This is a genomic window from Blastococcus sp. TF02-8 (assembly GCF_003319175.1).
Classification (GTDB): domain Bacteria; phylum Actinomycetota; class Actinomycetes; order Mycobacteriales; family Geodermatophilaceae; genus Blastococcus.
Window position 1 is genome coordinate 1 of the sequence record NZ_QOHK01000012.1, and the last position, 55,931, is coordinate 55,931.

The 55,931-nt window shown below is 73.5% G+C and carries 57 protein-coding genes (1 of these 57 running past the window's edge); 40 read left to right on the plus strand and 17 right to left on the minus strand.

Translation table 11 applies throughout. The annotated features are described in order from the left end of the window. Positions 1 to 173: 173 nt before the first annotated feature. The 3 genes from tsaB to tsaD are packed head-to-tail and all read left to right on the plus strand — an operon-like array spanning position 174 to position 2,286. Positions 174 to 809 (plus strand): tRNA (adenosine(37)-N6)-threonylcarbamoyltransferase complex dimerization subunit type 1 TsaB, encoded by a 636-nt coding sequence (gene tsaB / locus DQ237_RS17635; RefSeq protein WP_113801461.1) that lies wholly within the window; start codon positions 174 to 176, stop codon positions 807 to 809. Next, positions 806 to 1,252: a ribosomal protein S18-alanine N-acetyltransferase gene (gene rimI, locus DQ237_RS17640; protein ID WP_166509669.1), complete on the plus strand. Its 447-nt coding sequence runs from the start codon at positions 806 to 808 to the stop codon at positions 1,250 to 1,252. The genes tsaB and rimI overlap by 4 nt, the downstream gene beginning before the upstream one ends. Beyond that, positions 1,249 to 2,286 carry a tRNA (adenosine(37)-N6)-threonylcarbamoyltransferase complex transferase subunit TsaD gene (tsaD, locus tag DQ237_RS17645; RefSeq protein WP_113801462.1) on the plus strand — a complete coding sequence of 346 codons (1,038 nt, stop codon included), beginning with the start codon at positions 1,249 to 1,251 and terminating at the stop codon, positions 2,284 to 2,286. The genes rimI and tsaD overlap by 4 nt, the downstream gene beginning before the upstream one ends. 84 nt (positions 2,287 to 2,370) lie before the next feature. Here tsaD and DQ237_RS17650 read toward each other — a convergent pair whose 3' ends face one another. Further along, on the minus strand, positions 2,371 to 3,603 hold the full coding sequence (locus DQ237_RS17650; RefSeq protein WP_113801526.1) for a class I SAM-dependent methyltransferase: 1,233 nt from the start codon (positions 3,601 to 3,603) through the stop codon (positions 2,371 to 2,373). A 211-nt stretch (positions 3,604 to 3,814) separates the two neighbouring features. Between DQ237_RS17650 and groES the strand changes: the two genes are divergently transcribed. Beyond that, positions 3,815 to 4,123 carry a co-chaperone GroES gene (groES, locus tag DQ237_RS17655; protein ID WP_014377938.1) on the plus strand — a complete coding sequence of 103 codons (309 nt, stop codon included), beginning with the start codon at positions 3,815 to 3,817 and terminating at the stop codon, positions 4,121 to 4,123. 109 nt (positions 4,124 to 4,232) lie between these two features. Next, positions 4,233 to 5,879, plus strand: coding sequence for a chaperonin GroEL (gene groL, locus DQ237_RS17660; protein WP_113801463.1), 1,647 nt, complete (start codon positions 4,233 to 4,235; stop codon positions 5,877 to 5,879). Between the two features lie 130 nt (positions 5,880 to 6,009). On the opposite strand, the gene DQ237_RS17665 is transcribed toward groL, so the two are convergent. After that, positions 6,010 to 6,309: a WhiB family transcriptional regulator gene (locus DQ237_RS17665; RefSeq protein WP_104527703.1), complete on the minus strand. Its 300-nt coding sequence runs from the start codon at positions 6,307 to 6,309 to the stop codon at positions 6,010 to 6,012. A gap of 374 nt (positions 6,310 to 6,683) precedes the next feature. Between DQ237_RS17665 and DQ237_RS17670 the strand changes: the two genes are divergently transcribed. Further along, a complete protein-coding gene (locus DQ237_RS17670; RefSeq protein ID WP_166509673.1) occupies positions 6,684 to 7,382 on the plus strand; it encodes a response regulator transcription factor in 699 nt (232 codons plus the stop codon). A 119-nt stretch (positions 7,383 to 7,501) separates the two neighbouring features. On the opposite strand, the gene DQ237_RS17675 is transcribed toward DQ237_RS17670, so the two are convergent. Then, positions 7,502 to 7,897: a DUF5319 family protein gene (locus DQ237_RS17675; protein ID WP_113801527.1), complete on the minus strand. Its 396-nt coding sequence runs from the start codon at positions 7,895 to 7,897 to the stop codon at positions 7,502 to 7,504. A gap of 142 nt (positions 7,898 to 8,039) precedes the next feature. On the opposite strand from DQ237_RS17675, the gene guaB reads away from it, so the two are divergent. From guaB to DQ237_RS17695, 4 genes are read left to right on the plus strand one after another with little or no spacing between them, the layout of a single operon-like run. Continuing rightward, positions 8,040 to 9,557: an IMP dehydrogenase gene (gene guaB, locus DQ237_RS17680; RefSeq protein WP_113801528.1), complete on the plus strand. Its 1,518-nt coding sequence runs from the start codon at positions 8,040 to 8,042 to the stop codon at positions 9,555 to 9,557. A gap of 2 nt (positions 9,558 to 9,559) precedes the next feature. Next, positions 9,560 to 10,708, plus strand: coding sequence for a GuaB3 family IMP dehydrogenase-related protein (locus DQ237_RS17685; protein ID WP_205730273.1), 1,149 nt, complete (start codon positions 9,560 to 9,562; stop codon positions 10,706 to 10,708). Continuing rightward, entirely contained in the window at positions 10,708 to 12,270 is a 1,563-nt protein-coding gene (gene guaA, locus DQ237_RS17690) for a glutamine-hydrolyzing GMP synthase (RefSeq protein WP_113801465.1), read from the plus strand. The genes DQ237_RS17685 and guaA overlap by 1 nt, the downstream gene beginning before the upstream one ends. Positions 12,271 to 12,286: 16 nt before the next feature. Then, on the plus strand, positions 12,287 to 12,568 hold the full coding sequence (locus tag DQ237_RS17695; protein WP_113801466.1) for a hypothetical protein: 282 nt from the start codon (positions 12,287 to 12,289) through the stop codon (positions 12,566 to 12,568). 18 nt (positions 12,569 to 12,586) lie between these two features. On the opposite strand, the gene DQ237_RS17700 is transcribed toward DQ237_RS17695, so the two are convergent. The 3 genes from DQ237_RS17700 to DQ237_RS17710 form a co-directional block, all read right to left on the minus strand. Then, positions 12,587 to 13,369, minus strand: a complete 783-nt coding sequence (locus DQ237_RS17700; protein WP_113801467.1) for an META domain-containing protein — start codon at positions 13,367 to 13,369, stop codon at positions 12,587 to 12,589. 96 nt (positions 13,370 to 13,465) lie between these two features. Continuing rightward, positions 13,466 to 13,753 (minus strand): hypothetical protein, encoded by a 288-nt coding sequence (locus DQ237_RS17705; protein ID WP_113801468.1) that lies wholly within the window; start codon positions 13,751 to 13,753, stop codon positions 13,466 to 13,468. Next, positions 13,746 to 14,678 (minus strand): PspC domain-containing protein, encoded by a 933-nt coding sequence (locus tag DQ237_RS17710; protein ID WP_113801469.1) that lies wholly within the window; start codon positions 14,676 to 14,678, stop codon positions 13,746 to 13,748. Before DQ237_RS17710 ends, DQ237_RS17705 begins: the two co-directional genes overlap by 8 nt. 124 nt (positions 14,679 to 14,802) lie before the next feature. Between DQ237_RS17710 and DQ237_RS17715 the strand changes: the two genes are divergently transcribed. Together DQ237_RS17715 and DQ237_RS17720 are read left to right on the plus strand one after the other, a co-directional pair. Next, on the plus strand, positions 14,803 to 15,984 hold the full coding sequence (locus tag DQ237_RS17715; protein WP_113801530.1) for an ATP-binding protein: 1,182 nt from the start codon (positions 14,803 to 14,805) through the stop codon (positions 15,982 to 15,984). Continuing rightward, a complete protein-coding gene (locus tag DQ237_RS17720) occupies positions 15,981 to 16,634 on the plus strand; it encodes a response regulator transcription factor (RefSeq protein WP_113801470.1) in 654 nt (217 codons plus the stop codon). The genes DQ237_RS17715 and DQ237_RS17720 overlap by 4 nt, the downstream gene beginning before the upstream one ends. Here DQ237_RS17720 and DQ237_RS17725 read toward each other — a convergent pair whose 3' ends face one another. From DQ237_RS17725 to DQ237_RS17740, 4 genes are read right to left on the minus strand one after another with little or no spacing between them, the layout of a single operon-like run. After that, entirely contained in the window at positions 16,635 to 16,931 is a 297-nt protein-coding gene (locus DQ237_RS17725; protein WP_113801471.1) for a hypothetical protein, read from the minus strand. 13 nt (positions 16,932 to 16,944) lie between these two features. Continuing rightward, positions 16,945 to 17,679 carry a PIG-L deacetylase family protein gene (locus DQ237_RS17730; RefSeq protein ID WP_113801472.1) on the minus strand — a complete coding sequence of 245 codons (735 nt, stop codon included), beginning with the start codon at positions 17,677 to 17,679 and terminating at the stop codon, positions 16,945 to 16,947. Beyond that, complete coding sequence (locus tag DQ237_RS17735) at positions 17,676 to 18,578, minus strand: RNA polymerase sigma-70 factor (protein ID WP_113801473.1); 903 nt, start codon at positions 18,576 to 18,578, stop codon at positions 17,676 to 17,678. The genes DQ237_RS17730 and DQ237_RS17735 overlap by 4 nt, the downstream gene beginning before the upstream one ends. Beyond that, the gene (locus tag DQ237_RS17740; protein ID WP_113801474.1) at positions 18,575 to 19,123 is read right to left on the minus strand and encodes a carboxymuconolactone decarboxylase family protein; all 549 of its coding nucleotides are present in this window, start codon (positions 19,121 to 19,123) and stop codon (positions 18,575 to 18,577) included. Before DQ237_RS17740 ends, DQ237_RS17735 begins: the two co-directional genes overlap by 4 nt. 108 nt (positions 19,124 to 19,231) lie before the next feature. On the opposite strand from DQ237_RS17740, the gene DQ237_RS17745 reads away from it, so the two are divergent. Further along, positions 19,232 to 19,525: a hypothetical protein gene (locus DQ237_RS17745; RefSeq protein WP_113801475.1), complete on the plus strand. Its 294-nt coding sequence runs from the start codon at positions 19,232 to 19,234 to the stop codon at positions 19,523 to 19,525. A 1-nt stretch (position 19,526) separates the two neighbouring features. Here the strand turns inward: DQ237_RS17745 and DQ237_RS17750 are convergent, their stop codons facing one another. Then, a complete protein-coding gene (locus tag DQ237_RS17750; protein WP_113801476.1) occupies positions 19,527 to 19,802 on the minus strand; it encodes a chorismate mutase in 276 nt (91 codons plus the stop codon). A gap of 214 nt (positions 19,803 to 20,016) precedes the next feature. Between DQ237_RS17750 and pcrA the strand changes: the two genes are divergently transcribed. Continuing rightward, entirely contained in the window at positions 20,017 to 22,329 is a 2,313-nt protein-coding gene (gene pcrA / locus DQ237_RS17755; protein WP_113801477.1) for a DNA helicase PcrA, read from the plus strand. A gap of 111 nt (positions 22,330 to 22,440) precedes the next feature. On the opposite strand, the gene DQ237_RS17760 is transcribed toward pcrA, so the two are convergent. Together DQ237_RS17760 and DQ237_RS17765 are read right to left on the minus strand one after the other, a co-directional pair. Beyond that, positions 22,441 to 23,268: a M23 family metallopeptidase gene (locus DQ237_RS17760; protein ID WP_113801478.1), complete on the minus strand. Its 828-nt coding sequence runs from the start codon at positions 23,266 to 23,268 to the stop codon at positions 22,441 to 22,443. 212 nt (positions 23,269 to 23,480) lie between these two features. Then, positions 23,481 to 24,374 (minus strand): triacylglycerol lipase, encoded by an 894-nt coding sequence (locus DQ237_RS17765; protein WP_113801479.1) that lies wholly within the window; start codon positions 24,372 to 24,374, stop codon positions 23,481 to 23,483. A gap of 183 nt (positions 24,375 to 24,557) precedes the next feature. Here DQ237_RS17765 and DQ237_RS17770 point away from each other — a divergent pair, with 183 nt between their 5' ends. Together DQ237_RS17770 and DQ237_RS17775 are read left to right on the plus strand one after the other, a co-directional pair. Beyond that, a complete protein-coding gene (locus DQ237_RS17770) occupies positions 24,558 to 25,574 on the plus strand; it encodes a hypothetical protein (protein ID WP_240619713.1) in 1,017 nt (338 codons plus the stop codon). 55 nt (positions 25,575 to 25,629) lie between these two features. Then, on the plus strand, positions 25,630 to 26,040 hold the full coding sequence (locus DQ237_RS17775) for a cobalamin B12-binding domain-containing protein (RefSeq protein ID WP_205730274.1): 411 nt from the start codon (positions 25,630 to 25,632) through the stop codon (positions 26,038 to 26,040). 12 nt (positions 26,041 to 26,052) lie between these two features. Here the strand turns inward: DQ237_RS17775 and DQ237_RS17780 are convergent, their stop codons facing one another. Then, positions 26,053 to 28,005 (minus strand): CocE/NonD family hydrolase, encoded by a 1,953-nt coding sequence (locus tag DQ237_RS17780; RefSeq protein ID WP_166509670.1) that lies wholly within the window; start codon positions 28,003 to 28,005, stop codon positions 26,053 to 26,055. A 148-nt stretch (positions 28,006 to 28,153) separates the two neighbouring features. Here DQ237_RS17780 and sucC point away from each other — a divergent pair, with 148 nt between their 5' ends. From sucC to DQ237_RS17815, 7 genes are all read left to right on the plus strand, one after another. Continuing rightward, complete coding sequence (gene sucC / locus DQ237_RS17785; protein WP_113801533.1) at positions 28,154 to 29,314, plus strand: ADP-forming succinate--CoA ligase subunit beta; 1,161 nt, start codon at positions 28,154 to 28,156, stop codon at positions 29,312 to 29,314. 30 nt (positions 29,315 to 29,344) lie between these two features. Next, a complete protein-coding gene (gene sucD, locus DQ237_RS17790; protein WP_113801481.1) occupies positions 29,345 to 30,223 on the plus strand; it encodes a succinate--CoA ligase subunit alpha in 879 nt (292 codons plus the stop codon). A gap of 165 nt (positions 30,224 to 30,388) precedes the next feature. Next, positions 30,389 to 31,516: a DUF5336 domain-containing protein gene (locus tag DQ237_RS19980; RefSeq protein WP_205730275.1), complete on the plus strand. Its 1,128-nt coding sequence runs from the start codon at positions 30,389 to 30,391 to the stop codon at positions 31,514 to 31,516. A 74-nt stretch (positions 31,517 to 31,590) separates the two neighbouring features. After that, complete coding sequence (locus DQ237_RS17800) at positions 31,591 to 32,787, plus strand: DUF6350 family protein (RefSeq protein ID WP_113801482.1); 1,197 nt, start codon at positions 31,591 to 31,593, stop codon at positions 32,785 to 32,787. Positions 32,788 to 32,834: 47 nt separating this feature from the next. Then, entirely contained in the window at positions 32,835 to 33,440 is a 606-nt protein-coding gene (purN, locus tag DQ237_RS17805) for a phosphoribosylglycinamide formyltransferase (RefSeq protein WP_240619714.1), read from the plus strand. Continuing rightward, complete coding sequence (purH, locus tag DQ237_RS17810) at positions 33,437 to 34,990, plus strand: bifunctional phosphoribosylaminoimidazolecarboxamide formyltransferase/IMP cyclohydrolase (RefSeq protein ID WP_113801484.1); 1,554 nt, start codon at positions 33,437 to 33,439, stop codon at positions 34,988 to 34,990. The genes purN and purH overlap by 4 nt, the downstream gene beginning before the upstream one ends. Positions 34,991 to 35,196: 206 nt before the next feature. Then, a complete protein-coding gene (locus tag DQ237_RS17815) occupies positions 35,197 to 35,718 on the plus strand; it encodes a pentapeptide repeat-containing protein (protein WP_240619715.1) in 522 nt (173 codons plus the stop codon). 3 nt (positions 35,719 to 35,721) lie between these two features. Here DQ237_RS17815 and DQ237_RS17820 read toward each other — a convergent pair whose 3' ends face one another. After that, positions 35,722 to 36,249, minus strand: a complete 528-nt coding sequence (locus DQ237_RS17820) for a hypothetical protein (RefSeq protein WP_240619716.1) — start codon at positions 36,247 to 36,249, stop codon at positions 35,722 to 35,724. Between the two features lie 68 nt (positions 36,250 to 36,317). On the opposite strand from DQ237_RS17820, the gene DQ237_RS17825 reads away from it, so the two are divergent. The 5 genes from DQ237_RS17825 to DQ237_RS17845 all read left to right on the plus strand — a co-directional run bounded on the left by DQ237_RS17825 (position 36,318) and on the right by DQ237_RS17845 (position 41,345). Beyond that, positions 36,318 to 37,172, plus strand: a complete 855-nt coding sequence (locus DQ237_RS17825) for a bifunctional methylenetetrahydrofolate dehydrogenase/methenyltetrahydrofolate cyclohydrolase (protein WP_113801486.1) — start codon at positions 36,318 to 36,320, stop codon at positions 37,170 to 37,172. After that, positions 37,169 to 37,468, plus strand: coding sequence for a DUF3017 domain-containing protein (locus tag DQ237_RS17830; RefSeq protein ID WP_113801487.1), 300 nt, complete (start codon positions 37,169 to 37,171; stop codon positions 37,466 to 37,468). Before DQ237_RS17825 ends, DQ237_RS17830 begins: the two co-directional genes overlap by 4 nt. Positions 37,469 to 37,511: 43 nt before the next feature. After that, positions 37,512 to 38,465 carry a malate dehydrogenase gene (gene mdh / locus DQ237_RS17835; protein ID WP_113801488.1) on the plus strand — a complete coding sequence of 318 codons (954 nt, stop codon included), beginning with the start codon at positions 37,512 to 37,514 and terminating at the stop codon, positions 38,463 to 38,465. Positions 38,466 to 38,547: 82 nt separating this feature from the next. Continuing rightward, on the plus strand, positions 38,548 to 39,762 hold the full coding sequence (locus DQ237_RS17840; RefSeq protein WP_113801489.1) for an NADP-dependent isocitrate dehydrogenase: 1,215 nt from the start codon (positions 38,548 to 38,550) through the stop codon (positions 39,760 to 39,762). Between the two features lie 254 nt (positions 39,763 to 40,016). After that, positions 40,017 to 41,345 (plus strand): hemolysin family protein, encoded by a 1,329-nt coding sequence (locus DQ237_RS17845; protein ID WP_113801490.1) that lies wholly within the window; start codon positions 40,017 to 40,019, stop codon positions 41,343 to 41,345. Here DQ237_RS17845 and galE read toward each other — a convergent pair. Continuing rightward, positions 41,342 to 42,298: a UDP-glucose 4-epimerase GalE gene (gene galE, locus DQ237_RS17850; protein WP_113801491.1), complete on the minus strand. Its 957-nt coding sequence runs from the start codon at positions 42,296 to 42,298 to the stop codon at positions 41,342 to 41,344. The two genes, DQ237_RS17845 and galE, sit on opposite strands and share 4 nt — an antisense overlap. A 42-nt stretch (positions 42,299 to 42,340) precedes the next feature. On the opposite strand from galE, the gene hisC reads away from it, so the two are divergent. The 4 genes from hisC (at position 42,341) to DQ237_RS17870 (ending at position 46,142) form a co-directional block, all read left to right on the plus strand. After that, on the plus strand, positions 42,341 to 43,441 hold the full coding sequence (gene hisC, locus DQ237_RS17855) for a histidinol-phosphate transaminase (protein ID WP_113801492.1): 1,101 nt from the start codon (positions 42,341 to 42,343) through the stop codon (positions 43,439 to 43,441). A gap of 83 nt (positions 43,442 to 43,524) precedes the next feature. After that, a complete protein-coding gene (gene trpS, locus DQ237_RS17860) occupies positions 43,525 to 44,547 on the plus strand; it encodes a tryptophan--tRNA ligase (protein WP_113801493.1) in 1,023 nt (340 codons plus the stop codon). After that, a complete protein-coding gene (locus tag DQ237_RS17865) occupies positions 44,544 to 45,122 on the plus strand; it encodes a 2'-5' RNA ligase family protein (protein WP_113801494.1) in 579 nt (192 codons plus the stop codon). The genes trpS and DQ237_RS17865 overlap by 4 nt, the downstream gene beginning before the upstream one ends. Before the next feature lie 36 nt (positions 45,123 to 45,158). Further along, positions 45,159 to 46,142 carry a YihY/virulence factor BrkB family protein gene (locus DQ237_RS17870; RefSeq protein WP_240619717.1) on the plus strand — a complete coding sequence of 328 codons (984 nt, stop codon included), beginning with the start codon at positions 45,159 to 45,161 and terminating at the stop codon, positions 46,140 to 46,142. Here the strand turns inward: DQ237_RS17870 and DQ237_RS17875 are convergent. After that, on the minus strand, positions 46,042 to 47,295 hold the full coding sequence (locus DQ237_RS17875; protein WP_113801496.1) for a D-alanyl-D-alanine carboxypeptidase family protein: 1,254 nt from the start codon (positions 47,293 to 47,295) through the stop codon (positions 46,042 to 46,044). The genes DQ237_RS17870 and DQ237_RS17875 overlap by 101 nt on opposite strands. A gap of 255 nt (positions 47,296 to 47,550) precedes the next feature. Between DQ237_RS17875 and DQ237_RS17880 the strand changes: the two genes are divergently transcribed. From DQ237_RS17880 to DQ237_RS17915, 8 genes are all read left to right on the plus strand, one after another. Further along, positions 47,551 to 48,588, plus strand: coding sequence for a BMP family protein (locus DQ237_RS17880; RefSeq protein ID WP_113801497.1), 1,038 nt, complete (start codon positions 47,551 to 47,553; stop codon positions 48,586 to 48,588). A 296-nt stretch (positions 48,589 to 48,884) separates the two neighbouring features. Beyond that, positions 48,885 to 50,474, plus strand: coding sequence for an ABC transporter ATP-binding protein (locus DQ237_RS17885; RefSeq protein WP_113801498.1), 1,590 nt, complete (start codon positions 48,885 to 48,887; stop codon positions 50,472 to 50,474). Then, the gene (locus tag DQ237_RS17890) at positions 50,471 to 51,637 is read left to right on the plus strand and encodes an ABC transporter permease (RefSeq protein ID WP_113801499.1); all 1,167 of its coding nucleotides are present in this window, start codon (positions 50,471 to 50,473) and stop codon (positions 51,635 to 51,637) included. The genes DQ237_RS17885 and DQ237_RS17890 overlap by 4 nt, the downstream gene beginning before the upstream one ends. Beyond that, positions 51,634 to 52,911 (plus strand): ABC transporter permease, encoded by a 1,278-nt coding sequence (locus DQ237_RS17895; RefSeq protein WP_113801500.1) that lies wholly within the window; start codon positions 51,634 to 51,636, stop codon positions 52,909 to 52,911. Before DQ237_RS17890 ends, DQ237_RS17895 begins: the two co-directional genes overlap by 4 nt. Further along, positions 52,911 to 53,327, plus strand: a complete 417-nt coding sequence (locus tag DQ237_RS17900) for a cytidine deaminase (protein ID WP_113801501.1) — start codon at positions 52,911 to 52,913, stop codon at positions 53,325 to 53,327. The genes DQ237_RS17895 and DQ237_RS17900 overlap by 1 nt, the downstream gene beginning before the upstream one ends. After that, positions 53,327 to 54,598: a thymidine phosphorylase gene (locus tag DQ237_RS17905; protein ID WP_113801502.1), complete on the plus strand. Its 1,272-nt coding sequence runs from the start codon at positions 53,327 to 53,329 to the stop codon at positions 54,596 to 54,598. The genes DQ237_RS17900 and DQ237_RS17905 overlap by 1 nt, the downstream gene beginning before the upstream one ends. A 151-nt stretch (positions 54,599 to 54,749) precedes the next feature. Continuing rightward, entirely contained in the window at positions 54,750 to 55,658 is a 909-nt protein-coding gene (locus DQ237_RS17910; protein ID WP_205730276.1) for an ABC transporter ATP-binding protein, read from the plus strand. After that, on the plus strand, positions 55,655 to 55,931 hold the 5' end (the start) of the coding sequence (locus DQ237_RS17915) for an ABC transporter permease (protein ID WP_113801503.1). It continues 554 nt past the right edge of the window; the window shows 277 of its 831 coding nt (coding positions 1–277); the start codon lies at positions 55,655 to 55,657; the stop codon falls past the right edge of the window. The genes DQ237_RS17910 and DQ237_RS17915 overlap by 4 nt, the downstream gene beginning before the upstream one ends.

Genomic DNA, 55,931 nt, shown 5'->3' on the forward strand with positions numbered 1-55,931 from the left:
TCGCAGCGAGGGACGAGCGAGGAGCGGACCGGGGCGCGGAAGCCGGCGGTGTTCTCAGCCGGGTGACAGCCTCGGGAGCATCGCAGCGAGGGACGAGCGAGGAGCGGACCGGGGCGCGGAAGCCGGCTGGGTGTTCGCCGGGTGACAGCGCCCGCGCACTACCCTGGCCTCCCGTGCTCGTCCTCGCTCTCGACACCGCCACCCCGACCCTCGTCGCGGGGATCGCGCGGTGGGCACCCGACGGCGGCATCGAGGTGCTCGCCGAGCGGGCCGTCCCGTCGGGGACCAAGCACGCGGAGCTGTTGACGCCGGCCGTCCAGGGGGCGCTCGCCGACGCCGGGTTGTCGATGAACGACGTCGAGGCCGTGGTCACCGGACTGGGCCCGGGTCCGTTCACCGGCCTGCGGGTGGGCGTGGTCACCGCCGCCGCGATCGCCGACGCCCGCGGGCTGCCGGTGGTGGGTGTCTGCTCGCTGGACGCGGTCGGCTCGGGCGCGCGCACCGTCGTCACCGACGCCCGCCGCAAGGAGGTCTACTGGGCCACCTACGCGGCCGACGGCTCCCGGACCGATGGCCCCGCCGTCGTCCGCCCGGAGGAGCTGGGCCTGCCCGGCCCTTTCGTGGGCGACCCGGCCTTCGCCGAGCGACTGGGCGCGGAGGTCGTGCGCGCGGACGTGACCACCGAGGGCCTGCTGCGCGCCGCGACGCCGCAGCTGGCCGATCCGTCCACGGCCGCACCCCTGGTGCCGCTGTACCTCCGCCGGCCCGATGCGGTTCCGCCGACGTCGATCAAGGCTGTGACGCGATGACCCGGCTGCGGCCGATGCGGCTGGCCGACATCCCCGCGGTGATGGTGCTGGAGGAGGAGCTGTTCGCCCCGGACACGTGGACGGCGGCGATGTACCGCGAGGAGCTGGCGCAGACCGACACCCGCCACTACCTGGTCGCCGAGGACGGTGACGAGGTCATCGGGTACGCCGGTCTGATCGCCTACTCCGACGAGGCGCACGTGGCGACGATCGGCGTCACCGGCTCCCGGCAGGGCGAGGGGATCGGGGCGAAGCTGCTCGACGCGCTGCTCGCCGAGGCCGACCGGCGCCGCAGCCCGGCGGTGCTGCTGGAGGTGCGGGCGGACAACGAGCTGGCACAGGGGCTCTACCGGCGGCGCGGGTTCGCCGAGATCGGCCGGCGACCGAGGTACTACCAACCGAGCGGGACCGACGCTGTGGTGATGGAGCGGGTGAGGGCGTGAAGCAGGAACCGATCGTCATTGGGTTCGAGACCTCGTGCGACGAGACCGGCGTGGGCATCGTCCGCGGGCACACCCTGCTCGCCGACGCGCTGGCCACCTCGATGGCGGAGCACGAGCGGTTCGGCGGGGTCGTGCCCGAGATCGCCTCCCGGGCGCACCTGGAGGCGATGGTGCCGACGGTGCACCGCGCGCTGGCCGAGGCCGGCGTGCAGGCCTCCGACGTCGACGCCGTGGCGGTCACCAGCGGACCGGGGCTGACCGGCGCGCTGCTGGTCGGCGTCGCCGCGGCCAAGGCCTACGCGCTCGCGCTGGACAAGCCCCTGTACGGGGTCAACCACCTGGCCGCGCACGTCGCCGTCGACGAGCTGCAGCACGGTCCGCTGGCCGAGCCGTCGATCGCGATGCTGGTCTCCGGCGGGCACAGCTCGCTGCTGCTGGTGCCGGATCTCGCGCAGGAGGTGCAGTCGCTCGGGCGCACGATCGACGACGCGGCGGGCGAGGCCTTCGACAAGGTCGCGCGCGTGCTCGGCCTGCCGTTCCCGGGCGGCCCACCGATCGACCGCGCGGCCCGCGAGGGCGACCCGACGTCCATCGCCTTCCCGCGCGGCCTCACCGGCCCGCGGGACCCGATCTACGACTTCTCGTTCTCCGGGCTGAAGACCGCCGTCGCCCGGTGGGTCGAGGCCCGCGAGAGGGCGGGGGAGCCGGTGCCGGTGGCCGACGTCGCGGCGTCGTTCCAGGAGGCAGTGGCCGACGTGCTCACCGCGAAGGCGGTGCGCGCCTGCAAGGACCACGGCGTGGACCACCTGGTGCTCGGCGGGGGAGTGGCGGCCAACTCGCGGCTGCGCGCGCTGGCCGAGGAGCGGTGCGCCGCGGCGGGGATCGTGCTGCGGGTGCCCAGCCCGAAGCTCTGCACCGACAACGGCGCGATGGTCGCCGCGCTCGGCTCCCGGCTGGTCGCTGCCGGCGTCGCCCCGTCGGCCCCCGACCTCGGAGCGGACAGCTCCCTGCCGATCGAGACGGTCAGCCGCTGACGCCCACGAGGGTCGACCCTCGTGGGCGTCCGTGGGGCCGCGCCGTGACCCGGCTCCACGTCCGGCGGCGCGGCTCGACCTGCCCTACGTGAGGTCGCAGACCAGCGCGGTGGGTGCGCCGGCCACGCGGGTGACGACGACGGTCGCCGTCCCGCGGGCGTCGGTGCGCAGCTGGCGGGCGAGGGTCTCCGGATCGATGGCCGAGCCGCGCTTCTTCACCACCACCCTGCCCACCCCGCGCGTCCGCAGCAGCGCCTTGAGCTTCTTGAGGTTGAACGGCAGGACCTCGTCGATTCGGTAGGAGCTGACGAACGGGCTGTCGGCGGGCGCGTCCGAGGTCAGGTAGGCGATCGTCGGGTCGACCAGCGCGGCGCCCAGGTCGGCGGCCACCAACGACACCAGCCCCGAGCGGATCACCGCCGGGTCGGGCTCGTGCAGCCAGCCCCGCACCGGTCCGGCGTCGGCGAACCCGGGGTCGGCGTCGGCGGTCAGCTCGTGGGCGACGCCGTCGCGCACCACCGTCGCCCGTCGCCAGGTCGCCGCCACCGCCGGCCCCCACAGCAGCGCCTCGACGATCGACCCGCCGACCGACACCCACTCCGCCTCGACCCCGGGCCGCACGCGGTCGTGGTCGAGGCCGGGGGCCACCTTGACCAGCGAGGTCGGCACCTTCTCCAGCAGTGCGGTCACGGTCGACCACGGGGGGGACCAGCGGTCGGGGTCCAGCTGCCGCTTCCCCCCGGCCCGCCGCGCCGGGTCGAGGACGGCGGCGCCGCAGCCGGCCACCTCGCCGCCACGCGCCGCGGCCACCAGCTCGACGGCGTCGCCCGCGACGACCCAGACGTCGTCCGCGACGCCCATGGCCTCGACGTTCAGGGCGGTGAGCTCGCGCGCCACGGGATCGATGTCCACGGCCAGCACGCGCGCGCCCGCGCGGGCCAGGGCGATCGTGTCGGTGCCGGCCGCGCAGCCGAGGTCGGCGACGGAGTCCGCGCCTCCGGCCAGGAGCCGGGCCGCGCGACGGGCGGCGAGCTCCGGGCGGCCGGCCTGCTCGAGGGCGTCGGAGGTGAAGAGGAGCCGGTCGGCGTCGGACCCGAAGGTGGCCCGGGCCTTCTGCCGCTGCCGGGCGATGCCCCACGCCGGCCCGGCCAGCTCGGTGCCCACCTCGGCCCGCAGCCGGGACAGCGCGGCGACGGCGTCGACCCGGTTCTCGAGGAGCGCCGAGGCCCGCGACAGGGCGACCGCGCCGTCCGGCGTGGCCAGCGCCCGCAGCTGGCGAACCGTCTCGGCGGTCTGCTCGGCGGGTTCGACATCCATCTGCACAGCCTCGCGCACGGGTCGGTCCGCCCCGTGGTCACCCACCCCGGGGACCAGGTTGAGCGGCTGGCACTCTCGTAGGTAGAGTGCCAGAGCGACACGGGCGAGCACCCGACCCCCGCGACGGCGGATGCTCCGATCCCGTGCCACAGCATCAGCACCACAGCAGTACATCCACCAGCCGTCCGACACCGAAGGGGGCGTCACCGACGTGACGACCGCTACCAAGGTCAGCATCAAGCCGCTGGAGGACCGCGTCGTGGTCCAGGCCAACGAGGCCGAGACCACCACCGCCTCCGGTCTGGTCATCCCGGACACCGCCAAGGAGAAGCCCCAGGAGGGCACCGTCGTCGCCGTCGGCCCCGGCCGCATCGACGACAACGGCAACCGCGTCCCGCTCGACGTGAACGTCGGTGACGTGGTCATCTACTCGAAGTACGGCGGCACCGAGGTCAAGTACGCCGGCGAGGAGTACCTCGTGCTCTCCGCCCGCGACCTGCTCGCCGTCGTGGAGAAGTGACCGCAGGTCACTAGCTCCACCACGTAGTTCTCCGACCGCCCCGGCGACCCGAGTACCGGGTCCCGGGGCGGTCGTCTTTCGCCCTGCCCTGATCTGATCGGACAAGCCCATGGCCAAGATCATCAAGTTCAACGAGGACGCCCGCCGGGCCCTCGAGCGCGGCGTCGACAAGCTCGCCGACGCCGTCAAGGTGACGATCGGCCCGCGCGGCCGCAACGTCGTCCTCGACAAGAAGTTCGGCGCCCCGACCATCACCAACGACGGCGTCACCATCGCCCGTGAGGTCGAGCTCGACGACCCCTACGAGAACCTCGGCGCCCAGCTCGCCAAGAGCGTCGCCACCAAGACCAACGACGTCGCCGGCGACGGCACCACCACCGCCACCGTGCTCGCCCAGGCCCTGGTCCACGAGGGCATGCGCAACGTCGCGGCCGGCGCCAGCCCGCTCGGCCTCGGCCGCGGCATGCGCGCGGCCGTCGACGCGGTGCACGCCGCCCTCGACGCCGCCGCCACCCCGGTGGAGAAGCGCGAGGCCATCGCGGGCGTCGCCACCATCTCCGCCCAGGACGCCGAGGTCGGCGACCTGATCGGCGAGGCGATGGAGCGCGTCGGCAAGGACGGCGTCATCACCGTCGAGGAGAGCAACACCCTGCACACCGAGCTCGACGTCACCGAGGGCGTCCAGTTCGACAAGGGCTACCTCTCCCCGTACTTCGTCACCGACCAGGAGGCCATGGAGGCCGTCCTGGACGACGCCCTGATCCTGCTGGTCAGCGGCAAGGTGAGCGCGCTGGCCGAGCTGCTCCCGCTGCTGGAGAAGGTGCTCTCGACCGGCGGTCGCCCGCTGCTGATCGTCGCCGAGGACGTCGAGGGCGAGGCGCTCTCCACGCTGGTCGTGAACTCGATCCGCAAGACCATCAAGGTCGTCGCGGTGAAGTCCCCGTACTTCGGCGACCGCCGCAAGGCGTTCATGACCGACCTCGCCGTCGTCACCGGTGGCCAGGTCGTCACCGAGGACGTCGGCCTCAAGCTGGACCAGGTCGGCCTCGAGGTGCTCGGCACCGCCCGCCGGGTCACCGTCACGAAGGACGCCACCACCATCGTCGACGGCGGCGGCACCTCCGAGGGCATCGGCGACCGCGTGGCGCAGATCCGCCGCGAGATCGAGGCCACCGACTCCGACTGGGACCGCGAGAAGCTCCAGGAGCGCCTCGCGAAGCTGGCCGGCGGCATCGGCGTCATCCGTGTCGGCGCGGCCACCGAGGTCGAGCTCAAGGAGCGCAAGCACCGCATCGAGGACGCCATCGCAGCCACCCGCGCGGCGGTCGAGGAGGGCGTGATCCCCGGTGGCGGTTCCGCGCTGGTGCACGCCGCCGCCGCGATCGACGGCCTCTCGCTCGAGGGTGACGAGCTGACCGGCGCCCGTGCGGTGCGCGCGGCGCTGGACGCCCCGATGGTGCAGATCGCCGAGAACGCGGGCTTCGAGGGTCGCGTCGTCGTCGCCAAGGTGCGCGAGGCCGGCAAGGGGCAGGGCTTCAACGCCGCCACCGGCGAGTACGGCGACCTGGCCGCCCAGGGCGTCATCGACCCGGTCAAGGTCACGAAGGCCGCGCTCGGCAACGCCGTCTCCATCGCGGCGATGGTGCTGACCACCGACTCCGCCGTCGTCGAGGCTCCCGAGGAGGAGCACGACCACGCCGGCGGTGGCCACCACACCCACGGCCACTCGCACGGCGGGCACGGCCACTCGCACTGATGGAGGACCTCCCTCCCCCCGCCACTCGCACGCTCGCGGCGGGTCCTTGAGGGAGGCCGTTCCAGCACCTCACGACGGAGGGCCCGGTCCAGGAATCCTGGACCGGGCCCTCTCGGCGTTCGTGGGGGAGTTACACCCCGGCGGCGACGGCGGCCGGCTCGGCGGCGATGAGCCGGGCCCGCTCCTCCTCGCTCATCCCGCCCCAGACCCCGTAGGGCTCGCGGACCGCGAGGGCATGCTTGAGGCAGGCCTCGACGACCGGGCACCGCGCGCAGACGGCCTTGGCCGCGGTCTGCCGCCGCGCCCGCGCCGGGCCGCGCTCGCCGTCCGGGTGGAAGAAGAGGGACGTGTTCTCGCCACGGCATGCGCCGTGGAGCTGCCAGTCCCAGACCTCGGCGACGGGCGTCGGGAGTCTGCGGATGTCGGCCATGTCTCCTCCAGGACTCGGTCGAGCCGGAGGGGGCGTCCGGCTGCAAGGGGCCGGTGCCCTCGTCATCCGGTGGTCAAACCCCGCGAATTCGCAACTTTTTGACGACGTGCTCTGCGTCACCGCCGTTCGGGGGCGCTCACCCCCCGGGGTGAGGGCGTCTGTCGGAGGCCCCCGGAGTCGATCAAGGTGGCTGCAGGTCGCGCCGACGACCGGGTGGGGGAGATACCCGGCTCCGGTGCGCGAACCGCGCAGAGGTGGAGGGCTCCCCGGGTGGGAGCCCCCCACCCGAGCGACAGCCGGCCGGGCCTCCCGGTCGGTCGGGGGACCCCGGCGCAGCCCGGGAGAGCGAGGAGCAGCGCGTGATCGAGGACAGGATGCGAGCGCCCGTGCACGGCGCCACCGTGTGGGTCTACGACGAGCGACGTCGGGTGCGTGACGACGTCGCCTCGCGGTTGGTCGCCCTGCCCTTCGTCGGCCGCGTCGAGGTCGTCGGCGACGGACAGTCCCTGATGTCGCGTCTGGTCACCCGCAGCCCCGACGTCCTCGTCGTCGGCACCCAGCGGGCCGTCGACACCGGCCTGTCGGCCGCGACCCAGGCCCTGCGCGCCCACGCCGGCCTGCCGGTGCTGGTGCTCGGTGCCCCGGACGACGCCGAGAGCGTCCGCGCCGCCGTCGCCTTCGGTGCCCGCGGCTACCTCCGCTGGGACGCCACCCCGATCGAGATGGGCCTGGGGCTCTCCCGGGTCGGCCTGCGGGCCGACGGTCGCATCCCGATGCCGAGCGCCCCGCAGCCGGCGATGGCCTGGAGCGGGGCCGCGCCGCTGGCCGGTTCCGCGCCGACCACGGTCCGGTCCACGGTCCGCGAGGCCACCCCGTCGCCCGCGCTGTCGATGCGCGAGATGCAGGTGCTCACCGGCATGAGCCAGGGCAAGAGCAACGCCCAGATCGGTCGTGAGCTCTACCTGTCCGAGGACACCATCAAGACCCACGCCCGACGGTTGTTCCGCAAGCTCGGCGCCAAGGACCGCGCCGAGGCGGTCGCTCTCGGCTTCCGCCGCGGCATCATGGCCTGACAGTGACACTGCGATCCTCCGGATCGCACCGCGGCCAGGAGCCTGACCGTTGAGCCGCTGCATCGCGCCTGTGCGGACCCCTCCGGGGCCCACTCGGCGCGATCAGTGCTTTCCGGGCCCTACTCCTCCCGGGCGTGCCGGCCGGTGCGGTGGCCGCTGGGCTCGTCGCGCTCGGCCAGGGCGGCCACACCGTCGGCGTAGCCGCTGGCGTAGTCCCAGCTGACGTAGTCGTCGGGGTTCGGCTCGAAGGGCGGCTCGTGGCGGCCGGTCTGGCCCTCCTCGAGCAGCTGACGCAGGTTGGCCTGCATCAGCGCCCAGTCGACGTGGTGCTCCTCCTCGCAGTCGGGGCAGTCCACGACGATGCCCTTGATGCCCGTGGGCTCCAGCAGCGTGCGGAACACCTCGAGCTCGGCGAGGTCGTCGAGCACCCCCGCGCGCTCCTCCATCGTCAGCGGTGGGGGAGCCGGGTGGTCGGAACCGAAGTCCGGCCCGAAGGAGTCGTCGAACGGAGACACGGTCACACGGTAGCCGCCGCACGGGCGGAGGGCCGCCCCCTTCTGCCCCCCGCCTACGATCAGTACAGGTCTGCCACCCCTGGACGTCCGGGGCCGCCGGCCGGGAACCGTCCCCGATCTGCCCCGAAGGGTGGCCGCGCACATGCAGCCCGACGACCACGCCATGGAGCTGCCGGCGAAGTTCGCCCGCCTCGGCCTGACCTACGACGACGTCCTGCTCGTGCCCGGCGCGTCCGACGTCGTCCCCGCCGAGGTCGACACCAGCAGCCGGGTGACCCGCCGGATCACGCTGGCCGTGCCGCTCCTCTCCAGCGCCATGGACACCGTCACCGAGGCCCGCATGGCGATCGCCATGGCGCGGGTCGGCGGCATGGGGGTGCTGCACCGCAACCTCTCGGCCGAGGAGCAGGCCGGCCAGGTCGACCTGGTCAAGCGCTCGGAGGCCGGCATGGTCACCAACCCGGTCACCTGCTCGCCGGACAGCACGCTGGCCGAGGTCGACGCCCTGTCGGCCCGCTACCGGATCTCCGGTGCCCCCGTGGTGGACGCCGACGGCGTGCTGCTCGGCATCGTCACCAACCGCGACATGCGGTTCGAGACCGATCAGAACCGGCTCGTGCGCGACGTGATGACGCCGATGCCCCTGGTGACCGCGCCGGTGGGCGTGGACCCCGACACGGCGCTGGGCCTGCTCTCGCAGCACAAGATCGAGAAGCTGCCGCTGGTCGACGACGCCGGGCGGTTGCGGGGCCTGATCACGGTCAAGGACTTCGTCAAGCGCGACCAGTTCCCGCTCTCCACCAAGGACGCCGACGGCCGTCTCGTCGTCGGTGCCGCGCTCGGGGTCGGAGAGGACGCGTTCAAGCGCGCCGGCCTCCTCGTGGACGCCGGGGTCGACGTGCTCGTCGTCGACACCGCGCACGGCCACCAGCGCGCGGTGCTGGACATGGTCGCCCGGGTGAAGAAGGAGTTCGGCGGCGACAACGGCGTCGAGGTCGTCGGCGGCAACGTCGCGACCCGCGCCGGTGCGCAGGCGCTCGTCGACGCCGGGGTGGACGCGGTGAAGGTCGGCGTCGGGCCGGGCTCCATCTGCACCACGCGCGTGGTCGCCGGTGTCGGCGTCCCGCAGATCAGCGCCATCTACGAGGCGTGGCTCGCGGCCGGCCCGGCCGGCGTCCCGGTCATCGCCGACGGCGGCCTGCAGTACTCCGGTGACATCGCCAAGGCCCTGGTCGCCGGCGCCGACACCGTGATGATCGGTGGCCTGTTCGCGGGCGTCGAGGAGGCGCCGGGCGAGCTGGTCTTCATGAACGGCAAGCAGTACAAGACCTACCGCGGCATGGGCTCGCTGGGCGCCATGCAGAAGCGCGGCAACCAGTCGTTCAGCCGGGACCGCTACTTCGCCGACGACGTCCTCTCCGACGACAAGCTCGTCCCCGAGGGCATCGAGGGCCAGGTGCCCTACCGGGGCGCGCTCTCCGGTGTCGCGCACCAGCTCGTCGGCGGGCTCCGGGCCTCCATGGGCTATGCGGGCGCCGCCACGATCACCGACCTCAAGGAGCGCGGTCAGCTGACCCGCATCACCTCGGCCGGGCTCGTGGAGAGCCACCCCCATGACATCCAGATGACCGTCGAGGCACCGAACTACCGAGGGCGCTGAGCATGAGCGTGCGTGACACCGTCGAGATCGGGCTGAACCGCTTCGCCCGCCGTGGCTACGACCTGGACGAGGTCTCCATCGTCCCGTCCCGCCGGACCCGCGACGTCGACGACGTCTCGACCGCCTGGCAGATCGACGCGTTCCGGTTCGGGATCCCGCTGGTGACCAGTCCCAGCGACGCGGTGATGAGCCCGGCGACGGCGATCGCGGTGGGCGAGGCCGGTGGTCTCGGTGTGCTGAACGCCGAGGGCCTCTGGACCCGCTACGACGACCCGGTGCCGGTGTACCGCGAGATCGCCCAGGCGGCCGCCGCCGGCGCCCCGCCGGTGTCGCTACTGCAGAAGGTCTACGCCGAGCCGGTCAAGACCGACCTGATCACCGCGCGGATCAAGGAGATGAGCGACGCCGGCGTCACCACCGCCGTGCGCGTCTCGCCGCAGCACACCCAGCAGCTGGCGCCGGCGGCGCTGGCCGCGGGGGTGGACCTCCTGGTGATCCAGGGGACGATCGTCTCCGCCGAGCACGTGACCAGCTCCGGCGAGGCCCTGAACCTCAAGGAGTTCATCGCCGACCTCGACGTCCCGGTGATCGTGGGCGGCGCGGCGAACTACCAGACCGCCCTGCACCTCATGCGCACCGGCGCGGCCGGCGTCATCGTCGGAGTCGGGGCCGACAGCTACTCGACCACCGACGACGTCATGGGTATCCGCGTGCCGCTGGCCAGCGCGATCGCCGACGCCGCCGCGGCCCGCCGTGACTACCTCGACGAGACCGGCGGGCGGTACGTGCACGTCATCGCCAACGGCCGCATCGAGACCAGCGGCGCGATCGCGCGGGCCCTCGCCTGCGGTGCCGACGCCGTCCAGCTGGGCGAGCCGTTGCGCATCGCCGCCGAGGCGCCGGCGGGTGGCGTGTGGTGGGACTCGGTCGCGGCGCACCCGCGGCTGCCGCGCGGGGCCACCTCGGCCCCGGTCGAGCCCGCCGGGTCGCTGGCCGACGTGCTGAACGGTGCCGCGGAGACCGCCGACGGCCGTACCAACCTGTTCGGCGCCCTGCCCCGGACGATGGCCAAGACCGGCTACCGGGACCTCAAGGAGTTCCAGCGCGTCGACCTGGTCATCGGTGGAGCGATCGGGGACGGGATCCGCTGATGGACTTCCCGACCGTCCTGGTCGTCGACTTCGGCGCGCAGTACGCCCAGCTCATCGCCCGCCGCATCCGCGAGGCCGGGGTCTACTCCGAGATCGTCTCCTCGGAGGTGCCGGTCGAGGAGATCCTCGCCCGCAAGCCCGCGGCGATCGTGCTCTCCGGCGGGCCGTCGAGCGTCTACGCGCCCGAGGCGCCGAAGGTCGACCCGACGCTGTTCGAGGCGGGCGTGCCGGCCTTCGGCATCTGCTACGGCTTCCAGGCCATGGCGGCCTCGCTCGGCGGCACCGTGGCCCGCACCGGCGACCGCGAGTACGGCGGCACCCCGCTGACCGTCACCACCGACGCGCGACTGTTCGGGTCGCTGCCGATCGAGCAGAACGTGTGGATGAGCCACGGCGACGCCGTCAGCGAGGCGCCCCCCGGCTTCACCGTCACCGCCACCTCCACCGGCGCCCCGGTCGCCGCGTTCGAGGACGTCGACCGGCGGCTGGCCGGCGTCCAGTTCCACCCCGAGGTCAAGCACACCGCGCACGGGCAGACCGTGCTCGAGCACTTCCTGTTCGACATCGCGGGCCTGGAGCCCACCTGGACGATGAGCAACGTCGTCGACGAGCAGGTGGCACTCATCCGCGAGCAGATCGGCGACCGCCGGGCGATCTGCGGCCTCTCCGGCGGCGTGGACTCCGCCGTGGCGGCCGCGCTGGTGCAGCAGGCCATCGGGGACAAGCTGACCTGCGTCTACGTCGACCACGGGCTGATGCGCGAGGGCGAGACCGAGCAGATCGAGCGGGACTTCGTCGCCGTGACCGGCGCGGACCTGCGGGTCGTCGACGCGAGCGAGCAGTTCCTCGCCGCGCTCGACGGGGTCAGCGACCCGGAGCAGAAGCGGAAGATCATCGGCCGCGAGTTCATCCGGGTGTTCGAGCAGGCGGCCCTCGACGTCGTCGCCGACGCCCAGGCGCACGGCGAGACCGTCGACTTCCTGGTGCAGGGGACGCTGTACCCCGACGTCGTCGAGTCCGGTGGCGGCACCGGGACGGCGAACATCAAGAGCCACCACAACGTCGGCGGCCTGCCCGAGGACCTGCAGTTCACGCTCGTGGAGCCGCTGCGCACGCTGTTCAAGGACGAGGTGCGCGAGGTAGGCCGCCAGCTCGGCCTGCCCGACACCCTGGTGCAGCGCCAGCCCTTCCCGGGGCCGGGCCTGGGCATCCGGATCGTCGGCGAGGTGACCCGCGAGCGGCTGGACGTGCTGCGCAAGGCCGACGCGATCGCCCGCGAGGAGCTCACCGCGGCCAAGCTGGACACCGAGATCTGGCAGTGCCCGGTGGTGCTGCTCGCCGACGTCCGCTCGGTCGGGGTGCAGGGCGACGGCCGCACCTACGGCCACCCGGTGGTGCTGCGGCCGGTGTCCAGCGAGGACGCGATGACCGCGGACTGGACCCGGCTGCCCTACGACGTGCTGGCGAGGATCTCCACCCGCATCACCAACGAGGTCGAAGAGGTCAACCGCGTCGTCCTCGACGTGACGAGCAAGCCCCCGGGCACCATCGAGTGGGAGTGACTGTCACCATCGGCCGGTGACCAGCTACCGGGTGACGCTGACGTACACGGTCGATGTCGTCGACGAGGGAGCGCTGCTCCGGGCCGGAGCGGTGGCGTGGGCGGCGTCCGCCGGTGGCTGGGCGGTCCGTGTCGACGACGACGGTGCGGTCACCGAGGTCGCGGCCGGCGAGGCACCGGAGAGTCCGGGACCGGACGCCAGTCTCGCCTTCCTCATCGGCGCGCAGCCTCACCCGGTGCTCTCCGGAGTGCGGTTCACCGCCTCGTCCGTCGGCGTCGAGCAGGTCGCTCCCGAGTAGCCGGGGGCACGGCTGCGTTCAGCCGGTCGTGAACTGCAACCCCGCCCCGCCGGGGGCGGTCAGGCTCAGGTGGTCGCGGGCGATCCGCACGGCGCCGCCCTGCCGGAGCACCTCGAGCACCTGGGCGTCCTGCTCGGCGGCCTCCGGTGCGCACTCGCCGTCAGCGATGACGTCGGCGGTCACCAGGCGCTCGTCGACCACCTGCCAGGTGCCGTGCACCGGCCGACACCCCGTCGTCCCCTCGAGGGTGCCGTCCGCCCGGAGGTCGAGCTCCGCGGTCTGCCGCGGCGACGACGACATCGATCCGTCGACCAGCGCGTTGAGCTGCCAGCGACCCGTCAGGTCGACGTCGACCACCGGCGGGCGCGGGACCAGGCGGACCTCGACCTCCCCGCCACGGATCACCAGCCGCTCGGCCTCGCGTGCCAGCCGGACGTCGTCGGCGTTGAGAGCGGCCAGGTAGGTCCCCTCGGCCATGGCGACCTCGGGCGTGCAGCCGATGAGCGTGGAGGCCAGGTCCTCGACCACCAGCCGGTCACCCTCGATCCGGTAGTCCTGCGCTCCGAAGCCGTTGCAGAAGGCGGTTCCGCTCAGCCGGTCGTCCAGGGTGAGCGATCCGTCGACGCCGTCGGGGATCGGCACGACCTCGCCGTCCCGGCGCAGCTCGGTGACCACCCACTCGCCGCGGACGTCGCCCGGTCCCGGGCCCGGCTCGGGGCGCAGCGGCGCCTGGCCCGTCACGCCACCTCCGCAACCGGCGACGGCGAGCACCGCCACGAGGAGCAGCGCGATCCGCGTCATGCACCGCAGACGTGCGGCGGCACCGGAGAGTTCCGGACGGCGACGGGGCCCGGGGAGCGATCGCTCCCCGGGCCCCGTCCGGCCTCCGCGTCAGGATCAGCTGCGGTGGCGAGCCCTCCGCAGCTCTTGGACCAGGAGCGCCAGGCCGGCTCCGATCACCAGGATCCAGATCAGGCCGCCGCCGGTGAGGAAGGCCAGGTCCACGCCGGCCAGCGCCGCGACGGCGAGCAGGACGAACAGCAGACCGGGCACCAGGGCGACCAGGTCCACGCCGCGCTGCGGAGGGGGCTCGGGCCGGTCCTCGGTGGCGAGGGACTGCACCTCCTGCCACTGGCGCTCCTGCCAGCCGGTGGGCGTGGTCGGGAACTCGCTGTAGTCAGCCACGGGACACCTCCACCTCGCCGACACCCGTGTGGATGTCGATCTCGAACTCGGGGTCCCCGTCGTCGGACCAGGACTCGCGGCCGGTGCCGGGGTACAGCCGCGGCCCGGCGTCGCTCTCGCCGAAGACGTCGATGTCGCCCAGGCCGTTCATGACCTCGACCCGCACGTCCGCGGAGCGCGGCACGACCACCTCCACGTTGCCCATGCCGTGCTGGACCGTGACCTGCAGCGCATCGCGCAGGCGGTCGAGCGGCACGTCGGACAGGTCGACGGTGAGGTCACCGACCCCGCCCCGGTACTCGGACCTGACGTCGGCCACCGAGGCCGGGTGGAAGGTGCGGTCGCCGAAGTCCCCGTGGGGCGGCCACGGTTCGGCGACGGCGACCACCACCGCGACGGACAGGGCCGCGCCCAGCGCGATCAGCCCGCCGCGCGCCCGGCGGCCACCGGTGAACGCCGCGGCGACGAGCCCGCCGCCCACCAGCAGCAGTGCCGACGCCAGGACCGTGCGGGCGTCCGGGGACCAGTCGGTGTAGCGGGCGGTCAGCGCGACGGCGCCGAGCACGATGAGCAGGGCAGCGACCGTGATGCCCGGGACGGGGGAGCGCGGCTCGGCCGGACGGCGAGGGGCGCCTGCCGGCGCGCCGCTCGCGGGCCCGTCCGGACCGGCGGGCAGGAGCACCCACAGCAGCAGGTAGACGAGGATGCCGGATCCGGCGGCGAGGGTCAGGGCGACGAAGCCGACCCGCCAGAGCAGGGCGTCGATGCCGGTGTACTCGGCCAGGCCGCCGTTGACACCACCGAGCACCTTGTCGGTGCGGCTGCGACGCAGCTGCGGACGGCCGGGGACCCCGGGCGGCGGCGGGGGCTGCCAGGCCGGCGGCTCCACCGTGGGCGGTGGGGGAGGAGGGGCTGCGGAGGTCATGGCAGCAAGCGTGCCGACGCCGGCGCCCCCTGACCATCAGGGAACCCCCGGACCGGACCCTGGTTCCTCTTCCGGGGTGATCACCGGTGTCGGACGGCGTCGTCCCGGTGCGACGATCGACACCGTGACCACGTCCCTCGCCGCGCCGCCACGCCCGCCGCTGGCGCGACCCCGCTCCGGCCGGGTCGTCTCGGGCGTGGCCGCCGGCGTGGCGGCGCACCTGCGGCAGGACCCCGTCGTGGTGCGCGTCGCCTTCGCGCTGCTGTCGGTCACCGGGATCGGCGTCGTCGTCTACGGCCTGCTGTGGCTGACCATGCCGGTGGCAGCCCCGGGGGAGGACCCCTCTCCCGCTGCCGCCGCATGGCGCCCGGCGGGGCCCGCGCAGTGGATCGCCACGGCGGTCCTCGGACTGGTCGCCGTCTCGTTGCTCGGCGAGCTCACGAAGTGGACCAGCAGCGACGTCGTCCTGCCACTGCTGCTCGTCGGCGCCGGCCTCGCCGTCATCTGGCGTCAGCTGGACACCGACCGCACCCTCGCCGTGCGCGGCGCCCGCTGGGCGCTCGCCGGAGGGGTCGCGCTCGCCGGTGGCGGCCTGTTCATCCTGCTGGCCACCACCGGCCAGCTGGCCAATGCGCGCAACGGCTTCGCCGCGACCCTGGTGATCCTCACCGGGATCGTGCTGGCGACCGCCCCGCTGTGGCGGCGGCTGCTCGACTCACGCGCCGAGGAGCGCGCGGCGCGCATCCGGTCGGAGGAGCGGGCCGCGGTCGCGGCGCACCTGCACGACTCGGTGCTGCAGACGCTCGCGCTCATCCAGCGCAATGCCGACGAGCCGCAGGCGGTGAGCCGGCTGGCCCGCAGCCAGGAGCGCGAGCTGCGGGCGTGGCTCTACGACCCGGCCGCCGTGCGCGAGGGCGGTACCTGGGCGGGGCTCGTGGCGGGGATGGTCGCGGAGGTCGAGGGCGACCACGCGTTCACCGTCGATCCGGTGGTCGTCGGCGACGCACCGGTCGACGACGCCCTGGCCGCCCTCGGCGCGGCCACCCGCGAAGCACTGGTCAACGCGGCCAAGCACTCCGGCGCCGACTCCGCCGACCTCTACACCGAGGTCACGGCCCAGCAGGTGTCGGTCTTCGTCCGTGACCGGGGGAAGGGCTTCGACCCCGAGACGGTGCCCGACGACCGCCGGGGGCTGCGGGACTCCGTGCACGGCCGGCTGACCCGGTTCGGTGGCACGGCCACGGTGCGCTCGGCGGCGGGCGAGGGCACCGAGGTGGAGCTGACCCTGCCGAGGAGTTCCTCATGAGCCCGCGGGTGTTCCTGGTCGACGACCACGCGATGGTGCGGGCGGGGGTGCGCGCCGAGCTGGGCGACGCCGTCGACGTCGTCGGGGAGGCCGCCGACGTCCCGTCCGCGGTCGAGGGCATCCGCGCCACGCGGCCCGACGTCGTGCTGCTCGACGTGCACCTGCCCGGCGGCGACGGCCGGACCGTGCTGGAGACGCTGCGCGGCGAGCTGCCCGACGTCCGCTGGCTGGCGCTGTCGGTCTCCGACGCGGCCGAGGACGTCATCGCCGTCATCCGCGCCGGCGCCCGCGGCTACGTGACCAAGACGATCTCCGGCCCGGATCTGCTCGACGCCGTGCACCGGGTGGCCGAGGGCGACGTCGTCTTCAGCCCGCGCCTGGCCGGGTTCGTGCTCGACGCGTTCTCCGCCGGTGCCGGCACGCCCGTGCCCGCCGAGGAGTCGGTCGACCCGGGCCTGGACCTGCTCAGCGCCCGCGAGCGGGAGGTGATGCAGCTGCTGGCCCGCGGCTACACCTACCGGGAGATCGGCTCGCGGCTGTTCATCTCGGTCAAGACGGTGGAGTCGCACGCCTCGAACGTGCTCCGCAAGCTGCAGCTGTCCAACCGCAACGAGCTCACCCGGTGGGCGGCCACCAACCGGCTGCTCTGATCAGCCGGCGACGAACGCCCGGGCCTCCTCGACCAGCGGCACCGGGTCCCCGGAGCCGGTGAGCACCACCCAGCCGTTCATCGGCCGCCCCTCCATCGGCTCGAACCGGGCGCCCTCGCCCGCCTCGACCAGCGCGGTCAGCCGGGGCGGCGGCAGCTTCAGCACCAGCTGCCCGTGCCACCGGATCGCGAAGAAGCGCCGCCCCGTGCGCAGCCCCTGCGAGCCGAACATGTGGCCGCGCGTGACGTCCGCGTCGGCGAACCGCTCGACCAGGTCCTCCCAGCGGTCGTCGTCCATGCCGCGCAGCAGATCACCCGGTGTGCACCACGTGGAAGGCCTCCGCGTACCGGCCGCCGGGCAGGCCGAACCGCTGCGCGGTCTGCCCCATCCAGGCGCGCACGAACTCGTCGAGGTCGGCCATGTGGCTCACCTGCGTGACGTGCCGGCGCAGCGCCGCCATCTTCTGATCGACGACGTCGGTGACGTCGACGGCGTGGTCGGCGCGCGGGCTGGCGCCCAGCCACACCTCCGAGACCGTCCAGGCCTCCAGGCCCTCGTCGGCCAGCAGCTCGGGGAAGGCGAACGGGTTGCGCGCGTCGGGGTAGACCGCGCGCAGCGTCGACTCGCCCACGGTCATGTGGTCGGGGTGGCTGGCGCCGATCCGCTCCCAGAAGCGCTCCGGCGAGCTGGTCAGCACCCGCTGCGGGCGCACCTGCCGGATGACCCGGCTGATGTCACGGCGCAGGTCCAGCGTCAGCTCCAGCCGGCCGTCGGGGTAGCCGAGGAAGCGGACGTCGGTGACCCCGACCTCCGCCGCGGCGGCCCGCTGCTCGGCCTGCCGCAGCGGGCCCATCTGCTCGCGGGGGGTGTCGTCGAAGCCGCCCGCGTCGCCGTCGGTGACGATCAGGTAGGTCACCTCGGTGCCGGCCGCCGTCCAGGTCGCGACGGTGCCCGCGCTGCCGAAGTCGACGTCGTCGGGGTGGGCCAGCACGCACAGGACGCGCTCGACGTGCTCGGCGGGGTGCTGCGGGAGGGGTCCGGTCACCCGCGCGAGCCTATGCCCGCCAGTTTGTCGGGGTTGCGGACCAGCAGGATCTGCTCGACCCGGCCGCCGACGACGACGAGCGACATGGCCAGCATCGGCTCCCCGTCGGTCCATGCCACGATGCCCGGGTCGCCGTTGACCTCGGCCACCTCGATGCGCAGACCGGGCAGGGCCATCCCCTGCGCGGCCACACCGAGCGCGAACCGGGCGACCTTGTCGGCGCCGGTGATCGGCCGCAGCGCCGCCTTCGCCTTGCCCCCGCCGTCGCTGACCAGGACGACGTCGGGGGAGAGGGCGGCCAGGAGGGCTTCGAGGTCCCCGCCCGCGCACGCGGCGACGAAGCGCTCGGTGACCTCCTGCTGTGTGCGCTGGTCGGTGTCGAACCGGGGACGTCGGGCCTGCACGTGCTCCCGCGCCCGGTGGGCCATCTGCCGGACGGCGGGCTCCGTGCGGCCGAGCGCGGCCGCCACCTCCGCCACGGACATGCCGAAGACCTCGCGCAGCACGAAGACCGCACGCTCGGCGGGGGAGAGGGTCTCCAGCACGACCAGCATCGCCAGCGACACCCGCTCGCCGGTCTCCGCCGCCTCGGAGGGGTCGGCCGGGCCGGGGGCGGCGGCGACGGTGCCGGCACCGGTGAGGATCGGCTCCGGCAGCCACGGGCCCACGTAGGTCTCCCGCCGCGCCCGGGCCGAGCCCAGCCGGTCCAGCGCGAGCCGCGAGGTGATCTGCACGAGGTAGGCGCGGGGTTCGGCGACGTCCCGACGATCGGCGGCCGACCAGCGCAGCCAGGTGTCCTGGACGACGTCCTCGGCATCGGCCACGCTGCCCAGCATCTGGTAGGCCACCGAGAACAGCAGCCCGCGGTGTCGGTCGAACGGGTCGGGGCCCTCGCTCACGCCGGGATCTCGCAGCGGTCCCGGAACCCCTGGCTGGTCAGGCCCAGGGCGCTGTTGAAACGCGACCGCGAGTTCTCCACGGAGATCATCATCGTCAGCTCGACCAGCTCCGCGTCGTCCAGGTGCAGCCGGAGACGGGCGACCATCTCGTCGGTCACCTGCAGGGGCGTCGCCGTCATCGCCTCGGCGTAGGCCATGACCTGCCGCTCGAGGTCGGAGTAGACGTCGCTGTCGCGCCAGCGGGGGACGTCGCGCAGCTTGGCCGGGTCCACCCCACGCTCCGCGGACTCCCAGTAGCCGAAGTCCATGCACCACGAGCAGCCGATGGTGGCCGCGGAGCTCATGACGGCCAGCGCCTTGAGCGTGGGGTCCAGGCGGTCCCACCGGGCCAGGGACAGTTCGTGGCGCAGGTACGTGCGCAGCACCTGGCCGTTGTGCGCGAGGGCGGCGCCGGGGTCCAGGACCGCCCCGAAGCGGCGGCGGGAGTACCACTCGGTCAGCCGGACGGTCAGCGTGCGGGGCGGGTCGAGCGGGATGCGGGTCATCGTCGGTTCCTCTCTGCGGTGCGGATGCGCATGGAGACGACGCAGCGGCCCGGGACGTGACACGGGGGTGGGGACGGCGGGCCCGCGGCACTGCCGCAGACTCCTCTCGTGCCCTCGTTCACCCTCTCGCTCGCGCTGCGCTCCTCCGCTCCGCTGGACGACGACGCCGTCGACCGCATCCGTGCCGCCGTACGCCCCGACGACCCGGAGCTCCGGGTGTGGCGGGAGCCGGACCGGGCGGTGCTGCACGTGGCGACCGAGTGCACGGCCGTGACCCTCGACGCCGCACTCGACCTGGGCATGGACCTCGCCGACGAGGTCGACGAGGCCTGTCCGGGGCGGGTGTTCGAGGTCGCCGCGATGGGCGACGAGGACTCCCAGGTCTGGCGCAGCGGCCCCTAGCTCACAGCGCCCCGCGGCCCTGGCGGAGCAGCAGCATCCCCAGTGCCGCCCCGTCGGCACCCAGCGCCTCGCGGAAGCGGGCGAGCACCTGCTGCTCGCGGGCGAGGTTGAGCCGGGTGCCCCCGGTGGACCGGCGGAGCTCGCCGATCTCGTGGGAGACGGCCAGCCGGCGACGGACGAGCTCGATGATCTCGGCGTCGCAGGCGTCGATCCGGTCGCGCAGCTCGGCGATGCGGTCGGTGGCGGAGCCGGTGACGGCGACGGGCGCGGTGCTCATGAGGAGTCCTCCGAGGTGGGAGGCCCGGGACCCCTGGAACGAGAAACGCCCCGGGCTCTCGGGCCCGGGGCGTCTGTTGCGGCGTGTGCTCAGCCAGCGGTGACGGACACCGGATCCCGGTGGCCGTAGAAAAACCTGACGGTGGCGAGCACGGGTCGGAGTCTGCCACAGGGCCTCCGGAACCGTCACCCGTCCGGCCTACAGTGGCTTCGTCATGAGCAGCAGCATCCAGCAGTCCCTGCCCGGTACCGCCGCACTGCAGCGTTCCGCCCCCGGCTCGCTCGGCCGGGAGCTGGACCGGATGCTCGCCGGCCTGAACGGCCCCCAGCGCGACGCCGTCGTCCACGAGGGTGGCCCGCTGCTCATCGTCGCCGGTGCCGGGTCGGGCAAGACGCGCGTGCTCACCCACCGGATCGCGTACCTGCTAAGCGCCCGCGGGGTGCAGCCGGGGGAGATCCTCGCGATCACGTTCACCAACAAGGCCGCCGGCGAGATGAAGGACCGGGTCGCCTCGCTGGTCGGGCCGCGCGCCCGGTCGATGTGGGTGTCGACCTTCCACTCGATGTGCGTGCGCATCCTGCGGGCAGAGGCGGCCAAGCTGGGCCTGAAGTCGTCGTTCACGATCTACGACCAGGGTGACTCGGTGCGCCTCATGACGATGGTGGCGCGCGACCTCGACCTCGACGCGAAGCGCTTCCCGGGGCGCAGCCTCGCCGCGCAGGTGTCGAACCTGAAGAACGAGCTGGTCGACGAGGAGGAGTTCAGCCCCCAGACGGCGCCGGAGAAGGTGCTCAAGGAGGCCTACACGCTCTACCAGCGGCGGCTGCGCGAGGCGCACGCCATGGACTTCGACGACCTGATCATGAACACCGCGCACCTGCTGCAGGCGTTCCCCGACGTCGCCGAGCACTACCGCCGCCGGTTCCGGCACGTCCTCGTCGACGAGTACCAGGACACCAACCACGCCCAGTACGTGCTGATCCGCGAGCTGGTGGGGCCCGAGGGTGGGCCCGTCCCGCCCGCCGAGCTGTGCGTCGTGGGTGACGCCGACCAGTCGATCTACGCCTTCCGCGGCGCCACGATCCGCAACATCGACGAGTTCGAGCGGGACTACCCGCAGGCGACGACGATCCTGCTCGAGCAGAACTACCGCTCCACCCAGCGGATCCTCAAGGCCGCGAACACGGTGATCGCGAAGAACACCAGCCGCCGCCCGAAGAACCTGTGGACCGACTCCGGCGACGGCGACCTCATCGAGGGCTACGTCGCCGACAACGAGCACGACGAGGCCGCCTGGGTCGCCGAGCAGATCGACAAGCTGGTCGACGCCGGTGACGCCAGACCTGCGGACATCGCGGTCTTCTACCGCACGAACAACGCCTCGCGTGTGTTCGAAGAGGTCTTCATCCGGGTCGGCATGCCCTACAAGGTCGTCGGCGGCGTCCGGTTCTACGAGCGCAAGGAGGTCCGCGACGCGCTGGCCTACCTGAAGCTGGTGGCCAACCCGGCCGACGTCGTCAGCCTGCGCCGGATCATCAACGTGCCCAAGCGCGGTATCGGCGACAAGGCCGAGTCCTGCATCGAGTCCTTCGCCGACCGGGAGCGCATCGCGTTCGGGTCGGCGCTGCGGCGCTGCGCGGAGGTGCCGGACCTCGCCACGCGCTCGCTCAAGGCGCTCCAGGAGTTCGTCGCGCTGCTCGAGGAGTTCGAGCAGCTGGTCGAGACCGGCTCCGGCCCGGCCGCGCTCCTGGAGAGCATCCTGGACCGCACCGGTTACCTCGCCGAGCTGCAGGCGAGCACCGACCCGCAGGACGAGGGCCGCGTCGACAACCTCAACGAGCTCATCTCGGTGGCCGCGGAGTTCGAGGCCGCCAACCCCGAGGGCACGGTCACCGACTTCCTCGAGCAGGTCTCGCTGGTCGCCGACGCCGACCAGATCCCGGGTCCCGGGGGACCCGGGGAGGACACAGCGGGCGTGGTCACGATGATGACGCTGCACACCGCCAAGGGCCTGGAGTTCCCCACGGTCTTCCTCACCGGCATGGAGGACGGCGTCTTCCCGCACCTGCGCGCGCTCGGTGACCCGCGCGAGCTGGAGGAGGAGCGCCGGCTGGCCTACGTGGGCATCACCCGCGCCCGCCAGCGGCTGTTCATCTCCCGCGCCACCGTGCGCACCAGCTGGGGGCAGCCGGCCTACAACCCGCCGTCCCGGTTCCTCGACGAGATCCCGGCGGAGACCATCCACTGGGAGCGGCTGGACCCGGCGCCCGCGCCCTCGACCGGCTACCGGTCGGCGCAGACGCGGGTCGCGGCCACCGGTCTGTCGACCGGCGGGCTGCGGGGTGGCGTCGGCAACCGGCAGGTGATCTCGGTGGAGGTCGGCGACCGGGTCAGCCACGACGCGTTCGGGCTCGGCACCGTGGTGGAGGTGACCGGCGTCGGCGACAAGGCCCAGGCGACGGTCGACTTCGGCTCCGGCGGCACCAAGCGCCTCGTGCTCCGCTACGCGCCGCTGGTCAAGCTCTGACACCGTCGTCCTCCGGACGACACCGCGGCCAGGAGACGTTCCCCGGCTGGGTCGAGCAGCTGCATCACGCCTGCGCGGGCCCCTCCGGGGCCCGCTCGGCGCGACAGGGCCTCAGAGACCGACGCCGTGCTCGGCGAGGTACTTCGCGGGGTCCGTGGGCCGGCCGTCCATGCCGCCGCGGTGGATCTCGTAGTGCAGGTGCGGACCGGTGGACTGGCCCTCGTTGCCGACCTTGGCGATCTGGTCGCCGGCGGTGACGATGTCGCCGGCCTTCACGTTGTAGTAGCGCATGTGGCCGTAGATGTGGACGTTGCCGTCCGCGTCCTGGATGTAGACGGCGTTGCCGTAGCCCGAGGCCCGGCCGGCCTTGACGACGACGCCGTCGGTGGCGGCCACGATCGGCGTGCCCAGCGGGGCGGCCAGGTCCAGGCCGTAGTGCATGGAGCCCCACCGCATGCAGAAGCAGGTGGTGAGCGTCCCGTGGACGGGGAGCACGGTCTTGGGCTGGCGGGCGGCGCGGGAGGCGGCGAGCTCGTCGAGCCGGGCCTGGGCCTCGGCCTCGGAGATGCCGCGCCGGGCGTCGGCGCCTTCGAGCCCGCCGGCGAAGCTGACCTCGGTGCTCTCGCCCAGGCCGTAGTCCGAGGCGGTGGCCGAGACGGCGGGTGCGTCGCCGAAGGTGGCGGGCACGCCGGCCACCACGGCGCCGGCCACGAGCGCGGCGAACCAGAGGGGGGCGCGGCGGCCGGGTGGGTGGGGGAGACGGCGACCGGCGAGGAGACGCCCCAGCAGGGAGGGCTCGGCGGTCGCGGTCACCTTCTCGTCCCGGGAGTCGTGGACGGCGGACCGGCGGGCGGCCAGCGCGCGGATCACGGCGGACGACTGCTTCGGGACGTCGTCGGTCGCCGGGCGCTCCAGCACCTGTGCACTGCTGCGAGACACGGCGAACCTTCCGGAGTGCGTGGCCGGCGAGCGCCTGGAAGCGTTCGTCGGGGGAGCGACGACGGCGAGGACGCCGGGGGAGGCGTCCACCGGTGTCCACCGGCGCCGTGACCGAACCGTAACGATCCGTTAGGACGCGTCCAAGTACCGAACGCTGCGTGTCGCGATGTATGCGAATCGTGAAGTCGACTCGTCCACTCCGCGGGCCGTCGTCAGGCGACGGCAGCGATGCGGTGGGTCGGCCCGGCCGGCGCACGGAGGCCGGCGAGCGTCGCGGCCACCTCGTCGAGGACGCCGCGGTGGATGGGCAGCGACATGTGCCCGACGCCTCGGAAGAGCACGTTCCGGGCGCCCAGGTCGGGGTGGTCGCAGCGACCGGAGTGGGTGGGCAGCACCATCTGGTCGAGGTCGCTGTACACGGCGGTGATCCGCGTGCGGCAGCTCGCGACCGGCTCGTCCAGCTCGCGGAGCACGGGTGACCCCGGGCGCAGCTGACGGACCAGCGGGGTGGGCACCACGTGGGCCAGGACCGACCCCTGGTGCGGCGTGCCGAGGGTGACCAGCGAGTCCACGTGCCGGTCGCCGCCCTGGCGCTGCACGTGGTAGCGGGCGATCAGGCCACCCATGCTGTGCCCGACGACGTGGACCCGGTCGTGGCCGGTCTGCTCGCAGATGCGCTCGATGTGCTCGCCGAGGTCGGTCGCCGCCCGGGTGATGTCGTCGAGGAAGGGGCTGTAGTTCCAGGAGCACACATGGGCGAAGCCGCGCCGGCGCAGGTTGCGCCGCATCACCGAGAACACCGACCGGTTGTCGATCAGCCCGTGGACGAGCAGGACGGGGACGCGCGCGGCCAGCGGGTCGCCGGCGAACAGGGCCCGGACGGCGGGCGGCTGCTCACCGGTGCGCCGCCGCGAGTCGGGCCGCAGCGCCTCCACCCGGGTGCCCAGCGGGTACATGAGCACGTGTGCACCGACCCAGGCCAGCTCGGTCAGCCCGCCGGTCAGCGTGCTCGGCGAACAGAGTCCGCGCAGGCCCCGTGGCGTCGCCTCGCCCCGCCGGTCCGTGTGCGACTCTGGACCGGAGACCGGACCGATCGATGACCGCATCGCCTGCTCCCCCCGTCAGTGCTGCCGGCGGAGCGCGGGCCCGTGCCGTCCCGCCGGCGGCGGTGCACGTGCAGTGCTCCGTTCACCCGACGGTAATGCCTGCGTGTGGTGGGCGTCACATCCCTGGCGCGCTTCTCTCGTCGATCGTGGCCTGTTCGTGACCGAGCCAGCCGAGGGAGAACCGTGTCCGCCCGCGACGCCCGCCCCGGGACCGACCGCACCCGAGCGACCGCCCGACGCGGGACGGCGCCCGCGTCACCCGGTTCGCCGCCCGCCAGCGGGGACCGGCTGATCGTGGGCACGGTGCCGCCGCTGGTCCCGGTGACCGGGCTCCTGCTCCTGCTGTCCGGACTGGCCGGCGCCCTCGCCGTCGTCCCCGCCTACCTGACCGTCGACGGCCAGGAGCTCCGTCAGGTGCGGGGGCTCGGCAGTGCACTCGTGGCGCTGCTGGTCCCTGTCGTCCAGGCGGCGGTGGGGACGACGTTGCTGCGCCGCCGGGTCCCGAAGTTCGGGCTCGCGTACGCGGGAGTCGCCGGCGCGCTGGGGGTCGGGCAGCTGCTGATCGAGGCGTACCGCGGGGTCAGCTCGACGTCCCGGCCGGGAGTCGAGGTGCTGGCCGGCGAGGTGGTCCTGACCAGCGGTATCGAGATCGGTGCCGGCTGGGTGCTGGGCGTGGTGGCCCTGCTGCTCACCGTCGCCGCCGCCGTCACCGGGACGGCCGCCTGGGGCCGCACCGTGATGGAGGACCGCGGCCCGCTGGACCCCGTGCGCTCCTCGCTCGCCGGAGCCACCGTGCTGCTGGGGGTGGCCACGGTCATCTGCCTCACCGTCCCGGCCGCCGACGTCCCGGACCAGCTGCGCACCGACCCCGCCACGGGCATGCAGACGGTCGTGGCCCAGGAGGGGCCGCAGGCCCTGCTCGAGCGCCCCGGCCTGGCGCTGCTGGGCGGCCTGCTCCTCGCAGGGGCGCTCCTGCTCTGTTCCGTGGTGGTGCCCTCGCTGCGCCCCCGGCTGGCCCTCGTCGGCGGTCTCCTGGCCCTGACCGTCACCGTCCTGGCCGCGGGCCTGGGCGGGCTCGAGGACGCGGCGTCCTCCGACGGGCTGGAGTGGACGGTCGCCGGGATCGGGCTGCTGGCGCTGGGGCCGGCCTACGTGCTCCTCACCCTCGGCGCGTGGCGCGCCCGTCGCTCGGGGGGCTGACCCCCCGAGGTGGGGACGGTGTCGCCGGAGCCGTCGCGGTCCTAAGCTCCGGCACGTGGTGGACGAACGCATCCGGGTGGTCATCGCCAAGCCGGGCCTCGACGGGCACGACCGCGGCGCCAAGGTGGTCGCGCGAGCGCTGCGCGACGCCGGCATGGAGGTCGTCTACACCGGCCTGCACCAGACCCCCGAGCAGATCGTGGAGACCGTGGTGCAGGAGGACGCCGACGCCGTCGGCCTGTCGGTGCTCTCCGGCGCCCACATGACCCTCTTCGCCCGGCTCGCCGAGTTGATGCGCGAGCGCGGGATCGACGACGTCGTCGTCTTCGGCGGCGGCATCATCCCGGAGGAGGACGTCCCCGAGCTCCGGCGGCTCGGCGTCGAAGGGGTCTTCACCCCGGGCGCGACCACGACCGAGATCGTGGACTGGGTGCGCACCCACGTGGGCGCCCCCGCCGGGGCCTGAGCCCCGCATCCCTCAGACGACCGGCACGGTCAGCTTCTGCACCGACCCGGGGCCGGTGACCAGGCTGACCGGCTGGGGGAGCGTCGCGCCGCGGTAGGCGAGATCGCCGCCGGCCAGCACGACGGCGAGCTGGTGCCCGGCCTCGAAGCGGTGCACGATCCCCGGCAGCTCGATGGTCACCGGCTTGGTGACGTCGGTGACGCGCACCGGCGAGATGAGCCGGTGCGGCAGCTCGACGGTCTTCCCGTCCGGGCCGATGTCGTAGACCTTCGCGTAGGCGACCAGCTGCCCCACCGGACCGCCGCGCTGCGTGACCGCGACCGCGGGCGAGGTCAGCTGCACGGTCAGCCGGGGGGAGCCGACGACGTCCATGGGGGCGCTCAGCCTGGCGCTGGAGAAACGGATCGCGGTGCCGGCCGGGTCGGTGACCGGTCCGCTCTGGTCGAGGAACGAGGTCTCGGTGTAGTTGGGCCCGATCGGCGCGACGCCGGAGTAGGAGCTGACACCGGGCTGCACCTGGCCGGGATCGGTCACCAGCGCGCCGTCGGCGAGCGGGGTGCTGGTGCCGGAGAGGTAGAAGCTCCGGTCCGAGCCCACCGGGTAGCTGCTCGTGCGCGCGTACGCGGCGGCCGGGCCCTCGTCGGCGAGCCAGTCGCGGTAGTAGGAGAAGGTCGGCGCGGGCTTCGGCCCCTGGCCGCGGACGTAGTGGTCCAGCCACGCCAGCGCCTGCTTGCCGAGGTAGGTGCTCTCCGGGTTGCTCAGATCCATCTCTCCGGGGGCCGGTGTCGAGTCGCTGTGCCCGAAGGACTGCCAGACGAGGGAGACGTCGGTCTGCTTCTTCAGCGCCGTGTAGGTGGCCACCGACTCCTGCAGGTTGAACAGCGTGTCGGCCTGCCCCTGCATCAGCAGCGTGGGCACCCGGACCTGGCCCATGTAGCTCGCCACCGAGTTCGACCGCAGGAAGGCGATGGAGGCCTGGCTGGGGTACCCCTGCACCGCCACCTCGGCGAGCGCACGGCACACCTCGGGCTCGAAGTTCACGCAGGTCCGCTGCGTGAACGCCTGCCAGCGCGCGGGGTCGGCCAGGGCCTGCAGGTCCTGCACCCCGCTGATGGCACCAAGCGCGGTGAACAGCGCGGCCCACTGGTACTTGAAGACGCCGGTCCCCGTGGAGCTGACCGACCCCGCGGCGGCGGTGCTCCCGGGGAGGGCGCTGTTCTCCGGGGCGAGGGAGTAGGCGAGGTCGTTCCAGGTGATCGTGGGGACGATCGCGTCCAGCCGGTCGGTGCCCCAGCGGCGCTCGGCGGCCGCGGTCGCGAACTGGATCTGGCCGCCGTAGGAGCCCCCGAGCATGCCGACCTGCGGGTCGTAGGTGGGGGCGGTCTTCTTCTCCTGCCCCTTGCCGTTGCCGTTGCCGTTGCCGTTGCCGTTGCCCTTGCCGTTGCCGTTGCCCTTGCCCTTGCCGTTCCCGGTGGCCGCGGCGGCGGCGTCCTCGCGCACGACCTGGTCGACGACCACGCGCTGCTTCGTCCGGTCGTCGATCGCCACGACCGAGGGGTCCCCGCCGAGGAAGCGCAGCATCTGGCTGGCCGCCGCCCCGTCGTGCTCGACGTCGTCCAGGGTGATGGGGCAGAGATCGCCGTCGACGAAGCCGAGGCCGGTGTAGGAGAGGGTGACGTAGCCCTGCCGCCCGAAGCCCTGGGCCAGCCCGGCCTGGTCGGTCTTGTCGCCGCCGAAGCCGTTGGTCACCAGCAGCGCGGGGGCCGGGTGGGCGGCGTCGACCCCGCGCGGGACGTAGAGGTCGGCATCGACCCTGCAGGTCCGCTTCTCCGGCCCCAGCCCGGTCACCGTGATGGTCAGGTCCCGCGGCACGATCGGCTCGGCGGCGGAGGCGTGCGGGACGAGGCCGGCGATCCCTCCGGCGGCCAGCGCGGAGGTGAGCAGGGCGGTCGCGGTGCGGCGCACGAGGGCTCCTCGGGTCGATGGCGCGCGGTGGTCCGGTCCCGTTCCTGGTGCGAACGGGTGAGGAAGCGTGTGATGCGCCCCACGCCGGACCCATCTCCTCAACGCCCGGGGCAGCGGTTCGGTTACGGGCGGGCTACGGTGCCTGTTCGTGGATCTCTTCGAGTACCAGGCCCGTGACCTGTTGGCCTCGCACGGCGTCCCCGTGCTTCCCGGCGGCGTGGCGGAGACGCCCGAGCAGGCGGAGGCGATCGCCCGCGAGATCGGGCAGCAGGTCGTCGTCAAGGCGCAGGTGAAGGTCGGCGGTCGCGGCAAGGCCGGCGGCGTCAAGCTGGCTGCCGACGCCGACGAGGCGCGCGCCCGCGCCCAGGACATCCTCGGTCTGGACATCAAGGGGCACATCACCCACAAGGTGATGGTCGCCCAGGCGTCCGACATCGCCGAGGAGTACTACTTCTCCTACCTGCTCGACCGGTCGAACCGGACCTTCCTGGCCATGGCCTCGAAGGAGGGCGGCATGGAGATCGAGCAGCTCGCCGTCGAGCGCCCCGAGGCGCTGGCCCGCATCCCCGTCGACGCCTCCGTGGGGGTCGACGCGCAGAAGGCCGCCGAGATCGTCGACGCCGCGAACTTCCCCGCCGAGGTGCGTGACCAGGTCATCGCGATCGCCGTCCAGCTGTGGGACGTCTTCTCCAAGGAGGACGCCACCCTGGTCGAGGTGAACCCGCTGGCCAAGGCGCCCGACGGCACCGTCCTCGCGCTCGACGCCAAGATCACCCTCGACGAGAACGCCGGCTTCCGGCACACCGAGCACGCCGCTCTCGAGGACGTCGCCGCCGCCGACCCGCTCGAGGCGCGCGCCAAGGAGAAGGACCTCAACTACGTCAAGCTGCAGGGCGAGGTCGGGATCATCGGCAACGGTGCCGGCCTGGTCATGAGCACCCTCGACGTCGTCGCCTACGCCGGTGAGGAGTTCGGTGGCGTCAAGCCGGCCAACTTCCTCGACATCGGTGGCGGCGCCTCGGCCGAGGTCATGGCCAACGGTCTGGAGATCATCCTCTCCGACCCCGACGTCAAGAGCGTGTTCGTCAACGTCTTCGGTGGCATCACCGCCTGCGACGCCGTCGCCAACGGCATCGTCTCCGCGCTGAGCATCCTCGGCGACGAGGCCACCAAGCCCCTGGTCGTCCGTCTCGACGGCAACAACGTCGAGGAGGGCCGGCGGATCCTCGCCGAGGCCAACCACCCGCTGGTGACCGTGGTCGACACGATGGACGGCGCCGCGCGCCGGGCCGCCGAGCTCGCCGCCTGATCGCCCCGACTCCGGACTAGGACACAGCAGATGTCGATCTTCCTCAACGAGAACAGCAAGGTCATCGTCCAGGGCATGACCGGCTCCGAGGGCAGCAAGCACACGCAGCGCATGCTCGCCTCCGGTACCGCCATCGTCGGTGGCGTGAACCCCCGCAAGGCCGGCACCAGCGTCGACTTCGACGGCGCCAGCGTCCCGGTGTTCGGCGGTGTCGCCGAGGCCATGAAGGAGACCGGCGCCGACGTCAGCGTCATCTTCGTGCCGCCGCCGTTCGCCAAGGCCGCCGTGATCGAGGCCGTCGACGCCCAGATCGGGCTCGCGGTCGTCATCACCGAGGGCATCCCGGTGCACGACTCGACCTACTTCTGGGCGCACGCCCAGGGTGGCTCGACCCGCATCATCGGCCCGAACTGCCCCGGCCTGATCAGCCCCGGGCGCTCGAACGCCGGCATCATCCCGGCCAACATCACCAAGCAGGGCAAGATCGGCCTGGTGTCGAAGTCGGGCACGCTGACCTACCAGATGATGTACGAGCTCCGGGACATCGGTTTCTCCACCGCCATCGGCATCGGCGGCGACCCGGTCATCGGCACCACGCACATCGATGCCCTCCAGGCGTTCCAGGACGACCCGGAGACCGAGGCCATCGTGATGATCGGTGAGATCGGTGGCGACGCCGAGGAGCGTGCCGCGGACTTCATCAAGGCCAACGTCACCAAGCCGGTCGTCGGCTACGTCGCGGGCTTCACCGCGCCCGAGGGCAAGACGATGGGCCACGCCGGTGCGATCGTGTCCGGCTCGGCCGGCACCGCCCAGGCCAAGCAGGAGGCCCTCGAGGCCGCCGGTGTGCGCGTGGGCAAGACCCCGTCGGAGACGGCGAAGCTCATGCGGGAGATCGTCGGCGCCTGAGCAAGGACCACCTTCCCGTACCCCGCCGCTGCCCGGTACCCCGTCTCGGGGTGCCGGGCAGCGTCGTTCCCGCGCGGATCGGGACGACGCGCCGCCTCCTGCGTTGCGTCCCGCCAGCGGACGCCGTCACGATCATGGGGACACGTCCCGTCCGGAGGAGAGCCTGTGACCGCCAGTCAGCCCCCGCACCCGCCCGAGGGCGGGCCACCCCCGTCCGGCGGACAGCCGACGCAGGGGCCGGAGGCGCACGGCTCCTCCGCGGCCGGCGCGGCGGGTCCGGGGCAGGTCGGCCGACCCGACGGCGGCGCTCCGCAGGTCCCGCCGCATGTCGGCCAGCCGCTGTACGGGCAGGCTCCCCAGCAGCCCTACGCCCAGCCGTACGCCGGCCAGCCCTACGGCCAGCCGGGCCCGCAGTACCCCGGACAGCCCCCCTACTACGGTCAGCCGCCGTTCGCCGGCACCCAGCCGTACCAGGGGCAGCCGCAGTACCCGGGCCAGCCGCAGTACCCGGGCCAGCCGCAGTACCCGGGCCAGCCGCAGTACCCGGGCCAGCCCTACTACGGACAGCAGCCCTTCCCGGGGCAGCCGTACGGCCGGCCCGGCTACCCGCCCCAGTACGCACAGCCGCCGTACGGGTCGCCGAACCCGTACCGCCGCCCGCCCGGCACGGGCGCCGAGTTCTCCGTCGACCTCACGCGCGTGGGCCGGCTCGACTGGGTCGTGGCCGGGCTCGCGGGGCTGTTCCTCCTGGTCGGCTTCCTGCCGTGGTGGCGCTTCGGCGACGAGACCTTCGGCGTGACCTTCAGCGGGCTGGAGGACTCGATGGTCGTCTCGGCCTTCGTCCTGTTCCTGCTGGCTGCCGCCTGGGCGGTACTGCCCGGCTTCGTGAAGGCCACGGTGACCTTCCCGAGAGCGGGCGTGACCGTCGGGCTGGCGGCGCTGGGACTGGTCCTCACGTTCTTCGCGTGGCTGGACACGCTGCGGTACGCCTTCTCCTTCTGGGCGCTGCTGGGCTTCCTCGTCGCCGCCGCCCTCACCGTCGTGGCCGGGCTGGCCCTGCGCCGGGACCTGCGCGAACGCCCCGCCCGCCCGAGCGCACCGGCGGGGCCGGGCTGGCCGGGGCACCCCGGGTACGGGCAGCAGCCGTACCCGCCGGCCCATCCCGCCCATCCCGCCCATCCCGCGCAGCCCCCGGCGGCCGCCCCGTGGCAGGCGCAGCCTCCGGGCCCGGCCGCTCCGCCGCAGGGCCCGCCGCCGGCTGCGGAGAGTGAGCGACCCCGCACGGACACCTGATCCCGGCAGGCTCCGGCGGGTCGCCCCGGCGCGTGCGCCGGGCATCGTCGGCGGCGGCTTGGAAGAGTGGGGGTGTGGTCGCCCTGCTCGCACGCTCGCCCTTCCGGCGGGACGACGGCCAGGCCGCGCGACCGGCTCCGGCCGTCGTCCTGACCGCCGTCGCAGCGGTCGCCGTCACGGTGGTCGGGCTGCTCGGTCTCGGCCTCGCGGTCGTCGTCGTGCAGACGCTCGACCCGGCCGGGGGCATGTCCACCGGCGCCTCGGCCGTCCTCGCCGCCAGGTTGTGGCTGCTCGCCCAGGGCGGCGAGCTGACGCTGTCGTCGGGCCCCCTGGTGCTGGCCCCCCTGCTGCTCACCCTGCTGCTGGCGCGGGGGCTGTCCTGGGCCGGGCGGGTCGCCGTCCGGACCCTGGACGACGACCCGGGCGGCGGTCGGGTGCTGCGGTCGGCCGCCGTCGTCGTCGCCCTGCACGTCGCGCTGACCGCGCTGGTCGCCCTCCTCGCCGGGGGCGACGGGGTGGGCGTCGGCTGGCTGCGTACCGCGCTCGGGCCGCTCGTGCTGGCCCTGCTGGGCGTCGGCTGGGGCGCCGGACGGGAGTCGGGGCTCCTGGACGCCGGCCTCGACCGGCTGCCCGGCGTGACCCGGCCGGTGCTGCGTGGCGTGGCAGCGGGCCTGCTCACGGCGGTGGCGCTCTCCTCCTGCGTGGTGGCGATCGCGCTGGCCAGCGATGCGTCCGGCTACGCCGCCGTGTCCGGGTCGCTCGGGGGCGCCGCGGCCGGAACGGTCGGGTTGCTGGGCCTGGGCGCGCTGCTGCTGCCCAACGCATCCCTCGCCGCCCTCGGGCTCGCTGCAGGGCCCGGGTTCCACGTCGGCGCGGGCACGCTCGTGTCCGTCCACGGGGTCACGCTCGGGCCGGTCCCGGCGCTCCCTCTGCTGGCCGCCCTGCCCGACACCCAGGCGGTGCCGCTGGTCGCGTTCGCCTCCCAGGTCGTGCCGGTCGTCGCGGGCCTGGTGGCGGGCAGGACGGTGGGCCGCTGGTTCGGGGACACCGACGGGGGCTCGGTGAGCGCGGGGCTCGCCGGCGTCCTGGCCGGCGGGGTGCTCGGGGTGGTCTCCGGGCTGCTCGTCTGGGTGGGTGGCGGCTCGCTGGGCGACGGGGCGCTGGCGGTCGTCGGCGCCCCTGCGGTGGCGACGGGCATCGCCGTCGCCGCGCAGAGCGGCATCGCGGCGGCCCTGGCCGCCGCCGTGACCCGATGGCGGGCCCTCGGCTAGCGGGGAGGCCCGCGGGTGCCTCCTGCACCCCGGCTAGTGTCGCCGTCGTGCCCGTCGACGAGCCTGCCCCGCGGGCACGCACCGTCGTCCTCCTGTCGGGCACCGGATCGCTGTGCGCCGCGCTGCTCGCCGCGACCGACGATCCCGGCTATCCCGCCGAGGTCGTCGCCGTCGGTGCCGACCGGGACGCGCCCGGGCTGGAGCACGCCCGCCGTCGCGACGTCCCGACCTTCGTCACGGCCCTGGGCGAGCACCCCGACCGCTCCACCTGGGACCGTGCGCTCGCCGAGCGGATCGCCGGCTTCGCGCCCGACCTGGTGGTATCGGCCGGCTTCATGAAGATCGTCGGACCGGCCGTTCTCGGCCGGTTCGAGGGCCGGCTGCTCAACACCCATCCGGCGCTGCTGCCGCTGTTCCCCGGCGCGCACGCGGTCAGGGACGCGCTGGCCGCCGGCGCCGCCGTGACCGGTTCCACGGTGCACCTGGTCGACGCCGGGGTGGACACCGGGCCGGTGCTGGCGCAGCGGGAGGTGCCGGTGCTGCCCGGCGACGACGAGGCGACCCTGCACGAGCGGATCAAGGACGTGGAGCGCGAGCTCCTGGTGGAGACGGTGGCGGCGTTCGTCACCCGGACGAGGAAGAGCCCCCGATGAGCGACCGCACTCCCATCCGTCGCGCCCTGCTGGGCGTCTACGACAAGACCGGCATCGAGGAGCTGGCCCGAGGGCTGGCCGCCGCCGGCGTCGAGCTGGTGAGCACCGGGGCGACCGCCCGCCGCATCGCCGAGGCAGGCGTACCGGTGACGCCGGTGGAGCAGGTGACCGGCTTCCCGGAGTGCCTCGACGGGCGGGTCAAGACGCTGCACCCGTCGGTGCACGCAGGGATCCTGGCCGACCGGCGCAAGCCCGAGCACGTGGCGCAGCTCCGGGAGCTGGACATCGCCGCCTTCGACCTCGTGGTGGTGAACCTCTACCCCTTCACCGAGACGGTGGCCTCCGGTGCCGCTCCCGAGGAGTGCGTCGAGCAGATCGACATCGGCGGTCCCGCGATGGTGCGGGCGGCGGCGAAGAACCACCCGTCGGTCGCCGTCGTGGTCGACCCCGCGAACTACGACGACGTCCTCGCCGCCGTCTCCGCCGGTGGCTTCACGCTGGCCGGGCGGCAGAAGCTGGCAGCCGCCGCGTTCCGGCACACCGCGAGCTACGACATCGCCGTCGCCTCCTGGATGGGCAGCGTGCTGGCGCCCGACGAGGGGGCGCCGTTCCCGTCCTGGGTCGGGGCGAGCTGGGAGCGCGCCGACGTCCTCCGCTACGGCGAGAACCCGCACCAGCAGGCGGCGCTGTACCGGGGTGGGGCGACGCCGGGGCTGGCGCACGCCGAGCAGCTCCACGGCAAGGCCATGTCCTACAACAACTACGTCGACACCGACGCCGCGTGGCGGGCGGCCCACGACCACGACGAGCCGACCGTGGCGATCATCAAGCACGCCAACCCGTGCGGGATCGCGGTCGGCGCCGACATCGCCGCCGCGCACCGCAAGGCGCACGCCTGCGACCCGCTGTCGGCGTTCGGTGGGGTCATCGCGGCCAACCGCGAGGTCGACCTCACGATGGCCGAGCAGGTCGCGGAGGTGTTCACCGAGGTCGTCGTGGCGCCCTCCTTCACCGACGACGCCCTGCGGGTGCTGACCGCCAAGAAGAACGTCCGGCTGCTGCGGCTCCCGCACCTGCCCTCGGGCGGCGCGGAGATCCGGCCGATCGGCGGGGGGCTGCTGATGCAGACGGTCGACCGCATCGACGCCGTGGGCGACGACCCGACCACGTGGACCCTGGCCACCGGTGAGCCGCTGGACGCCGCCGGCCTGGACGATCTCGTCTTCGCCTGGCGGGCGGTGCGGGCGGTCAAGAGCAACGCGATCCTGCTCGCCCACGACCGGGCGACCGTGGGCGTCGGCATGGGCCAGGTCAACCGGGTCGACTCCGCACGTCTGGCCGTGGCGCGGGCGGGGGAGCGGGCGGCCGGATCGGTCGCGGCCTCCGACGCGTTCTTCCCCTTCGCCGACGGCCTCCAGGTGCTGCTGGACGCCGGCGTGCGCGCTGTCGTGCAGCCGGGCGGGTCGGTGCGCGACGAGGAGGTCGTCGCCGCCGCCGCGGCCGCCGGAGTGCCGCTGTACCTGACCGGCACCCGCCACTTCGCCCACTGATGCGGCCGCGTCCCGGGTCCCGCCCTGAGCGTGCGAAGGGTGGGGAGGACGGGGTCCTTCGACCCCCCTCCGCTCGCAAGCCCGCGGCGCGTCCCCACACGGGGCCGAAGCCGCACGTCGGGCCGCCGGAGGCCGGCGCGGAGGTCGAGGGGGAGGACTTCGCGCGCGTCGACTGGTGGGGCGTCGAGCTCGACGGGGTCACGTTCGTGGACTGCCGGTTCGACGACGCCGGGCTGGAGGAGCTGGTCACCCGCCGCTGCGTCTTCGAGAACTGCGTGCTCACCGGCGTGCGCATGGCCGGAGCGCGGCACCTCGGGTCGGCGTTCCTCTCCTGCCGGTTCGACCGGGCGCGGCTCATCGACGTCACCTGGGACGGGTGCAAGCTCACCGGCTCGCACTTCCCGGGTGCCCACCTGCGGCCGATGACGGCGACCGAGTGCGACTGGAGCTTCACCTCGCTGCGGGGCGCCGACCTCTCCGGCCTCGACCTCTCCGGTCAGCGGTTCCGCGAGGCCGACCTCACCGACGCCGACCTGCGCGAGTGCGACCTGACCCGCGCGAACCTCGACCGCGCCCGGCTCCAGGGCACCAGGCTGCGCGGGGCCGACCTGCGCGGCGCCTCGACCGACGAGATCAACTGGCGGGCCTTCGAGCTCACCGGCGTGCGCCTCGACCTCGCCCAGGCGGTGCAGTTCACCCGCGCCCACGGCGCCCACGTCGGCGACTGAGCCTCAGGCCGTCCGGGGCGGGGTCAGCAGCGCCTTGAGTGCGCCGAGCAGCCCGAGGACGGCGACGGCGATCGCGCACCAGAAGCCGGTGTCGAAGAACCCGAGGTCGAGGCCGGCCGCGACCAGCGGCACCAGCACCGCCCACGCCACCAGGCCGCTGACGACCAGCGCGGCCGCACCACGGAGCCGGTGCGTCCGCGCGGGCAGGAGCACGAGCAGACCGAGCAGGAGGAGCAGCGCGCCGCCGAGCACGATGGCCAAGGGCTGCCACAGCCCGGTGTCGACGACGTCGCCGAGCCCCCGGAACCCGCGCCGCACCAGGTCCAGCCCCGTCCCGTCGTCGTCGGCCAGCCAGCGGAGCGGCAGGCTGACCCCCGCCGCCAGGCCGGCGAGCACGAGCAGGAGCCCGGCCACGGGGTCCGACCGCCGGAAGACGGGGGGCCGGCTGGACCAGGTCGGCGTCGCCGTGGCGCCGGCCGTGGTCGGATCGGGCATCTCCGTCGTCGCCGGTTCCTGCTCGCGCTCGGTCATCGGGCACCTCCGGTCGCGAGCCTAGGACCGCGACCCCGTCGCCGGGGCGCCTCCGGCACACTGTCGGCGTGACCGCGACGACTCTGGACGGCAAGGCCACCGCGGCGGCGATCCGCACCGAGCTCACCGAGCGGGTGGCAGCGCTCGCCGCGGCCGGGCACCGGCCGGGCCTGGGCACGCTGCTCGTCGGCGACGACCCGGGCAGCCGCTGGTACGTGAACGCCAAGCACTCCGACTGCGCGCAGGTCGGCATCGCCAGCATCCAGCGCGAGCTGCCGGCCGACGCCACCCAGCAGGACGTGCTCGACGTCGTCGCCGAGCTGAACGCCGACCCGGCGTGCACCGGGTACATCGTCCAGCTGCCCCTGCCGCAGCACATCGAGGAGTCCGCGGTCCTCGAGGCCATGGACCCGGCCAAGGACGCCGACGGGCTGCACCCGGTCAACCTGGGCCGGCTCTTCCTCGGCGTGCCCGGGCCACTGCCGTGCACCCCGGTCGGCATCGTCGAGCTGCTGCGCCGGTACGACGTCCCGCTCGCCGGCGCGGAAGTGGTCGTCATCGGCCGCGGCATCACCGTCGGACGACCGCTGGGCCTGCTCCTCACCCGGCGCAGCGAGAACGCGACGGTGACCCTGTGCCACACCGGCACCCGCGACCTGGCCGCGCACGTGCGCACCGCCGATGTCGTGGTCGCCGCAGCGGGTGTCCCTGGGCTGGTCACCGCCGGGATGGTCAAGCCGGGTGCCGCGGTGCTCGACGTGGGGGTCAGCCGTGTCGACGGGAAGATCGCCGGCGACGTCGCGGCCGACGTGGTCGAGGTCGCCGGCCACGTGGCGCCGAACCCCGGGGGAGTGGGCCCCATGACCCGGGCGATGCTGCTGCAGAACGTCGTCCTCGCCGCCGAGCAGGCAGCCTCGGCGTGACCCGCCCGCCGCTCTACGTCCGCCGGCCCTTCCTGGCCGGCCTGGTCCGCCAGGCGCCGCTGCTGGCGGTGCTGGTCGCGGTGGGTGTCGGGCTGCTCCTGGTCACCTTCGAGCACTGGCGGATCGGCCTCGTCGTCGTCGGGCTGGCGCTGGTCGGCGCCGCGCTGCTGCGGCTGCTGCTGCCGGTGCGGCGGGTCGGCTTCCTCGCGGTCCGCAGCCGGGCGGTCGACGTCGTCCTGCTCTCGGTCGCCGGACTGGTGCTGACCGGCTTCGCGCTGGCCATCCCCGGCGCGTGACCCGCGGCAGCGGGGGACGCCGGTGAGGGCTAGGTTGGCGGCCATGGCAGCGCAGCCCAGGAACGGCAAGGTCACCGTGGTCGGTGCCGGCTTCTACGGCTCCACCACCGCTCTCCGTCTCGCGGAGTACGACGTCTTCGAGACCGTCGTCCTCACCGACATCCTGGAGGGCAAGCCCGAGGGCCTGGCCCTCGACATGAACCAGTCCCGGCCCGTCGAGGGTTTCGAGACGAAGGTCGTCGGTGTCGGCGGCGGTTCCTACGAGGGCACCGAGGGGTCCGACGTCGTCGTCGTGACCGCGGGGCTGCCCCGCAAGCCCGGCATGAGCCGCATGGACCTCATCGAGACCAACGCGGGGATCGTCCGCCAGGTCTCGGAGAACATCGCGAAGACCTCGCCGGACGCCGTCGTCATCGTGGTCTCCAACCCGCTGGACGAGATGACCGCGCTGGCGCAGATCGCCACCGGCTCCCCGCACCACCGGGTCATGGGCCAGGCCGGGATGCTCGACACCGCCCGCTTCACCAACTTCGTGGCCGAGGAGTGCGGCGTGCCCGTCTCCTCGGTGCGCACGCTGACCCTGGGCTCGCACGGCGACACGATGGTGCCGGTGCCCTCGCGCTGCACCGTCGAGGGCAAGCCGCTGGCCGACGTGCTGCCCGCCGACCGGATCGAGCACCTCGTGCAGCGCACCCGCAACGGTGGCGCCGAGGTGGTCGCGCTGCTCAAGACCGGGTCGGCCTACTACGCTCCGTCCGCCGCGGCCGCCCGCATGGCGCGTGCGGTCATGGAGGACTCCGGCGCCGTGATGCCGGTGTGCACCTGGGTGGACGGCGAGTACGGCATCTCCGGGGTGTACCTGGGGGTGGAGGCCGAGATCGGCCGGGGCGGCGTGACGCGCGTCGTCGAGAGCAACCTGTCCGACGACGAGCTGGCGGGCCTGCGCGAGGCGGCCGAAGCGGTGCGCGCGAAGCAGGCCGACGTAGCCGACCTCTGAAGAAGGACCCCGCTGCCCCCCACCGCTCGCACGCTCGCGGCGGGCCCCTGCAGCGGGGCCACGACAGCAACAAGGAGAACGCGTGAGCAAGATCAAGGTCGAGGGCACCGTCGTCGAGCTCGACGGCGACGAGATGACCCGGATCATCTGGCAGTTCATCAAGGACCAGCTGATCCTCCCGTACCTCGACGTCAACCTCGAGTACTACGACCTCGGCATCGAGCACCGCGACGCCACCGACGACCAGGTGACGATCGACTCCGCCAACGCCATCAAGAAGCACGGCGTCGGCGTCAAGTGCGCGACCATCACGCCCGACGAGGCGCGGGTCGAGGAGTTCGGCCTCAAGAAGATGTGGCGCTCCCCGAACGGGACGATCCGCAACATCCTCGGCGGCGTCATCTTCCGCGAGCCGATCATCATGCAGAACGTGCCGCGCCTGGTGCCGGGCTGGACCAAGCCGATCATCGTCGGCCGTCACGCCTACGGCGACCAGTACCGCGCCACCGACTTCAAGTTCCCGACCTCGGGCAAGCTCACCGTCACCTTCACCCCGGACGACGGCTCGCAGCCCATCGAGCACGAGGTCTTCCAGGCCCCGGGCGCCGGCGTCTCGCTGTCGATGTACAACCTCGACGACTCGATCCGCGACTTCGCGAAGGCCTCGCTCAACTACGGCCTCGACCGCGGCTACCCGGTCTACCTCTCCACGAAGAACACGATCCTCAAGGCCTACGACGGCCGGTTCAAGGACATCTTCGAGGAGGTGTTCGAGTCCGAGTTCAAGGACAAGTTCGCCGCCGCCGGCATCACCTACGAGCACCGGCTCATCGACGACATGGTCGCCGCCTCGCTCAAGTGGGAGGGCGGCTACGTCTGGGCGTGCAAGAACTACGACGGTGACGTGCAGTCCGACACCGTGGCCCAGGGCTTCGGCTCGCTCGGCCTCATGACGTCGGTCCTGGCCACCCCGGACGGCCGCACGGTCGAGGCCGAGGCCGCCCACGGCACCGTGACCCGGCACTACCGGCAGCACCAGCAGGGCAAGGAGACCTCGACCAACCCGATCGCGTCGATCTTCGCCTGGACCCGGGGCCTCGCGCACCGCGGCAAGCTGGACGGCACCCCCGAGGTGACCCGGTTCGCCGAGACCCTCGAGCGGGTCTGCATCGAGACCGTCGAGAGCGGCCAGATGACCAAGGACCTGGCACTGCTGATCTCCAAGGACCAGCCGTGGCTGAACACCCAGGACTTCCTGGCGGCCATCGACACCAACCTGCAGAAGGCCATGGCCTGACGTAGGACCGTCGATCCACGCCGGTGGCCCCCTCGGTTCGTCCGAGGGGGCCACCGACGTGTTCTCGTCCTGTGGACGGCGGTCCGTCGGGGACTGCTCGCGCCGACGCAGCTGCGCCGCACACGGCGACCATCCGGGGAGATGCGGCTCACCGTCCACGCTCGAAGGGGGTGCGCGGGCCTCCTTCGAGTGCGACGACCAGGCACCATGGGGGAGTCCCACCCCCGAACCAACCCCTGAGGAGCACGCCGCCGGTGAGCGACGTATGGCTCAACATCGTCATGGTCGTCCTCTTCGTGCTGATCGGCGGGGCCTTCGCCGGCGCGGAGATCGCCCTGGTCTCGCTGCGCGAGGGTCAGGTGCGCGCCATGGCCGAGCAGGGGCGGCGCGGCCAGGCGGTCCAGAAGCTGCTGAAGGACCCGAACCAGTTCCTCGCGGCGGTGCAGGTTGGCGTCACCCTCGCCGGGTTCTTCTCCGCGGCCTTCGGTGCCAGCACGCTGTCCCGCCCGCTTGCCGCCTTCCTGGAGACGCGCGGCATGAGCGAGGGCCTCGCCGGCACGCTGGCGCTGGTGCTCGTCACGATCGTCATCAGCTACCTGTCACTGGTCGTCGGTGAGCTGACGCCGAAGCGGCTGGCGCTGCAGCGGGCCGAGGGCTTCTCGCTCGTCGTCGCCGCGCCGCTCAACGCCATCGCCAAGCTGTCCCGCCCGATCATCTGGCTGCTGTCGAAGTCGACCAACGGACTGGTGCGCCTGCTGGGCGGGGACCCCAGGGCCAGCGGCGAGTCGATCAGCCAGGAGGAGCTCCGCGACCTGGTCGCCGCGCACGAGTCGCTGAGCAGCGACGAGCGCCGGCTCATCGACGAGGTCTTCCGCGCCGGCGAGCGCGAGGTGCGCGAGGTGATGACCCCGCGCACCGAGGTCCAGTTCCTCGACGCCTCGATGACCGCCAGCCGCGCGGCGAAGCTGGTGGCGGAGTCCAACTGGTCCCGGTTCCCGGTGGCCGGGCGGGACCAGGACGACGTGCTCGGCTTCGTGCACGTCCGCGACCTGTTCCTGCCCAACCACCCCGCGGGGCGGGCGGCCACCGTGGGCGACCTGGCCCGCGAGGTCACGCGCCTGCCCGGCACCGCCGCCGTCCTCACCGTGCTCAGCGAGATGCGCCGGGAGAACCAGCACCTTGCCATCGTCGTCGACGAGTACGGCGGCACCGACGGGATCGTGACGCTGGAGGACCTCATCGAGGAGGTCATCGGCGAGATCTACGACGAGTACGACGAGGAGGTCGAGCCCGAGGCCCGGCAGTCGCCCGACGCCCCGCGGGAGGTCGACGGCCTGCTCAACCTGGACGACTTCACCGAGGCCACCGGGCTGGCGCTCCCGGAAGGGCCCTACGAGACGGCGGCCGGCTACGTGCTGGCCGAGCTGGGCCGGCTGCCCGAGGTGGGCGACACCGTCGAGGTGGAGGGACGCCGCATCGAGGTGGTCGAGCTCGACGGGCGACGCATCGCCCGCATCCTGGTCAGCCCGCCCCCGGCCGGCGACGTCCCACAGGACGCCGCCGACCGCACCGAGGTCGGCTAGCGCCGGGCCTGCGCGACGTCCCAGGCGTCGCGCACGATGCCGACCAGGTCGGTGTGCTTCGGCGCCCAGCCGAGGTCTGCCCGGATCCGGTCGCTGGAGGCCACCAGCTGCGCCGGGTCCCCGGCCCGCCGCTCGCCGACGGTCACCGGGATCGGGTGGCCGGTGACCTCGCGGGCGGCCTCGACGACCTCCTGCACCGAGAAGCCGGTCCCGTTGCCCAGGTTGTAGATCCGGTGCTCGCCCGCCGCGGGCGCCGGCAGCGCCAGCAGGTGCGCGTCGGACAGGTCCTCGACGTGCACGTAGTCGCGGATGCAGGTGCCGTCGGGCGTCGGGTAGTCCTGCCCGTAGACCGTCAGCGACTCCCGCTGACCCGCAGCGACCTGCAGCGCGATCGGGATGAGGTGGGTCTCGGTGGCGTGCCGTTCCCCGAGGCCGTAGGCGGCGCCGGCGACGTTGAAGTAGCGCAGGCTCACCGCAGCGAACCCGTGCGCCACCGCGTAGGAGGTCAGCATGTGGTCGACGGCGAGCTTCGAGGCGCCGTAGGTGTTGGTGGGCCGGGTGGGCGCGTCCTCGCGGATCGGCACCTGGTCCGGCTCGCCGTAGGTGGCCGCGGTGGAGGAGAACACGATCCGGCGGCAGTCGGCCGCCCGCATGGCCTCCAGGAGGGCGAAGGAGCCACCCACGTTGGTGTGCCAGTAGTCCTCGGGCTGCTGCTGGGAGACGCCGACCAGCGACTTCGCCGCGAAGTGCAGCACCGCCTCGGGGCGCACCTCGGCCAGCACCGGAGCGGAGTCGTGCAGGGAGACCTGGGCCAGCGTGGCCCCCTCGGGGACCGCGTCGGCGTGGCCGGTCGAGAGGTCGTCGAGGACGGTGACCTCGTGGCCGCCGGCCAGCAGCGCCGCCGTCACTACGCTGCCGATGTAGCCGGCTCCGCCGGCGACGAGTACGCGCATGGCCCCACCTTATGGGGGCGCCTGCGGAGGTGGAGGAACTCGATGGTCAGTCCCCGTGCTGCGGTGCAGTCGCTCCCGGCCTACAAGCCCGGCCGCAACCCCGCCGACCTGGCGCGCGAGATCGGCGTGGAGCGGGCGGTCAAGCTGGCCAGCAACGAGGTCGCCTTCCCGCCGCTGCCCGCCGTCGTCGACGCGGTGACCGCGACGGTCGCGGAGACCAACCGCTATCCCGACAACGGCGCCGTCGTCCTCACCCGGGCGCTGGCCGACCGCTACGGCGTCGACCCCACCCAGGTCGCCACCGGCTGCGGGGCGGTGGCGATCTGCCAGGAGCTCGCCCAGGCTTACAACGACCCGGGCTCGAGCATCGCCTTCGCCTGGCGCTCCTTCGAGATGTATCCGCTGCTGGCCCGGGTCGCCGGCGCCCGCGCCGTCCAGGTGCCGCTGGTCCCGGGGCGCGACGGCGGGTCGCCCGACACCCACGACCTCGACGCACTGGCCGCGGCCCTCGACGACAGCACCCGGCTGGTCTTCGTCTGCAACCCGAACAACCCCACCGGGACGGCGGTGCACCGTCCGGAGCTGGAGCGGTTCCTCGACGCGGTCCCGGCCGGGACCCTCGTGGTGCTCGACGAGGCCTACCGCGAGTTCGTCACCGACCCCGAGGTGCCCGACGGCGTCGAGCTGATGCGCGGGCGGCCGAACGTCGCCGTCCTCCGCACCTTCTCCAAGGCCTGGGGGCTGGCCGGGCTGCGGGTCGGCTACCTGCTCGCCGAGGACCCGGCGGTGGCCGACGCGGTGCGCAGGACCCACCTGCCCTTCAGCGTGGGCATGGTCGCCCAGGCGGCGGCGGTCGCGGCGCTCGCCAGCGAGGACGAGGTCCGCCGCCGCTGTGCCGCCGTGACCGCCGAGCGGGAGCGGCTGACCGGCGCGCTGCGGGACCGGGGACTGGAGGTCGCCGACAGCCAGGCGAACTTCGTCTGGCTGCCCGTGGGGGAGCGGACGGCGGAGCTGGCCGCCGCGCTCGAGGCCCGTGCGGTCATCACCCGGCCGTTCGCCGGCGAGGGGATCCGGGTCACCGTCGGCACCCCGGAGGAGGACGACGTCTTCCTCGCCGCACTGGACGACGCACTGGCCCGGTGACCAGCAACGCGGCGCCTCAGGGAGGGGTCGCGGGCCCGGCGGGACGGGGGAGGCCGGAACCTTGCCGCTCGACGGCTGGTTTGATGGCCGACGTGGCTCTTCCCCGAGTGCTGTCCGGCATCCAGCCGACGGCGGGCTCCTTCCACCTCGGCAACTACCTCGGCGCGCTGCGCCAGTGGGTCGCCCTGCAGGACGGCCACGACGCCTTCTACTGCGTCGTCGACCTGCACGCGATCACGATGGACTGGGACCCCGAGGAGCTCCGGCGGAACTCCCTCACCTCGGCCGCGCAGCTGCTCGCGCTCGGCGTCGACCCGGCGCGCAGCACCTTGTTCGTGCAGAGCCACGTGCCCGAGCACCTGCAGCTGTCGTGGGTGCTGGAGTGCATCGCACGCTTCGGCGAGGCCAGCCGGATGACGCAGTTCAAGGACAAGAGCCAGCGCGAGGGCGCCGACGGCTCGTCGGTCGGGCTGTTCACCTATCCCGTGCTCATGGCCGCCGACATCCTCCTCTACCAGGCCGACCTGGTGCCGGTGGGCGACGACCAGCGGCAGCACCTCGAGCTCACCCGCGACGTCGCCACCCGGTTCAACAACCGCTTCGGCGAGGCGTTCACCGTCCCCCAGGGCTTCATCCCGGAGGCGGGGGCGCGGGTCATGGACCTGCAGTCGCCGGAGAAGAAGATGAGCAAGAGCCTGCCGCCGGCCGGGTGCGTCCAGCTGCTGGACGACCCGAAGGTGACGGCGAAGAAGATCCGGTCGGCGGTCACCGACACCGGCAGGGAGGTCGTGGCCGACCGCGAGAACAAGCCCGGCGTCACCAACCTGCTGACCATCCACAGCGCCCTGTCGGGTACGTCGGTGGCGGACCTGGAGGAGCACTTCGCCGGCCGCGGCTACGGCGACCTGAAGAAGGAGCTCGCCGAGGTCGTCGTCGAGTTCGTGACGCCGGTGCAGCAGCGCACCCAGGAGCTGCTGGACGACCGCGCCGAGCTGGAGCGGATCCTCGCCTCCGGCGCCGCGCGGGCGCGCGAGGTGGCCGCGCGCACCGTGGCCGACGTGTACGAGCGCGTGGGGTTCCTCCTGCCGGCGGGCCCGGCGGCATGAACGACGACACGTTCGTCGGCCGCCTCGCCGGTCCGCCGGAGACCTCGGTGATCGGCGTCATCGTGCCGGTGCCCGAGCCGTGGGCGGCGCTCCTGGTCGACTGGCGGGCCAAGGTGGGCGACCCGCAGGCGCGGGCGGTCCCGCCGCACGTGACGCTGCTGCCGCCGACCGAGGTCCCCCGGACCGACCGCGCGGCCGTGTCGGAGCACCTCGCGGCCGTCGCGGCCAGCCATCCGCCGTTCGACATGCACCTGGCCGGCACCGGGACGTTCAAGCCGGTCTCCGACGTCGTGTTCGTCGCCGTCGCGCGGGGGATCGGCAACTGCGAGCTGCTGGCCAACGACGTCCGGCAGGGCCCGCTGGACCGCTCGCTGTCCTTCCCGTACCACCCGCACGTCACCGTTGCGCACGACGTCCCGGCGGACATGCTCGAGGTGGCCTACGCCGGGCTGCAGGACCTGTCCGCGGAGTTCCGGGTCGAGGCGTTCACCGAGTTCGAGCAGACCCCGTCGGGGGAGTGGGCCGTCGTCCGCCAGTACCCGCTCACCGGGCCGGAGCACCCGAGCGGCGCCTGACCGGCGGCGCAGCGGGCCGGCCAGCAGACTCGGGTGGTGAGCTCGTCGCGCCCCGATGACCCGCCGGCCGCCAGGGCGTGGCCGGTCCGGTTGTGGGACCGGGTCGACGCCGTCGTCTCCGCCACCCGCGCCCGCTACGGCTGGTTCGACCGTCTGGCCCGGGCCGGTGGCCGCTACCAGCGGACCCAGGGCGACCTGATGGCCGCCGGGGTCACCTACTTCGCCTTCCTCGCGCTCTTCCCGGTCCTGCTGCTGGTCGCCTCGATCATCGGTCTGGTGCTCGCCGGCGACGAGCTGCTCCAGCGCGAGCTGTTCAGCGCCATCCGCGAGGCGTTCCCCGGCGGGCTGGGCCGGCGGCTGGTCGAACAGCTCTCCGGCGCCATCGACTCCGCGGGTGTGGTCGGGCTGATCGGGCTCGCCGGATTCCTGTACGCCGGCCTGCGCACGATGGACAAGCTGCGGGTGGGGATGGAGCGCATCTGGAAGGGCCGGGTCGACGAGCCGGAGTTCCTGCGCGACAACCTGCAGGACGTCGTGGCCCTCGTGGCGCTCGGCGCGGTGGGGGTGGCCAGCCTCGGGCTCACCGGTCTGGTCAGCCAGGCCTCGTCCCGGGTGCTGGACTTCCTCGACCTCGCCGACGAACCGGGGTACGGCGTCCTGACCTGGCTGCTGGGCATCGGGCTGGCCATGGCCGGCGACGTCGTCGTCTTCCTGTGGCTGCTGCGCGTGGTGCCGGGGGTGACCAACCCGGTGCGGCGGCTGCTGCCCGGGGCGTTGTTCGGCGCGGTCGGCTTCGAGGTGCTCAAGCTGATCGGCGGGTACTACCTCTCGCTGATCTCCGACAGCGTCACGGCGTCGGCGTTCGGCGGCGCCGTGGGCGTGCTCGTCTGGATCAACCTGGTGGCGCGGTTCGCCTTCTTCACCGCCGCCTGGACGGCCGCCGGCCTCGCGCAGGAGGCTCCGCCGCCGGTCGGACCCGGCGACGTCGAGCCGATCCGGCGCCCAGCAGCGTCGCGCTGAGGACCGCCGCGCCCCCGAGGGCGGGCAGCAGCCACGGCGTGGCGGCACCGGTGGTCCGCCCCGCCCCGGGGCGCGGGGGCGCAGGGGTGGCGGCCGGGGCGGGCGCCGGTGCCGCCAGCAGGTCACCGGGGCGCACGAGCCGGCCGACGCCGGGTGTCGCCGGAGGGACGGCGAACCCCCAGTCGAGCAGCAGCGCCGCCTGGTCGGCCGCCCGCAGCGGCACGTTCTCGGTGTCCAGGACGCTCACGACCAGCCGTCGTCCGTCCCGTTCGGCCCCGGTGACGAAGGTGTGCCGGGCCGCATCGGTGAACCCCGTCTTCCCGCCGAGCCCGCCCGGGTAGCCGGCGAGGGGGTTCTGGTTCTGGATCTGGAACCCGGGGGAGCGGCCCTCGACCGGTGGGACGGCGGCGGTGGGGACGCGCAGCACCGCGGCGGCCGCGGGTTCCTCGAGCAGCGCGCGGAAGATCAGGGCCAGGTCGTAGGCCGAGGTCGTCTGTCCGGCCACGTCGAGCCCCGAGGGGTTCCCGGCCACCGTGTCGTAGGCGCCGAGGTCGGACGCGGTGCGGTTCATCGCCGCCACCGTCGCCTCCTGCCCGCCGGCGACGCGGGCGAGGGCGGAGGCGGCATCGTTGCCCGACTGCAGCACCAGCGCCTCGAACAGCAACGACACGGGGTAGCGCCCGCAGGCCACGAGCCCGACCCGGCTGCCCTCCACCTGCTCGTCCTCCGGCGTGGCCTCCACGACCTGTGCCGGGTCGAGCCGGGGCACCAGCGTGAGCAGGGTGAGGGTCTTCAGGGTGCTGGCCGGGTAGTGGCGCCCGTGCGCGTCCCGGGCGGCGAGGACCCGACCCGACGAGGCGTCGGCCACCAGCCAGGCGGTGGCGGTGATGCCGGCCGGCAGCGGCGGCGCGCCGTCGGCCACCACGGTCCCGCGGGACCCCAGGCGCTGCCCACCGACCGTGCTCCCGTCGGGCGCGGTGCCCCGCTCGGGCGGCCCGGTGAGCGGTGCCGACGGGGTGGGTGCCGCGGTGTCCGCGGTGGGGCGCGCCGCCGACGTCGGGTCGGTTGCGGGTGCGGCCGCCGCGGGACCGCCCGCGAGGAGGGCGAGGAGGGCGGCGGCGGCCAGCAGGGGCACGGCGCGGCGTCGTCGCATGCCGGCACCGTAGGCCGCGTGACCTGCGGCACCCTGCGCGCCGTCCGGGCGCCCCGAACGGATGAGCCTTCGCAACGATCGGGTCTCAGTCCGCAGCAGAGCTTGTAGCGCCCGTAGGGGCCGCGATTAGCGTCGCTGCCGGGTGCCTCCCGGGGCCGCGCACGCGGCCCGGCGGCACCGGATGTCCGATTCCGGACGCGCGGCCGCGAGCGGCGCGTCCCCCACACAGAGGAGATCGTCTTGCGCCGAGCGCGGATGACGAAGGCCGCGGCGCTGCTGCTGGCCGGCAGCCTGGCCCTGGTGGCCTGTGCCAGCGACGAGAAGGACAGCGGCGCGGGCAGCAAGGGCGGCAGCGACGGCGACCTGAAGATCGGCCTGGCCTTCGACACCGGCGGCCGTGGCGACCAGTCCTTCAACGACTCCGCCGTCGCGGGCGTCGAGAAGGCCATCAAGGACCTCGGCGGCAAGGTGCAGGAGCTCTCGCCGAACGACGACGCCTCCAACCGCGCCGAGCTGCTGACCCAGCTCGCCGAGGCCGGCTACAACCCGGTCATCGCCGTCGGCTTCAACTACGACGACGTCATCGCCGAGGTCGCGCCGCAGTTCCCCGACACCACCTTCGCGCAGGTCGACGGCTCCAACGCCGACGGCAAGAAGGGCGACAACGTCACCGGTCTCCTCTTCGCCGAGGAGCAGGGGTCCTTCCTGGCCGGCGTCGCCGCCGCGCTGAAGACCGAGACGAACAACGTCGGCTTCGTCGGTGGCGTGCAGAGCCCGCTGATCGAGAAGTTCCAGGCCGGCTTCCAGGCCGGTGCCAAGGCCGTCAAGCCCGACATCCAGGTCCAGGTCCAGTACCTGTCCCCGGCCGGTGACTTCAGCGGCTTCGGTGACCCGCAGAAGGGCAAGCTCGTCGCCCAGGGCATGTACCAGAACGGCGCGGACATCGTGTTCCACGCCGCCGGCGGTTCCGGCAAGGGTGTCTTCGAGGCGGCCGTCGAGGCCGGCAAGCGGGCCATCGGCGTCGACTCCGACCAGTACCTGACCGCCTCGCCCGACCAGCAGGCCGTGATCATGACCTCGATGCTCAAGCGCGTCGACAACGCCGTCGAGAACTTCATCAAGGCCTACGCCGAGGGTGACGTCGAGGGCGCCACGGACATCGTCAACGACCTGTCCACGGGCGGCGTCGGCCTGGCCACCTCCGGTGGCTACATCGACGACATCGCCGACCAGATCAAGGACTTCGAGAAGAAGATCCTCGACGGCGACATCACGGTTCCCACCAAGCCGTGACCGTCGGCCGCGGGTCCCGCTCCGGCGGGCCCGCGGCCCAGGTCGACCCGACGGCGGGTCCGGGCGCAGGTCGCCCGGGCCCGCCGTCGTCGGTCCGGCCCCGGGCAGGAGGGCCGCGCGCCACCACCCGGGCCGGATGGGAGATCATGCGGCAGCCGGTTCCCGAGCGGGACCGGCCGCCCGACCCGGCCACCCGTGGCCGGCCGGTGCCCCGCGGCGGACCCCGCAGGAACCGGGGCGGACGAACGGACGTGCGCCGCGCACCAGCGGCACGCACAGCGAGGGAGAGGCCCACCATGGCCGCAACAGCAGCGCCCGGCGGCGGCACGCCGCCCGTCGGCGCCCCCGGTGACGGCGTGCCCTACGCGGTCGAGCTGCGGGGCATCACCAAGCGGTTCCCCGGGGTCGTCGCCAACCGCGACATCGAGCTGCGCGTCCGGCGCGGCGAGGTGCACGCGATCGTCGGCGAGAACGGCGCCGGCAAGTCGACCCTGATGAAGACCCTGTACGGGATGCACCGCCCCGACGAGGGCACGATCCTGCTCGACGGGCGCGAGACGACCCTGCGCAGCCCCGCGGACGCCATCGCCGCCGGCATCGGCATGGTCCACCAGCACTTCATGCTGGCCGACAACTTCACCGTCCTGGAGAACATCGTCCTGGGCAGCGAGCCGACCAAGGGCGGCCGGCTCGACCGCGCCGAGGCTCGGCGCCGCATCCGCGAGATCTCCGACCGCTACGCCCTCGGCCTCGACCCCGACGAGCTGGTCGAGAACCTCGGTGTCGGCGACCGGCAGCGCGTGGAGATCGCCAAGGTCCTCTACCGCGGCGCCCGCACCCTGATCCTCGACGAGCCCACCGCCGTCCTGGTGCCCCAGGAGGTCGACGAGCTCTTCGGCAACCTGGCCGAGCTCAAGCGCGAGGGCCTGACGGTCATCTTCATCTCGCACAAGCTCGACGAGGTCCGCAAGGTGGCCGACTCGATCACCGTGATCCGGCGCGGCACGACCGTGGGCACCGCCGACCCGCGGACGACGACGTCGCGCCAGCTCGCCGAGATGATGGTCGGCTCCGAGCTGCCCTCGCCGCACACCCGCACGTCGACCGTGCGGGAGGCCGCGGTCCTGCAGCTGAGCGGGGTCTCCGTGGCCTCGACCGACGGCGGCCGGCCTGCCGTGGACGACGTCGCGCTCACCGTGCGCGAGGGCGAGGTCGTGGGCATCGCCGGCGTCGAGGGGAACGGCCAGGCCGAGCTCGTCGAGGCGATCATGGGCCTGCGCTCGCTCGCGGCCGGCAGCGTCGACTTCGCCGGTCAGGACATCAGCACGTGGAGCACCCGCGCCCGTCGCGAGGGCGGGATCGGGTTCATCCCCGAGGACCGCCACCGCCAGGGGATGCTGCTCGAGGCCCCGCTGTGGGAGAACCGCATCCTCGGCCACCAGACCCGCCCGCCGGCGGTCAAGGGGCCGTTCATCGACCGCAAGGGCGCCCGTTCCGACACCGAGCGGATCATGCGTGAGTACGACGTCCGCGCCCCCGGGCCGGACACGCTGGCGCACGCCCTGTCGGGCGGCAACCAGCAGAAGCTGATCATCGGGCGCGAGATGAGCTCGGCCCCCAAGCTGCTGATCGCGGCCCACCCGACCCGCGGGGTCGACGTCGGCGCGCAGTCGGTCATCTGGGAGCTGCTCAAGGACGCCCGTGCCGAAGGGATGGGCATCCTGTTGATCTCGGCCGACCTCGACGAGCTGATCGGGCTCTCGGACACGCTGCACGTGATGCTGCGCGGCCGGCTCGTGGCGACCCTGGACCCGGCGGCGCTGACGCCGGAGGAGCTGGGCGGTCACATGACGGGCGCCACCGACTCCGCGGTGGGTGCGGCGTGACCGCCCTCCGCCGGATCGGCACGTCGCTGGCGGCGCCTGCGCTGGCCGTCGTCGTCGCCGTCGTCATCACGACGCTGGTCATCCTGCTGATCGGCCAGAACCCGCTCACCGCGTTGCAGGTGCTGGTCGACTTCGGTGAGACGCCGGCCCAGCAGACGCAGGCGATCGTGGTGATCCTCAACCGCGCCGTGCCGTTGTTCCTCGCCGGCCTGGCGGTCTCGGTCGCCTTCCGCATGGGGCTGTTCAACATCGGCGTCGAGGGCCAGTACCGCATGGCCACGGTCATCGCCGCGGGTGTGGGCGCCGCCGTGGTGCTGCCCGCCCCGCTGCACGTGCTGCTGATCATGGTGGTGGCCATGGCGGTCGGCGCGCTGTGGGCCGGCATCGTGGCCGTCCTCAAGGTCACCCGCGGCGTGAGCGAGGTGATCAGCTCGATCATGCTCAACTTCATCGCGCTGGGCACCGCCTCCTACCTGCTGACCGGCCCGCTGCGCGGCAGCCCGGAGGGCGCGGCGATCATCACGACGAAGGAGATCCCGGAGTCCGGCCGGTTCCCGGCCATCAACGGGCTGTTCGACGTCCTGGGGCTGGCGCAGCCGCGGGGCCAGCTGTTCGGTTTCCTCGTCGTCGCCGTCCTCGTCGGGATCGCCGTCTCGGTGCTGCTCAAGCGCACCCGGTTCGGCTTCGACCTGCGGGCGACCGGGCTCTCGCCCTCGGCCGCCACCGCCAGCGGCATCGACGCCCGCCGCATGGTCATCAAGACGATGCTCATCTCCGGCGCGGTCGCGGGGCTCATCGGCCTGCCCGACCTGCTGGGCCGCACGCACAGCTTCGGCACCGAGTTCACCGCCGGGCTCGGCTTCCTCGGCATCGCCGTGGCGCTGCTCGGCCGCAACTCGCCGATCGGCATCGCGTTCGCCGCGCTGCTGTTCGCCTTCCTCGACCGGGCCGCGGTGCCGCTGCAGTTCGCCGACATCCCCGCCTCGGTGGTCACGATCATCCAGGGCACCATCGTGCTCTCGGTCGTCGTCGCCAACGAGATCGCCCGGCAGCTGACCCGCCGCCGGGCCGAGCACTCCACCGGGCAGGCAGCGCCACCGGTGCAGGAGCCCGCCGGCCCGGCCGGCACCCGCATCGACGCGCGACAGGAGGCGGGGGCATGACCGCGACCACCGCACCCACCGCGGCTCCGAGCCGTGGACCGCTGACCGAGCTGTTCCTCGGCGGTGGCCGTGCCCGCCGGATCACCTGGCTGTTCGTCGGCCTGATGCTCCTGATGTCCGCCGTGCGGGTCATCTCCGGCGAGCAGGCGCTCACCTCGTCCTCGACGTTCGCCGCGGCGCTGCTGCTGGCGGTGCCGATCGGCCTCGCCGCGCTGGGCGGCCTGTTCGCCGAGCGCGCGGGCGTGGTGAACATCGGTCTCGAGGGCATGATGATCCTGGGAACCTGGGGGGCCGGCTGGGCCGGTTACCAGTGGGGCTGGGCGGCCGCTCTCATCGGTGGTGCCGTCTTCGGCGCCGCGGGCGGGCTCCTGCACGCCGTCGCCACCGTGACCTTCGGCGTGGACCACGTGGTCTCCGGCGTCGCGATCAACATCCTGGCCGAGGGCGTGGTCCGGTTCCTCTCCGAGCTGCTGTACGCGGGGACGACGAACGGCGGTGGCGTCACGCAGTCGCCGGCGCTGTCGAGCCGCCCGCCGAGCTTCTCCCTGCCGGTGCTCTCCTCCGGTCCGGACCTCCTCGGTGACCTGGAGAACCAGCACTGGTTCCTGCTGTCCGACCTCGCCGGGCTGCTGCGCGGGCTCACCAGCGGCGTCGGTGTGCTGACCCTGCTCGCCGTGCTGCTCGTGCCGGCCAGCTACCTGCTGCTGTGGCGCACCGCGTTCGGCCTGCGCCTGCGCTCCTGCGGTGAGAACCCGGCGGCCGCGGACTCCCTCGGCGTGCCGGTCTACCGGCTCAAGTACATCGCCGTGATCATCTCCGGCGCGCTGGCCGGCCTCGGCGGTGTCTTCCTGGTGTTCGTCGCCAACATCTACCGCGAGGGGCAGACCGGCGGTCGAGGGTTCATCGGCCTCGCCGCGCTGATCTTCGGCAACTGGCGGCCCGGTGGTCTGGCCGCCGGTGCCGGGCTGTTCGGCTTCGCCGACGGTCTGCAGCTGCGCAGCCGTGGCGCCGTCGTCGCGCTGCTGCTCCTGCTGGCGCTGCTGCTGGCCGTGGTCGCGGTGGTCCAGACCCGCCGCGCCCGGTTCCTGCAGGCGGCCTTCGCGGGCGGGTTCGCCGTCCTCAGCCTGGTCGGCTTCCTGACCATCGACGAACTGCCCGAGGGCATCGTCTCCTTCACCCCGCACCTGATCACGCTGCTCGTGCTCTCCCTGGCCTCCCAACGGCTGCGGATGCCGAAGGCCGACGGGCTGGTCTACCGACGAGGAGAGCACTAGTGAGCCAGATCGACTGGGACGCCCTGCGGGCGGCTGCCCGCGAGGCGATGACGCACGCCTACGCGCCGTACTCGAAGTTCCCGGTCGGCGTCGCCGGGCTGGTCGAGGACGGTCGCGTCGTCACCGGCTGCAACGTGGAGAACGCCTCCTACGGCCTCGGGCTGTGCGCCGAGTGCGGGATGGTCAGCGACCTCGCCCGCACCGGCGGCGGCCGGCTCGTCGCCGTGGCCTGCGTCGGCGGTGACGGGCAGCCCCTCATGCCGTGCGGCCGCTGCCGTCAGCTGCTGTGGGAGCACGGGGGCGCCGACATGCTGATCGAGACCGTGTCCCTGGGCATCGTGCCGATGCGCGAGGTGCTGCCCGACGCCTTCGGCCCCGACGACCTGGTCGCGGCGGCAGAGCGGGGGCAGGGCTGATGGACGCGATCGACGTCATCCGGGCGAAGCGGGACGGCCAGCAGCTGTCCGCCGAGCAGATCCGCTGGATCATCGACGCCTACACCCAGGGGGTGGTCCCGGACGAGCAGGTCAGCGCGCTGCTGATGGCGGTCTTCTTCAACGGTATGGCCGCCGAGGAGCTCGCCGTCTGGACCCAGTCGATGATCGACTCCGGTGAGCGCAAGGATCTCTCGCCGCTGGGCCGGCCGACGGCCGACAAGCACTCCACCGGCGGGGTGGGGGACAAGATCACCCTGCCGCTCGCGCCGCTGGTCGCCGCCTGCGGGGTGGCCGTGCCGCAGCTGTCCGGGCGCGGCCTGGGCCACACCGGCGGCACCCTGGACAAGCTGGAGGCGATCCCCGGCTGGCGTGCCGACGTGCACGAGCAGGCGTACCTCCAGCAGCTCCGGGACGTCGGCGCGGTCATCTGCGCCGCCGGGCACGACCTGGCCCCGGCGGACAAGAAGCTCTACGCGCTGCGCGACGTCACCGGCACCGTCGAGTCGATCCCGCTGATCGCCAGCTCGATCATGAGCAAGAAGATCGCCGAGGGCGCCGACGCCCTGGTCCTCGACGTCAAGACCGGCTCGGGCGCCTTCATGCGGGACGCCGACGACGCCCGCACGCTGGCCCGCACGATGGTCGGCCTCGGCGAGGCGGCCGGCGTGCGCACGGTCGCGCTGGTGACGGCGATGGACCGACCGCTGGGCCGGACCGCCGGTAACGCGGTGGAGGTGGCGGAGTCCGTCGAGGTGCTCGCCGGTGGTGGCCCGGCCGACGTCGTCGAGCTCACGCTGGCGCTGGCCCGCGAGATGCTCGCCGGGGTCGGGCGGGACGACGTCGACCCCGCCGACGCGCTCCGCGACGGCCGCGCCATGGACGTGTGGCGCCGGATGATCGCGGCCCAGGGGGGCGACCCCGACGCTCCGCTGCCGAAGCCCGCCGAGACGCACGTCGTCACCGCTCCCGCCTCGGGCACGCTGACCCGCCTGGACGCCTATGCACTGGGGGTCGCCGCGTGGCGGCTGGGGGCAGGGCGGGCGCGCAAGGAGGACCCGGTGCAGGCCGCGGCCGGGATCACCTGGGCCGCCGGCGTGGGGGAGCAGGTGACCGCCGGCCAGCCGCTGCTCGAGCTGCAGACCGACGACGCCGACCGCATCCCGCGCGCGCTCGAGGCGCTCGAGGGCGCGATCGGCGTCGACACCGACGACCGGCCGCTGCCGCTGATCCTGGAGCGCATCACCGCCTGACCCCGCGCCACTTCTACGGGGCCTCCCCTCGGCGTGATCATGAAGTTCGGGGAGCAACACACCGCCGGAGCGCGGCGCGTCGCTTCCCGAACTTCATGATCACGGTGGGCAGGGGCCGCGCTGCCAGGTCGATGGAGCACACTGACCCCTCGTGCAGAGTTCTCCCGCAGCCGCCGTGGCCGCAGCCCGCCCGCAGCCCGGTGACCCGCTGGACCAGGACGCCGCGATCTCGGTCCGGGGCCTGGTCAAGCGGTACGGCGACTTCACCGCCGTCGACGGCCTCGACCTCGACATCCGGCGCGGCGAGATCTTCGCGCTCCTCGGCCCCAACGGCGCCGGCAAGACGACGACGGTCGAGATCTGCGAGGGCTACCGCCGCCGCGACGCCGGCGAGGTGCGCGTGCTGGGGGAGGACCCGGCCGAGGGCGACCGGCGCTGGAAGTCCCGTCTCGGCATCGTGCTGCAGTCCGGCGGCGGAGACAGCCAGCTGACGGTGCGGGAACTCCTGCGCGCCCAGGCCTCGTACTACCCCGAGCCGCGGGACGCCGACGAGGTGCTCGGACTCGTGGGGCTCACCGAGAAGGCCGGCGTGCGGGCCCGTGCCCTGTCCGGCGGCCAGCGGCGCCGGCTCGACGTCGCCCTCGGCATCGTCGGGCGGCCGGAGCTGCTCTTCCTCGACGAGCCGACCACCGGCTTCGACCCCGAGGCGCGGCGCCAGTTCTGGGCGCTCATCCGGTCGCTGCGGGACCTCGGCACGACCATGCTGCTCACCACGCACTACCTGGACGAGGCCGAGGCGCTGGCCGACCGGGCCGGGGTCATCGCCCGCGGCCGGCTGGTCGAGGTGGCGGTGCCCAGCGCGCTCGGCGGCCGGGGCACCGCGCCGGCCCTCGTCAGCTGGACCGAGCAGGGGGCCCGCCGCACGGAGGCGACGGCGACGCCGACGGCGTTCGTCCGCGAGCTGGCGACCCGCTTCCAGGGGGAGATCCCCGACCTCGCCGTGGCCCGCCCCACGCTCGAGGACGTGTACCTGCAGATGATCGGGGAGGCCGGCCGATGACCGCCGTGCGCCAGTCGACCGACGAGCGGGCCGCGCTCCCGTCCCTGCCGTCGGTCTACCGGTCCCGGGCGACGGTGGAGCTCAAGGAGTTCTTCCGCCAGCGCGAGTCCGTCGTCTTCACGGTCATGCTGCCGGTGCTGCTGCTGGTCGTGTTCGGCGCCGTCCTGGACTACGACCTGGGCGGTGGGGTCACCTTCACCCAGTACTTCCTGGCCGGCATCGTCGCTGCCGGCATCCTGGGCGCCAGCTTGCAGAACATGGCGATCAGCATCG

Bases quoted from the DNA above. Each gene is read 5' to 3' on its own strand.
- rimI (WP_166509669.1), top strand. From the start codon at position 806: ATGACCCGGCTGCGGCCGATGCGGCTGGCCGACATCCCCGCGGTGATG.
- DQ237_RS17650 (WP_113801526.1), bottom strand. From the start codon at position 3,603: ATGGATGTCGAACCCGCCGAGCAGACCGCCGAGACGGTTCGCCAGCTG.
- groL (WP_113801463.1), top strand. From the start codon at position 4,233: ATGGCCAAGATCATCAAGTTCAACGAGGACGCCCGCCGGGCCCTCGAG.
- DQ237_RS17665 (WP_104527703.1), bottom strand. From the start codon at position 6,309: ATGGCCGACATCCGCAGACTCCCGACGCCCGTCGCCGAGGTCTGGGAC.
- DQ237_RS17670 (WP_166509673.1), top strand. From the start codon at position 6,684: ATGCGAGCGCCCGTGCACGGCGCCACCGTGTGGGTCTACGACGAGCGA.
- guaB (WP_113801528.1), top strand. From the start codon at position 8,040: ATGCAGCCCGACGACCACGCCATGGAGCTGCCGGCGAAGTTCGCCCGC.
- DQ237_RS17685 (WP_205730273.1), top strand. From the start codon at position 9,560: ATGAGCGTGCGTGACACCGTCGAGATCGGGCTGAACCGCTTCGCCCGC.
- guaA (WP_113801465.1), top strand. From the start codon at position 10,708: ATGGACTTCCCGACCGTCCTGGTCGTCGACTTCGGCGCGCAGTACGCC.
- DQ237_RS17700 (WP_113801467.1), bottom strand. From the start codon at position 13,369: ATGACGCGGATCGCGCTGCTCCTCGTGGCGGTGCTCGCCGTCGCCGGT.
- DQ237_RS17710 (WP_113801469.1), bottom strand. From the start codon at position 14,678: ATGACCTCCGCAGCCCCTCCTCCCCCACCGCCCACGGTGGAGCCGCCG.
- DQ237_RS17720 (WP_113801470.1), top strand. From the start codon at position 15,981: ATGAGCCCGCGGGTGTTCCTGGTCGACGACCACGCGATGGTGCGGGCG.
- DQ237_RS17725 (WP_113801471.1), bottom strand. From the start codon at position 16,931: ATGGACGACGACCGCTGGGAGGACCTGGTCGAGCGGTTCGCCGACGCG.
- DQ237_RS17740 (WP_113801474.1), bottom strand. From the start codon at position 19,123: ATGACCCGCATCCCGCTCGACCCGCCCCGCACGCTGACCGTCCGGCTG.
- DQ237_RS17750 (WP_113801476.1), bottom strand. From the start codon at position 19,802: ATGAGCACCGCGCCCGTCGCCGTCACCGGCTCCGCCACCGACCGCATC.
- pcrA (WP_113801477.1), top strand. From the start codon at position 20,017: ATGAGCAGCAGCATCCAGCAGTCCCTGCCCGGTACCGCCGCACTGCAG.
- DQ237_RS17765 (WP_113801479.1), bottom strand. From the start codon at position 24,374: ATGCGGTCATCGATCGGTCCGGTCTCCGGTCCAGAGTCGCACACGGAC.
- sucD (WP_113801481.1), top strand. From the start codon at position 29,345: ATGTCGATCTTCCTCAACGAGAACAGCAAGGTCATCGTCCAGGGCATG.
- purH (WP_113801484.1), top strand. From the start codon at position 33,437: ATGAGCGACCGCACTCCCATCCGTCGCGCCCTGCTGGGCGTCTACGAC.
- DQ237_RS17820 (WP_240619716.1), bottom strand. From the start codon at position 36,249: ATGACCGAGCGCGAGCAGGAACCGGCGACGACGGAGATGCCCGATCCG.
- mdh (WP_113801488.1), top strand. From the start codon at position 37,512: ATGGCAGCGCAGCCCAGGAACGGCAAGGTCACCGTGGTCGGTGCCGGC.
- galE (WP_113801491.1), bottom strand. From the start codon at position 42,298: ATGCGCGTACTCGTCGCCGGCGGAGCCGGCTACATCGGCAGCGTAGTG.
- hisC (WP_113801492.1), top strand. From the start codon at position 42,341: ATGGTCAGTCCCCGTGCTGCGGTGCAGTCGCTCCCGGCCTACAAGCCC.
- trpS (WP_113801493.1), top strand. From the start codon at position 43,525: ATGGCCGACGTGGCTCTTCCCCGAGTGCTGTCCGGCATCCAGCCGACG.
- DQ237_RS17865 (WP_113801494.1), top strand. From the start codon at position 44,544: ATGAACGACGACACGTTCGTCGGCCGCCTCGCCGGTCCGCCGGAGACC.
- DQ237_RS17875 (WP_113801496.1), bottom strand. From the start codon at position 47,295: ATGCGACGACGCCGCGCCGTGCCCCTGCTGGCCGCCGCCGCCCTCCTC.
- DQ237_RS17880 (WP_113801497.1), top strand. From the start codon at position 47,551: ATGACGAAGGCCGCGGCGCTGCTGCTGGCCGGCAGCCTGGCCCTGGTG.
- DQ237_RS17885 (WP_113801498.1), top strand. From the start codon at position 48,885: ATGGCCGCAACAGCAGCGCCCGGCGGCGGCACGCCGCCCGTCGGCGCC.
- DQ237_RS17895 (WP_113801500.1), top strand. From the start codon at position 51,634: ATGACCGCGACCACCGCACCCACCGCGGCTCCGAGCCGTGGACCGCTG.
- DQ237_RS17905 (WP_113801502.1), top strand. From the start codon at position 53,327: ATGGACGCGATCGACGTCATCCGGGCGAAGCGGGACGGCCAGCAGCTG.